The sequence below is a fragment of the Priestia sp. ABM2_011 genome, assembly GCF_056158845.1.
This window is the reverse complement of record NZ_JBSWUB010000001.1, coordinates 1628423-1683149: the sequence shown is the minus strand read 5'-3', so window position 1 is coordinate 1683149 and position 54727 is coordinate 1628423. Positions and strand designations below refer to the sequence as shown.

Below are 54727 nucleotides of genomic sequence, written 5' to 3'. Positions count from 1 at the left end.
CGATGAAGAAACGGAAGAAATCTACTGGGATGAAGTGACGGGCGAGTATCATAAAATGGGCGGATACGCTTTTTTCACTCAAACTGATCCAAGGGACTACGATGAAGCGCTGCGAGCATACAATGTTTTGCTTCTTCAATTTGCCATGGACGACGAAGCGGAAATTATGTTTGGCGATGCAGGAGTGGCCAATTTCTTTATTAAAGAAAAAGACCTTCGCAACCGTAACTTTAAAGATGTTTTGTATAACTGGGACTGCTGTTAAAAAAACGCCCTCTTAGATACTTTTCTAAGAGAGCGTTTTTTACATTACTTTTACTACTCAGCCTGTTTTTCTTGCAGCATTCAGCGTTTCTTTAAACTGCTGTAGCGCTTTTACATCTGAAAATGTGTTTGTAGGAATAACATATCCGCTCATTGCGCTAACAAGAATAAAGATATGTTCATCGGTTTCTCTAATTTGAGTGATGCTTGACCAAGGAGTCTTCACTTCTCCTTTTAAGCTTTTCTCTACCAAGCCATCTTCTGTAACCATCATAGTATGCTCACCTGTCAGACTGCTGTTATCTCCTTCATTTATTACCTTTATAATGTTCTTTTTAATACTTCCGTAAAAATATTTCGGATAAAATAAAAACCAAAGAACCGCAAGCAGCGCAAATGCTACGAACATGCCAAGTAAAAACTCTCCTTCAACCCACGAAACAAGCAAAGGAATAAGAAGAAAAATAAGCGACATCCATCGCTGAACTTTCAGCACTTTTTGTACTCTTTCCGAATGTTGAGCATGATGCATATTAAAAGCCACATAATCATCTTTTGTTAACGTATAGTGATATTCCATATTAATCTCCAATTCTTCTAAATAACAACAAAATAAAATATACCTCATTTGGTGTTATATGTATATAAAATAATAAGTTTTTCTTATGAAACACATCAACTTTTTATCATTTATTTACAGTGATACATCACGTAAACTTAACTAGTACTCTACTAGTTAAGGGGGAATGTTTATGACTTTTACACTAACGCATATTGATCATATTCAGCTAGCTGCACCACCGCATTCAGAAAGCAAAGCACGACACTTTTTTGGAACCGTTCTTGGCTTAACAGAAATTGAAAAGCCGGAAAGTCTAAAAAAGCGCGGCGGCGTGTGGTTTGAATTCGGTTCTTATCAGCTGCATATTGGTGTGGAACCTGCCTTTTCACCCGCTAAAAAAGCGCATCCAGGCTTTCACGTTAAAAATCTACCTGCGTTCAAAGATCATCTGACTAGCTTCGGTATTCCTTTTATAGAAGACCAAAACATTCCCGGCGTCGAAAGAATTTACGTGGCTGATCCTTTTGACAACCGAATTGAGTTCTTAGAGAAAGTGAATCTTCCTTTTTCTAACTGAGTGTTCGACAAAACAAGAGCTCTTATTTAAGAGCTCTTGTTTTCTTTTGGTCCTTCTTTTTGCTTTTCTTTCCACAGCATGTATAGCAATAGCCCCAGTACACAAAACGCCACGCCAAACATCGTTAAAGGAAATAACAGTGTATTAATAAAATGATGATAAACCCATGAATCGTTCATCTAACCAGCTCCAATATGCACCGTTTTTTTATAGTATGCCCTACTATAACCTTTTTTATATTGTGTTAAATATCATGGTTTCTATCATATTTCTTTTTCTTTTTAATAGAGTAAATAGTAGATACATAACATTCTCCTCTTAGAGTTCTTATTCGCTGATTTCAAAATTTTATTAGAGGAGGTTTACTCTATGAAAAAAAAGTTCACTGAAAAGCCTAAAAAGCTTTTTTGGATTCTTTCTTATAAATCATTAATTATCGCTATACTATTTGTTCTGTTAACATCTGCCGCTATTTTTACCGTCACGTATTCAACTCTTCAGCATACGCTGCGCTCGAACGTTGTCTATCAAGCGCTATCAAATTATAAAGCTCAAAGCTTGTTCTACTTCATGCATACGGAAAACCATCATTTCTCTCATGCCTTTGAAGAAGACTTCTCCCCGCCTCCTCTTTCTTCTGTCGCCCTGCAGCTTGCGACGAATATTCGCGTGGCGGATACAAGAAGTCTATTTGGATCAGAACTGCCCGGCTTTTCTATTTTTGATTCTCATATTCTGTTAGCCGGTGAAGGAACGGATTATACCACGATTCCTCATGAATCGGCTCCTCCTCTCGAAAGCATTTCTGGAGAGCGTGATTTGGATCCTGCTGAAAGCAAAACGTACGAAGAAAGCAAAAAACAGTCTCAAACACAAGCTAAGCAAAGCACGGGAGACAGAAAAGTTGTGTACATCTACCACACGCACAGCTGGGAATCTTATTTCCCTTTACTTGGTATGCCAGGTGAAGCGAACGAAAATAAAGCAGTAGATAACAAAACCAACATCACGCTCGTTGGTCAAATGCTAGGAATGGAATTAAAAGCAGACGGAATCGGATCGGAAGTAGATACAACCAACATGACGCAAAAGCTGAATGAAAAAGGCTGGGGTACAGGACGAGCCTATGCGATGTCTCGAAGCGTGGTGGAAACAGCTCTTCAGCAAAACCAAGACGTCGATTATTTAATTGATATTCATCGTGATTCACTACGTCAAGAAAAAACAACGGCTACTATCAACGGCAAATCGTACGCTAAAATAATGATTGTATTAGGTGAAGCGAATCCGAAATTTGATGAAAATGTAAAAATGGCTAAAGCGATTCATGAAAAGCTAGAGGAAAAATATCCAGGCCTTAGCCGCGGAGTATTAAGCAAAAAGAAAACAAGCGGCAATAACGGCCTGTATAATCAAGACTTATCCGACCGCTCCATTTTAATTGAAGTAGGCGGCGTCGATAACAATATGGAAGAACTCACAAATACCGTCAAAGCCTTTTCTGATGTGTTCAGCGAGTATTACTGGCAAGCTGAAAAAGTGAATGCGCAGTAAACAAAAACTAGCTACCCCAGGTAGCTAGTTTTTGTTTTTATGAGAGTCACGCTTCTCCTTTTCTTCACACGCACAGCAGACAAGCTTCCCTTCAACAACCACACCGTTCAAAAATCCCTCTAAACAGTACACGTTCTTTTGACATATCGTGCAGATTCCAACGTACTCTTTCACGACTTTCTCACTCCTTACATACGATTAAAAACCATAAAAAAAGCTCTATTAAAGAGCTTCTTTCCGTACATAGGATTTTCCTTCATTTCAACAAACGGCTCATTTCCTCAGGAGAAAGCGGCTTATCAAATAGATAGCCTTGACCGATATGACAGCCTTGTCTCCGTCACAAACTGCAGCTGTTCTTCGGTTTCGATTCCTTCTGCGGCTATAGGGCAAACTTAAGTTTTTTCCCCATTTGAATAATCGTTTCCACCAGCACTTTTCCAACTTCATCTAAGTCATCAATAAATGATTTATCAATTTTTAACGTATTGATTGGCAAGTGTTTAAGATAGCTGAGAGAAGAGTAGCACGTTCCGAAATCATCCATGGCCACTTTAATCCCTAAGTTTTGGAGAGGTATCAGGACTTCTTTTAAATCTTGGTTGTATTGGATTACGTTTTCCGTAATTTCAATTTCAAGAAAAAATGGATTAAGTCCCGTTTTTTTTAAGATATCTTCAACATCTTTTACAAATTCCGGTGATTTCAATTGAATAGGCGATACATTTACGCCAATTTTAGTAACCCTAGAATACATATCCGTCCATATTTTCATTTGATTGCATGCCTGTTCTAATACCCAGTTTGCCAACTGGTACAACCAATCCTAGCTTCTTCTAAAATGGGCAAAAATTCATTGGGGTAGACAATACCAAATTTCTGCGCTACTCCAGCGGATAAGCGCTTCTGCCCCTATGACATCAGACGTTTTCAAATCGATCAAGCGGCTGATAAACGAGCTGAAACTCATTTCTTTCTAACGCATACTTTCAACTCATTCTCCATGCTAATCAGTTTTGAATGAGTTTTTTCATTTGATGCAAGAAGAACTCATTTCATATGTGTTTCGCCCATTTCGTTTTGCTATATACATAGCCCTATCTGCTTGTTTAATTAGCTTCATCTATTAGTTCACCAATGTGTCTTCTGGAATAACATGTTGCTTACATTCCTTTGAAAATAGGCTGATGCCAATGCTTGTAGAAACCAGAAATTTATGGCCATCTATGTAGAAAGGAAGAGACACCTCTTTTATAATTTGTTCAGTGATTTTTTTTATTTCATCAATCAGTTTTCAACGTGTGTAGTACTAGGATAAACTCGTCGCCTCCATGTCGTGAAATAAAATCAGCAGGATGGATATACAATTCTTCAATCTATCTGCTACGCGCTTTTAAGCAAGCACATCTCCACGGTGATGGCCAAGCGTATCATTTATTGATTTGAAGCGGTCTAAATCTAAAAATAAAATAGCCAGTCAGTTCTGGAGATTCTTCATCTAAAAACAGTTTTTTTAGCTGTTTGTTTAACCAGTAGCGGTTAGGTAAATTAGTTAACGTGATCATAATAAGCCATTTGCTTAATTTTTTCTTCATATGCTTTTCGCTTTGTAATATCATTACGAATAGATACGTACTGATACGGATGACCTTCGTTCATCTAAGAAATGGAACAATAGTTGTATCTACCCAGTAGTATGAGCCGTCTTTTGCCTTGTTTTTTATTTCTCCGTGCCAGACCTTACCTGAGCTGAATTGTACTCCATAACTCTTTAAAAAACCGTTTCTGAGTGATAGTTTCGAATTAATAATACGATGATTTTGGCCGAGGAGTTCATGCCTTTCGTATTTGGAAGTTTCGCAGTACTTATCGTTTACGTGGTTTATAAATCCGCTGATTATCTGTAATAGCTACAATAGATGACTCATTTAATGCAAATTCAATATCATTTAGTTTTTTCAGCGCTTCTTTAAATTTATATTCAAAATGCCTGTTTTCCATATCCTATACACCTTTATCAAAATTTTAACGATAAAACAAAACCCATGACGAAATGATAGAGAGGAATCGTGAATAATGAATACAATTTAATTAGCAATGGACAGTGAATTAGTTTGTCCGATTGCCTTACATTCGTAAAATAGTAAGCGTACAATTGCCGCTTTTCCTCTTTACACCTTTACAAACTTCTTACACGCAGTTTGTAAAAGGATTGATAGATAGTTTCGTTTATCCATATCTGTTATCACAACTTTTCTATGGTAACATTAAAATGATTTTTATAGAAATGAAAGTGTACTTTCTTCACGTAATTGACATACCTTTTGATGGTAAACAGAAAAAAGCCTCTGCTTTAGACAGAGGCTTTTTTCACTTTCTTCTCATGAGCTCGTACGCGTCAGCCACGGAAGAATAAGATATTGAAAGGTTTTGTTGTACACAACAATCCGGTTAAGATAATACGGATCGTTGTCTTTTGTAATAACATGAGGGGCTAAAATAGCTGCTTGGTGAAAACCAGCATCTTTCACAATCTTAGCTACGTCATCATTCGTATTGCCGTATGGATAGGCAAAGTAAACGGGGTCTATTCCTAAATGGTTCTTAATCGTTTCTTTGCTTTTTCGTAAATCACGAGCAAACGCGCTGTATTTAGCAGGCGTCAGAAATAAAGGCTTGTCTTCTTCTAAACGGTGCATATCATATGTATGCGAACCGATTGTCGCAAGGCCGCTGTCTTTCATTTCTTTTAGCTGACTCCATGAAGCCATATTTAAATTTTGAAAGTCCTCTGCTCCCACTTGTCCTGCGATTACATATAGCGTAAACGGAATGTTTTCCTTTTTCAAAATTGGAAAAGCGTTTTGATACACGGTACGGTCAATATCGTCAAATGAAATCCATACGCAGCGTTTTGGAAACGTGCCTTTTTGCTGATACGTTTCAATATCTTTTGGCGTAACAAACGTAGCGTCAAGTTCCTTCAGCTTTTTTAACTGTTGTTCAAAATCATTGCTGTAGACGCTGTACTCTGTCAGTTCGTCAGACTTTGTAACTGAGCTGACAATTCGATTAAACCAATTATGCTTGCGCACGCGATGATAATTTAAGCCTAAGCATCCGTTCGTCTCAAGCGCTGGCTCCACGGTCGTTGTTGCTTTCGCCTTATCTTCCCAGTTCACTACTTTAAAGAAAATAAAGCCAACTACCGCTGCCGCAATTAAAAGAAAGAATACATATTTCTTCATGCGTGCTTCCTCTCCTCAGTATGTTTTAACGGATTAACATCAAACTCGATGTACTGTGCACGCTGAAGCTCTTGAATTTGATCCTTCGATAAAAGCTCAAGACGCTCTAAATCTTTAATACTCGTATACGCCGGCTCTTTTCGTCGGTTTAAGCTTCCAAATCTCTTTTTGTTGTAGAATCTCCATAAAAACAGAGCCAGGAAAAAGAAGCAAAAAATAGCGAGTCCAATTACTAAAAACGTTCGAATTTCGCCGTTCGTCGTTTTGAACGCAATTTTTAATATCCCGCTGTAACGGTCATTTACGCCGATAACAGCTGAAAGGAAAAACCAAAGAACAATGGCACAATACAGCCAAAAAACAGATGAAACAATGATGCTTATCACGAATCGAGCAAGAGGCTGCTTGGCTTGAATCATGATTTGCTCTTCGTTAAGCCGCGGTCTGGACTGCTCCATGTGGCATAGCCTCCTTTCACTCTAGATCTGATAGCACGAGGAAATGCGCCCACTACCACAATCGTATTCACAATCCAGTAAAGCGCTGGGTACCATGCAGCCCAGACGTAATACCGCTTCACGTTGTCGTATTTCGAATCAATTTTCAGCGCAATAAACAGCTGAATTAAGCTCATAAATACAAGGGAAAATGACGTAAACGTAAACCAAAACAGTATGTCTTGAGGACTGCTCGCGGTAACAAGCAGCATGATCGTCACAAACAGCCATGCGAATGACCAAAGAGTACTGATCCACTGCTCTAGGTATACAATCCAAATTCTGCGCTGCTTCCATTTTAATAACACTTTCCAGTGGCGAAGCATTACCTCTTGCCCACCTTGAGCCCAACGTACTCGCTGCTTCCAAATTCCTTTTAAGGTTTCGGGCACAAGCATCCAGCACAATGCCCGCGGTTCATAGCGGATATCCCAAAAGCGCTGCTGCAGCTTCCAGCTTACGGCGATATCTTCCGTAATCATGTCACGATCCCACAGCCCGACGTCCACAAGTGCTTTCTTTCGAAAAGCCACTACTACGCCTGAGACCGTCATTACTTTTCCTAAAATTCGCTGTGTTCGTTTAATAGAACCGATAATAGAAGAATACTCAACTAGCTGAATGCGACTCAGCAGCGTATTACGGTTTCGAATGCGCGGATTTCCGGTAACGGCTCCCAGCCGTTCCCCTTTATGAAGAAAATGATGGATTAGATAATACGGAGCGTCTTGATCTAAAATAGCGTCTGAATCTAAGCAGATTAAAAACTCAGCTTTAGATGCGTGCGCACCTAAATGCAACGCGTTGGCTTTTCCTTTATTTTTATAAAGCTGAATCACACGAACTTCAGGGTGATTCCTGCTGATTTCCTTTAAAATATCAGCTGTTCCATCGGTGCTTCCATCGTTAATAAGGATGATTTCTTTAGACGGATAATCTAACGCCAAAAGGTGCTTAAGCGTTTCTTCAATCGTTTCTTCTTCATTATAGCAAGGCACTAAAAAGCTCACTAACGGCCAATCAACTGTTGAAAAATCAACTTTAGGATCTCGGTCGCGATAGCGTATGTAAATAAGCGTGCCCGCAATCCAAAATAAAGACATAATAAATGGATACCAGAAAACAAAGCTCGCGAGCTTTTCAAATCCAGGTATTAATACGTGTTGCATATTCATTTTTCTGACTCCTTCATACCAATTAAAATTGCACAGAGTGACAATTTTATCATTAAATTGGTTAAATAGAACATGGTAATTTTAACCATCTAAAAAAAGAGTCTTTTAAACTACGTTTATTCCTATATTATACAACCCCTTTATGTAAGTAAGAAGCACCAATAAAGGATGGGCAAGTTACCTACTTAAAGAAGTGACATATAGTATCACTGTAGATTTCTTTCACCATAAAAAACGTGAGGGTTGCAGCTAGTATATGAAAGAAATTCTTTCCCTAAGGAGGAATAACAAATATGAACGAACAAATTCAAAAACTGCTCAATAACTTAATTCAACTTGAACACGTCTCTTCAACTTTGTACCTAGCTATGTCTAACTATATGAATCGATTAAACTATAAAGGAATGGGCAGCTGGCTACGCCTGCAGTCTGAAGAAGAACGCACTCATATGCTAAAACTTATTGACTACTTAGTTGACCGCGGCGGAACGGTTGAATTAAGTTCTTTACCTGCTCAGCCAAGTGAGTTTGGGACACCGTTAGAAACGTTTCAAAAAGTATTGGAGCATGAAAAGTTCGTCACAAATTCTTATCGTCAAGCGTTTCAATTTATCAGCCAAGCGAACGATCCTCAAACCCTAGTCATCGTGCAGGACTTTTTGAGAGAACAAGTCGATGAAGAAGCTCAGGCTCAGACAATTGTAGACCGCTTAAAAATTGCTCAAAATAACCCTGCAGCTATTTTTATACTCGATCAAGAACTAGGACAGCGAAAAGCTGCGCCGGCGGCGGGCGGAGCAGCTGCGCAAGGTTAAACGCGCAGAAGAGCACCGAACAATGTACAAAAACAATAACACGCCTCCCGTTTCCTTGCTTCGAGTTGGGATTCATCACGGCTATTACGGCTATCCGCCCAATGTGTACGACGCCATTCAAAGGCTTATGAATCAATATATGCATCAGCTTCACTATCATCGTCCTCAGTACGTTCACGTGTACTACGTGCACCCTTCTCTTATTCACTACTACCTTCACTGAGTGGAGGAAAACAGGAATTTTGTTTCATGAAGAAATTCACCGCTTTTCCACCTAATTCAGGAATTCCAATCAAAAATATGGATATTTATGCTAATATAAAATTTGTTAATCATATAAAGAAATAATATTAGCGGGGTGTCATATGGATAATCAATACGTTGTAGGATGGGGAACGCTGGCTCTAATTAATGCCGGATTAGCGCAAGGTAAAAATCGAACCGGTCTGAACTGGTTCTTATTATCTCTTGCTTTAGGACCGCTTGCTACCTTCATCTTACTGCTGGTTGAAAAACGATAAAATTAGCTCAAAGCTCATTACATTGAGCTTTTTTCTTTATCCTTTAACTATGACTTGAGCCCAAAAGGTGTAAAAAAAGCATTGCGTGAAATTTTTTTCTTGGCTTAATATGCATAAATCTATTCATTATTCAGACTGAATTCCGCTGTATTTTTTTGTTTAAAAACCTCTATCTACTCTTTTTAAAAAAGATACTACCTCTTTTTAAGGTTTTTTTTCCTACAATAAAACCAAAAGAAAGAAAAACACTTCTATTTCTATGTTTTTTTTAATTAATAGATTAGCTGTTTTCTTCAGATTATTATTCTTTACACGAGACACATGTACATCTACTGAACCCGGTTAAACTTCCTGTATTTCGCAATCTGTAGGATGAATAAATACTCATTTGCTTCATTTGACAAAGAAATAAATGCTGTGTAATTTAAGTAACATACCCCATCTAAACTGTTTTTAGAAAGGATTAAGTAGCAAGATGCGTACAAAAAAAGAAGAGTGTATAATTGATGAAATGGGAAGAGTATCCCTTCCTTCTTTGTTTATGCAAATAACGAAACTCGAGACGAACGACAAAGTTCTTTTACGGAGCTGTGATGATTGGATTATTATTGATCATCATGATGAAAATGTCCCCGTTCCTTCTCATATCTTCATTCGAACAATTGACCATATGGGTAGAATAGTCATTCCAAGATCCCTGCGAGATGACTATGAACTTAAGCCATTTGATTATGTAGAACTATACGTAGTAGAACAGCAAATTGTTATGAAAAAAAGAGCCGAAAAAACGATAGCGCTTTCAAAAAAACCTGGGGCGCCTCCTCCTTATTATGCAACATTAACCGGACGGCAGATTCAGCTCACTTCTGAACTTTTAACGTCAGTCGAATTGGATGCAAACATGGAGGTTCAATTTTTTATTAACAAAGAAAATAACATTGTGATTCAAAAATACGAAATGAATTTCGGTGAAAAAACGACTTTAATATTTACGGCTCAATCTAGAAAAATTGATGAACGTTTTCGACTTACCATTCCTAAAAAGCTGCGAGATGATTTCTCCATCCACTCAGGTACGATGTTAAAAATCAAGACAGGTAATAAGCAGCTCATTTTAGAAAAAGTAGAGCATGAAAAAGAGATTAGCAGCGCATTATCTCAGCAAATAGACGCAGCAATTGTTGAAAAGTTACCGAAATAAGACCGACGCCAAAAACAAATGGTTCCTTACGACTTCAAAGCAAAAGCTAAGAGTTATGCATAGACTGACCCTTTCTATACTCAACTCTTAGCTTTTAGACTTATCTTCCATAGACGTGTACAAGTTTGTTACTCCACATGATAGCACTTCTCCAAAATAAAACGCTATTTCCATATCCATCAAAATCATTGTAAATAATTTGAATATATGATTATAATAAGATACTTTGCATAGAGGAGGCTGATTTAGTTGAAGATCTCAACAGGAGCTGAATTTTACGATAATGACGAGACGTTTTTGGCCTATACAAAACGCCGGCAGCAAAAAGAAAATGCGAATGATACGATTGAAAAACCAGCTATTCTACAGCTTCTAGGTGATGTTACAGATGCAAACATTTTAGACTTAGGGTGTGGAAACGCTGAATTTGGTGCGGAGCTTCTTGCACAAGGCTGTTTCTCTTATACCGGAGTAGACGGCTCTATCAATATGATAAATGCAGCTCAGCAACAGCTTTCAAACTATCCAAATGCAGAAGTGATCCATGAACCGATGGAGCACTATACTCCGCCCCGTGACAAATATGATTTAGTTACCGCAAGACTGTCTCTTCACTATATAGAAGACTTAGCTTCCATTTTCACTAAAGTAAATCAAGCACTCAAACCTGAAGGAAGGTTTATTTTTTCCGTTGAACATCCAGTTATTACGTCTACTCTTCAGCCTTCCGCTCTCCGCACAAACTGGACCGTGGACAACTATTTCTTCATGGGATTCCGTCAGCAGCACTGGATGGGTGGATACGTTCAAAAGTATCATCGCACGCTTGAAGAGTACTTTTCTTTGATGCAGCAAAGTGGATTCACCATTACAAATTTAAAAGAAGCATGTCCTCAAAAAGAACATTTCGACAGCGCTGAAACTTACGAGCGTCGAATGCGTATTCCTTTGTTTTTACTGATGAGCGGCGTGAAGAATAGATAAACTAAAAATACTAAAAAAGATCTTAACTAGTCTTTCTATAGGTAGAATCCATACGTAGTCGTTTTCAATTATTTGACCAAAAAAGCACCAGACCCTTTGTTAAGGAAACAAAGGGTCTGGTGCTTTTTTAAAGAAAGATTTACTTAGCGTTTGTGCTGATATAATGTCTAATTACTTCATAAACATAGTCTTGGCAAGCGGCTGCTGTATTTGGATTATATTTTCCATTGTTTACTTTGTTGTTAGATAACACTCTGATACCCAAGAATGGAACGTCGTAGCTTCCTGCAATTTGCGCTGCCGCTGCGCCTTCCATTTCTTCTACAGACGTCCCGTACTTAGTATGGAACCACTTAATTCGATCCACTTCGTTATTCCACGTGTCTGCTGATCCTATCGTTCCTTCAACCACTTTTCCTTTTTTATATGTATCTTTTACTGCATTTGCAGCCGCAAGTAACTTCTTATCTCCTTCATAATAGCGAGCTTTTTCAGCATCAGGATCTTCTCCAGCGCTTCCTTCAGAAGCCATTAAATCCATCGGCTTCCAAGCAGTAGGATCCATTCCTTCGCCTTCTTTTTTATCTTCTGTTTTTAAAGAGCCTATATTCGTTGTTCGCTTTCCTAATACAATATCAAACACGTTCAGGTTTTCATCATGCCCGCCCGATGTTCCTTGGTTGATAATTGCTTTAGGATGGTATTTTTCTATAGCTATCGCTGTAGCAGCTGCCGTGTTTTCCATTCCTTTTCCCGTTTTAACCACAATGACCGGATAATTGTCGACAGTTCCTTTGTAAAAAACAAAATTCCCTGACTTTTCTTCTTTTACATTTTCTAATTTTTTAGCGAATTTCTGCGCTTCTATCGGCATCGGCCCTTGCACAATAATAGGCTGCTGCTTCTGTTTATCTCCGGCTTCTTTTTTTGAAGCTGAATTACACCCGGCAAGTATAGATAGCAGTAAAACCATACCAATAGTAAATAAAGCACCTGTTTTTAACATCTTGTTTTTCATAGATCGTTACTTTCACTCCATTTCGTTTTGCTGTTTCATACACTCGATGATTGGACAAAAGAAAAAAACCTAGAGCATGTTTCATGGTCTACGTTTTTTAGAGTCAAAGTATAAGAAATTAAGTACGGAATACAGCTTCTGTCTGGGTAAACCGAACATTTTTATACTTTAACTCGTAGTCCAGTTCTTTGAATGGGAACCAGGTAGAGACACTTAGACCATATTTCCAAGCATATACGAGCAATATTTTTCACTTTCTAAATGTATCAAATACAAAATGGTTATTCAATATAAAAAGCGAATATTTTAATATTATTCATTTAAATTGTTCGTATTTAACCAATTCTTACTAAATATATGACAAATCCCTATCTCAAAACAAAAAAAGAGGCTGAGACATAACAAGATGAATCCAATTTAAAGACGCACAAATGGCATACATGAGCTGAACCGCTTGTGATAGTTGATTTCCATGCAAGACTTCGCTTTCCGCGGGAGGCCGCTGAGCCTCCTCGTCACTTGCGTTCCTGCGGGGTCTCACCTGTTCCGCTTTCCCCGCAGGAGTCTTCGTCTTGCCCTTCAATAAACTGCTAGAAGGATTTAAACAGATGAAACCTACGTTCACCTAACAAAAAAAACGAACCACTAATCAAAAATTTTGATCAATGGTTCGTTTTTCACTTCGTCTAAAATACTTTTGCCTCAGCCTCTTTTTCTACTTACTATTTACCGTTCTACCTTCATTTAATGTTTATTGGCAGCGGTGCATGAGACGCTACAAGCTGCTGTTCACGCATTTCTTCCCAGAAGGCTGCCGGAATTACCGTGTTTAATGCCGCTTTGTCTTCTGCAATACGCTCTGGACGACTGGCGCCAGGAATAACGGCAGCAACCGCTGGATTAGCAAGCGAGAACTGTACAGCAGCAGCCTTAATGCTGATCTGATGACGATCTGCAATGGCTTTGATTTTTTCTACTTTTGCCATAATGTCTGAAGACGCTTTTTGATATTCAAAGTGTGTACCTCCAGCAAGAACGCCTGAGCTGTATGGTCCGCCGACAACGATGTCCATATTATGCTTTACAGCTTCGGGCATCACTCGCTGCAGCGCACGTTCATGATCTAACAGCGTGTATCGGCCAGCTAGCAGCGATACATCGGGCTTTGCTTCTTCCAATTCCAGCATAATTTCGATTGGTTCCACTCGGTTTACTCCAAGTCCCCATCCTTTTATAACTCCTTCTTCGCGCAAACGTGTAAGCACACGAAATGCGCCCGTTCGAGCAGATTCAAATTGTCCTACCCACTCATCTCCATAAAAATCTTGTGCAACATCATGAATATACACAAAGTCTAAGCGATCTGTTTTTAAACGGTTTAAGCTTTGCTCAATTGAACGAAGAGTTGCATCAGCGCTATAGTCATTAATAATTTTATTTTTACGGCCGAATTCAAAAAGCCCGCCTTTTTCTCCCATATCACGTGAAGATGTGTCTTCTAGTTCATCTGAAATAACGCGACCTACCTTTGTACTTAGCACATACTCATCGCGATTTCTTTTTGATAGTGCTTCACCAAGTCGCATTTCTGCTAAGCCAGCTCCGTAAAGAGGGGCTGCGTCAAAGTAACGGATGCCGCTTTCCCAAGCAGCATCAACCGTTGCGATGGCCTCTTCTTCTGGAATATTGCGATACATATTGCCTAGTGGTGCTGTTCCAAAACCTAGTTTTCCCTGCAGTATCTCTCTCATATGAATAAAACCTCCTGAAATTTTTATAACTCTATTTTAGAATTTGATTCGTATAATCAATTTATTAAATGTCTTATTATTCCCTGACAAAATTTATTATGAAGCATACAAACACGAAAAAAAAGTACGCACTTTAAAGTAATATGGGAACTAAAAAGTAACCTACTAAGATGCAAATGAGCTTTTTAGACTCTTTTTTCTTTATACCCTTTCTACTTCTTACTCATGCAAACAAACATTTTGCATACAATAAGCAGAAAGCTACTTTATAAATGAGGTGAGACTCTTGAGAGATGAATACTTCAAAAAAATTGAAGATAAGCTCGATAAGCTTGATGAAATGGACGATTCCACAATGAAAGAAGAACAAAAAGATGAGTATTTTCAAAGTTTGCTAGATGATATGGATGATTTGTTAAAAGACATGCGCCAGAGAGAAAAAGACTCCGACCATCTTGTCAGTGAACATATGAAAACGGTTAATGACATATTTGATAACGCAATCAAAAACTTAAAAAAAGACCGAAATTAGCGTTACCATGCTTCTCCTTCTTTTCAACATACTGATTTTTCTGTTTTTTTAATATAAAAACATAGAATTTCATATGTAAAAATGGTATTTTCAGTATACGCAAACTGTAGGAGTGAAAAGAGGAATGAAAAACGGTCACTTTAAAGAACGAGTAAAAACGAAGGAAGAGCTTCGACGTATAGTCGGCGTGCCTAACAAATTGGCGCATCAAAAAATAATTCCTTATTTAGATCGACACTGCCGGGAATTTATTAAACATTCCCCTTTTGTCATCATCGCTACAGCTGATCATAAAGGAATTTGCGACAGCTCTCCACGAGGTGATCATGCTGGTTTTGTACAAGTCGTCGATGAGAAAAGGCTGTTGATTCCAGAGAGGCGCGGCAATCAAAAAGTAGATTCATTGGAAAATATTTTATCTAATCCTCAAATAGGGCTGCTTTTTTTAATTCCAGGCATAGAAGAAACGCTGCGGATTAACGGCAAAGCTTGCATTGTCAAAGACAAAACGATGCTTGAAACAATGGCGGTTCACAACGAAACTCCGCTGCTCGCTATCGACGTCGAAGTACAAGAATGCTTTCTCCACTGCAGCAAAGCATTCAAGCGATCAAAACTGTGGAATCCAGAATCTTGGGAAAGAGTCGAAACGCTTCCTTCTGCAGCTAAAATAGTTGCAGAACACGCAAGCTTTTCCACTCTAGAAAGCCCCAACAATCCCGAAGGAAGCAAAACCCAGCACCTTTATGAAAAAAAGCCGCTATAATGCGGCTTTTATCATTTTACCATCAAAAAAAATATACCTCCAGCAATGATCAGAACGGGTAACAAAGCAAGAAGCACGCCTTTTTTCGAAGATCCTATGTATTCATGATCACCATAGGCGCGGCCTGCTCTAAAATCTACTTTCACCTGAGATTCTTCTTTTTTATGTTCTTTTTTCATCCTCTTTGCCTCCTAGCGGCATTTGAGCGTCGATTTGCTTGATATGATGCTCCAAATGAGCGATATAATCTTTAGCCAACCACTGGAGCGAAACGAACTTTCCATCTCCTAGTTCGAATTGATACATATGCTTTTCTATTGGCATATGCAAAAGAACGGAAGCAATTTGCTTATTTAAGCTGCGCCATAGGGCAACTACTTCTTTCATGGACGTATCTTGATAGTGCTGCAGTTCTACCCATTCATCTTGTTTGTAAGGCGTCAGTACACAAGGATTTTTTTCATGCTGCACGTTGATAAAGCGCTGTAAATTGTGAATGGCTGAGTCACATAAGTGCCCCACAATTTCTTTTGGTGACCATTTCTTAGGAGCAGGACGGTTTGACGCCTCTGCTTCAGAGAGTACTTCAAGCTTTTTAGGAAGCTTTACCACCCATTCGTTTAACTTAACAATCGTCGTTTCCATGTTCATTTCTCCTTTAAGCACGTTTTTTCAAAAACCTTCCCCATATAATATTCATCGACTGATTTTTCATCTACAACGAGTGAACATACTTTTTTCCCTTCTATTTCAAAACCCATCTTTTTATACAGCGAAATGGCCGGTTCATTGTGGGTCATCACCGTTAGCTCTACTCGTTTAATGCCGCTCTGCGCTGCCCATTTCTCCATTTCTTTAAACAACGAAGTGCCGATGCCTCGGTTTCCGTAAGATTGAAGCACCCCAACAGCTAAGTATGCACTGTGTTTTTTTCGGTTAACGCTTCCGACAATCACAGATAAATGACCAACGAGCTGTCCTTCTTGTTCCGCCACTAAAATGGTTGAGTTCGGCATCTTTAAAAAAGTTGTAATCATTTTTTTCTGCTGTTCAAGCGTGGTCGCACGCTCATTTTCCTCGTACAGCATATAGGCGGTTTCTTTATCAAGCTCTTTATTTAACGCTAAAAAAGCGGATGCATCGGAAGCTAAAATTTCTCGAATCACGTTTACCCCTGCTTTCGTCAATAGTAGTTAACTAGAAAAAAACGTTAAAAAGCGGATGATATCATGACACACGCGGTGAACGTTTTCCAAGAAACGCAGTGAAGATAAAACATATACTAAAAGCAACGGCTGAAACGAAAAAGCCAAGCATCCATACTAAAGCTCGCATAAACGTATCTTCATTGGGATACAGAGGTTTAACGCCTAGCCACTGAATTACCATGATCAATGCTACGATCAAGTAAAAGCTGCTTCCTGTTAAAGCCATTTTAAGACGGTTTTTAAATGACCCTGTCCACGCTGTACTAAAAGCGCTCCACGTGAGAATACTTACAATCGTCGCTAAAAACATAAGAACAAGATGTAAATAAGGGATATCTGTAAACATAAGAAGATAGAGTAAAAATATCGTAGTGCCAAAATATAAAGCATTAATGCCAAATAAATAGCCTCCGCTCAGCCAGTGGTTTTGAAACCACTTTTTCTTGCTGAGACGTTCTACCACTCCGCTGGGAACCCACAGCGTACGCGAAAAAATAATCATCACCAGCACAAGTATCATGCCGGCCAAAAAGAATGTTGACACCTTTTCATCAGCCTTTCTATTCAAAATAAATATGGTTAATTATACTATTGATTACAAAATTAAACTATTGTTTTCTTTATTAATTAAAGAGGCTGAAACATAACAAAATTACTTTAACCTAAAGATGAACAAATGAGATAAATAAGCTGGACTGCTTGTTACACCGCTGTTGATTTCCGTGCAAGACTTCGCTTTCCGCGGGCGGCCGGTGAGCCTCCTCGTTGATTCTGCATTAAGAATCTCAATTCATCATTCGGATCTTCATTCAACGAAAATACTTTTATCACAGCCTCTTTTTTACGCCTATTTACATTCTTCCTCCCGTAAACGGATTGATTTCTCCTGTTAAATCACGTCCTGCTTTCTTTTCTTCGTGTGCGATGCGCTTGCCAATCGCAATTTTATTCCAAATTAGTGGCACCCAAATACACGCTCCGAACAAAATCATCCAAAAAAGTTCTCCCATTTCTTCCATCCTTTCATTTTCTGCTTTTATTTTGAAGACAATAAGAAACGTGTATACAGTTTTTATTCCTGATTTGAATCACTCATGCCGTATGAAAAGAAATAAACCAGGATTGATAAAGCCATTCCGTAAGCGGTCCAAGCCGCTAGTAAAATGGCGTACTGATGATTGATAAAAAACACTCCGCTTGAAATCAGCAGCAGGATAAAACTAATCCATTTTATTTTTTTCATTACTCTATCCCCTTTACTTAACCTTTTACAGTAAGTTTCTTATTGTCTACTTGTTATTACGGTCAAAATGTATAAAAGTTCCATTTTTTTTAAAAATAACTGAAAAAGAATTTGATAAAACGTTCAACTATCGATTATCATATACCTTAAAGTAAGCTTTACGATTCATAAGTGGGAGTGAACAATCTTGTCTTATAGCATGAAAGAAATGAATGAAAAAACCGGGCTTTCCGCACCGACTTTGCGCTATTATGAAAAAGAAGGAATCCTTCCTTTTGTAGAACGTGATGAAAATGGAAAGCGCCTCTATAACGATACGAATATTGAGTGGATCCGTTTTATCTTAGCTCTGCGCTCAACTGGCATGCCGCTTGCAGAAATAAAGCGCTATGTAGAGCTCTATAAACAAGGGGAAAGCACGATTAAAGAACGAAAAAACATGATGCTTCAGCACAAAGAAGCGGTAGAAGAAGAAATGGCCAAAACTTTTAAATACCTCGAGCAAATTAACTACAAGCTGGCTTTGTACGACTCACTAGAAGCAAGGTTAGAGCAAAAAGAAATCAAAATATAAACACAAAAGTCCGCAGGTGCACCTGCGGACTTTTTATTAATACAGTGAATTTACGGTGTTTAGCAGTTCTTCTGACCATGTCCAATCGCTGATTTCAACCGCATCTGTTACGTGATGCAATTTACTAGCTCCGATAATGCTTGATGTTACAGCGGGCTGATTTAGCACCCACGCAAGAGCAAACTGAGACAAGCTTACTTCATTTTGTTCTGCTAACTTGCGATACTGCTCCACCAGCTGAAAGTTTCGGTCAGTAAAGTAGTTTCGCAGCAGCTTTTCACCATGTGCAGCACGGCTTTCTGGCGGCACGTCATTTGGTGTTTTATATTTGCCTGAAAGCATGCCGCGCGCTAACGGACTGTATACCATAACGCCTACACCTTCGGATTGACTAAACGGCAGCAGCTCTTGTTCAATTTCACGAGAGAGAAGATTGTACTGAGGCTGAACGGAAATAAATTTTTCAAGATTCATGTTGTCACTAATATGATGAGACTTTGCGATTTGCCACGCGGCATAATTGGAGCAGCCAATATAACGAACTTTGCCTTGACGAACTAAATCATCTAGCGTGCGAAGCGTTTCTTCCATAGGTGTATGGTGATCAAAAAGATGAACTTGATAAAGATCGATGTAGTCCGTCTGCAGTCGTCGCAGCTGATTATCAACTTCTCTCATAATATGTGTGCGTGAAAGACCTTTATCATTTTTGCCTTTTCCTACGGCAATGCCGACTTTTGTTGCAAGCACAACATCATCTCGTTTTCCTTTTAACGCGCGTCCAATAATTTCTTCAGATTCCCCTGTGCCATATCTAAACTCTTCATCCTGCCCTTTTCCGTAATAGTTGGCTGTGTCAATGAAGTTAATTCCGTTTTCAATGGCGCTATGTAAAATAGCTGCCGACGCTTTTTCGTCAACCCATCGTCCAAACGCCATAGTACCTAGACATAAATTTGATACTTCCAGACCTGTTGTTCCAAGCTTTCGATATTGCATCGATACCCTCTCCTTTTTATTGCTGTTTATAGTCACTATTATCATACACCTTAATGTGCACTTTAAGACAAGCCTTGAGCGTGCGTGCATATACAAAAAACTGTTAGGAACAGGCAGTGCTTCTAGCAGTTTTTTTGTTCATTTCTGCTTATTTTTTGTAATTAGCTTCTTCAGTAGACATAATATGGTAAGATAAATCATAGCTTACCCATTATCGAAACTACATTAAGCTGCCGCCGTTAAAATCACGGCAATTCCATTAAAACAAGCGTGAATGATCATACTAGGAAGCAACGACTTTGTTTTTTCGTACACCCAAGCGAATACGAGACCTGAAAAAAAGTTAACGGGCAAGGTATTGTACGTTGGAATATGCACCAGCATAAAGATAAACGAACTTCCCACTAATCCAAATACAATCCCTCCTTTACGTTTCAGCCACGTATAAAAAAAACCTCGGTAAATAATCTCTTCATAAAAAGGTGAGATCACAGCGGCTGAAACAAAAGCAAGTATAAATGAAAACAGCGACAGGTCATGCTGTAAACTGGCTGTTTTTTTATTTTCATACGTCATACCAAACCATTCCATGAGTACAACAATTGCCACACTTCCTAAGATCAGCACAAAAAGCCAAAAAAGAATGAGCGGCCAGTGACGTTTTGAAAACGATTGAAAACCAATTTTTCTATCACCAGCCTGCACCATCAGCCAATACAGAGCTGATAAAAACACAGTTGCCATAACAAATCCAGTAGCTGTTCCAGCATAGAGCTCACTTTTAAATAGCGACTGGAAAACGTGCTGCAATGCTCCTTCAATGAAAACAGGAACACCAATAAACGTAACGACTAGCATAATTACAAATGATTTTATTGTCCATAATCCTTGATTTTGTTGTTTCAATTTACTTCGCCTCCCTTTTACCTATATTCAGTGTAAAAGGTGACGTAACGTTACCTGCAAGCATTTTTTTGGAGGGATTAAACATGATTTATTTTTCTACGGGGCAAGCCGCTAAAAAATTAGGACTCACGGTGCGTACGCTTCGTTACTACGATCAAATCGGATTGCTTCATCCATCGTCAAAAGCCGAAAATGGAAAACGCTCCTACTCAGAAACGGACTTAGTCACACTAGAGAAAATTACCCTGTTAAAAAACTTAGCCGTTCCTTTGCGAGATATTGAACTTATTCTTCATCAAGTAAGTATTGATGAACTTTTAGCGATTCATCAGCAAAAACTTCAGCAAAAAGCTTCAGAAATTCAGCGAGCTTTAGAACACACCCACACTCTTCGCAACAGTATAAAAATAGAAGGTGAACTAAACTGGAAGCAGCTCCTTCCTTTAGTTCACAATCAGCCTACTACACAAAGCAGCTGGACTGATCTGCTTTCAATAGAAGAAAGTGAGATTCTGCAGCGTGATATGCCTAAACTGGAGAATGAGAGTGCTGATAAATGGATCAGCATCATTAAACGAATTCAGCTGTGTTTAAAGCATCAGCGTTCACCACAGTCTGAAGATGGCCAGCTAATTGCGGCGGATATACTGCTTTTATCAAGTGAGCTATTTGGCCCTCATACCGATTTAGAGAAAGCCTTTTGGGATATTCGCAAATCTCCTGAGGCATCCAGTTCACTTAATCTCTATCCTATTGACAGCGAAGTCCTTCAATTTATTGAAGATGCGATTATTTTTTACGAACAACACATAAAGGAATGAAAGTATTGAAAAAAGAAAAGCTGTTTGCTAATTCTTCTTATAAAAAATTATTTATTTCAAGTACTGCGGCAAGCTTCGGAGATTTATTTGATATGTTTGCGGTGATGACGCTTTTTACATACGTGTGGCACGCAAATTCCCTCTGGATTACGCTTATTCCTGTCGCGTACGCTTTGCCTAGCATCCTGCTAAGTCAAGCAGCTGGAAATTTAGCAGACCGCTACGATAAAGTACAGCTGATGTTTCTGTCTGAACTAGTCCGTCTTCTGTTCACATGTCTGTTATTTTTCACAAATGAACCGCTTTTGGCACTAGGGGTGCTGACGCTGCGCTCGATGAGTTCTGTTATGAAAGTGCCCGCACAGCTCGCTTACGTTCGAGAAGTGGTCAAAGAAGACCAGCTGCTGCAGGCCTCTACTTTACAAAACATTATGTTTCAAGTTGCCAAAGTTGTGGGACCGTTTCTCGGAGCCGCCGCGCTGACGTTTACAACGCCTAAAGCATGTATTTTAGTTAACGCCGCAGCTTGTATGATTTCTATCGGCTTGCTGTTTTCACTTAAAAAAGCAGGTGAAAATATTCAAGGGCAAGCTGCTCGTTCTTCCCATCAAGCGAAAGAAGCGTACTCAAACGGCTGGGAACTCGTTTTTCAGCACCCAATTCTTTTACGTGTCGTTGTTTTGTTTCACGTTTCATACTTTGTCGTCATGCTTGTTGACGCTCAAATTAGCATCTTTCTTCGAGATGTGCTCCCTCATAACCCGGAAATGCTCGGCTGGCTGCTTTCTGGAATCGGGATAGGAGCGCTAGCAACAGGAGTGTATCTTAATCGAAAAAAACACGTTCATCATCCATTTAGGCTTTTATCACTTGGACTGCTTCTATTTGGAGGGGCTTTATTTTTCATTAGCTGCTTTAACCCAGCCGTTATGTCACGCTATTTTATTTTGATTGCTGCACCTATTGGAGGGGCCGGAGTTGGGCTTAATTTACTGCTGTTTAACTATATCGTTCAAGCATATAGCGACAAGGAACACCTCGGAAAAGTGTACGGATTCATTAACACCTTAACGAGTGCCGTTTTACTTACTGCTCCTCTTCTTGGAGGCATGGTCGTAAAGCTTGCAGGTGCTCAGACGACTTTTTTAACGGCGGCAATCATCATCGTAAGCGTTGGATTTGTGAGTATGGTGATGTCGCTGCGTGATAAACAGGAAAGAAACGTTCAGATTGACGCATAAAAAATATCTTTCCTTATTCCCCTGCAGCCGGCTGGATTCTAGGGACACTGCTTTTGCTAGGAAACTCATTTTATACGAGAAGATACTTACATAGAAGGTTAATTAAGAAGTAAATATCCGCCCCGAGCCGTATATACAAACCTTCATTCGGTTATGGTAAAATAGATAAGCAAAAACTGGATGTAAGGAGATTTTGAGTTTGAAAACAGGATTAATATCTGGCATTATATCTTTAATTATTGTGATTATCATTTCTATTACAGCAGGCAACTGGCAGTATATTTACTATATTTCAGGCCCTCTTGGCATATTACTTACGGCAATTGCACTCGTAACCTTACTGGATACATTTCGATTTGAAACGAGAGGACCTTACTTTACCCCGGTCCGGCAGCGAGAGGATACAGAATGGATGAAACGTTTTATTATTGCAGCTGTTCCTCATTTAGTTGCTTCTTGTATTTGTATCTTATTTTTATAGAAACCAAAAAGCCAATGAATGATCTTCATTGGCTTTTCTTATTTATTATATTAAATACCGCGCGACATACCGTAATAATCAATACGGTAGTCCACAGATCCCTCTGCAAATACATTTACAGCTGATTTAGAATCTTTTTTCGGGAATACGCGGGAAGTGAAGACAATTTTACCGCCGTTTATATAAATTTCGACAATGCTTTTGTCGACAAATACGCGAACATCGACTTCATTTGACGCCGTCCATTTTTCAGAGCGAACGACACCGTATTCCGTTGCATATTGATGGTGGAATGAAGAGCGGTCGAGTCTCACTTCTTGCTTTTCTGTATCAAACACAAGGCGAAGCTCTTCTTCTTTACTATTAAACAGCTCTAAACCAAACTGTTTGGCCCCTATCTCGCGGAACGTCATATTGATTTCATAGGCATTGTTTGTTGCTTCATCAATAATCACTTCTTCATTTTTTAGCGTTCCTCTAAAATGAACCGCTTGATCTCGAAGCTTATTTAACTCTTCTACAGGCTTTTGAACAAGTTCATTACCTTCAAGGGAAAGCTCACGAGGAAGCGTTAATGCATGGGCCCATCCGTATTCGTCTGATGGATAGTCAACGTCCGGGTTTCCAATCCATGCAAATAGCAAGCGACGTCCGCTTTCATCTTGAAACGTTTGCGGTGCATAAAAGTCAAATCCTTTATCAATTTCACGGTAATACTCCATTTCAAACGTTAAACTTTCCACATCAAAGGTTCCCACCGCGTAAATCACATTATAAATATTATGAAAATCGTGGCTGTCCGCTTTGATTCCCTGCGGTGAAAAGACAAACACATCTTTTCCGTCCAGTTTAAAGTAATCCGGGCACTCCCACATATAGCCAAAGTCAGGAAGCGATGTTTGAACTTCGCCTTTAAATGACCACTGAAGCGCATCGCTTGATTCATACACAATTAATGCGCCCGTTTCGTTTTCACGCTGAGCGCCCAGCAGCATATAATATGTATCATTTTCTTTCCATACTTTCGGATCGCGCACATGTCCTGTATACCCATCAGGAACGCCTCGTACCGCTGGATTATGCGTGTATTTTTCTACACTTCCATCCCTTTTTAGCATCGCGATACATTGATTAGCTGAGCGTGAGCCGTCTTCGTATTTTACATTCCCTGTATAAAACAGCAGCCCTTGACCATCTTTTTTGATAGCGCCGCCTGAGTATGCGCCGTGCGATTCATATTCTTCCGTTGGTGTTAGGGCAACCGGAAGGCGTTCCCACGTTACTAAATCCGTAGATTTCACATGGGCCCAGTGCTTCATTCCATGCATCGCACCGTACGGATACCACTGATAAAACACGTGATATTCACCGTTTAATTGAATCAATCCGTTTGGATCATTCATCAGCCCGTACTGTGGATGAATATGATAAATCGGCTGCCAGCTGTCTTTGATTGCTTTGTCTTTTAATGCTTCTAACTCTCCAGATTTTGCTTCTAAAATCGTTCTGTACTTCGATTCAGCCATTTCTTCAATCCCTCCAGCATCTAAAAAAAGAGAACGTATTCTCCTTGCACTCTATGATATAAAATTTCAAGTGAAAATGCTACCAAAGAACGAATGTTGTCGTTTTCTTGTGTCGGATTTTATAGATAAGTTTTTTTCTGTTTTTATAGCAGAAAAGAAGGTTTTTCTGTCAGGTGGTTGAATACTATATACAATCAAATTTCACCAGCCTGTACGAGCGTCCGACGGCACTTGCAGATTTTTTTAGCGAATCATTTGCGTTTTGCAGGAAGTATTCAACAAAATGGTAAACCCTTCATATTACATATTATAAAAGGAGGAAATGTCATGACAAAAGAAAACGTAAAAGAAACAGTGGGTAAAGAAACAAAAGGTGGAAGCAAAGAGTTATTAGTCGGCACTTTAGTAGGCAGCGTAGTGGGTGTAACAACAGCTTTACTAGTAGCGCCAAAGTCAGGAAAAGAGCTGCGTGCTTCTATTCAAGACGGAGCGAATCAAGCACTTGCTAAAACAGGTCAAGTGAAAGAAACGGTATATGCAAAAGGCCAAGATTTCAAACAGCGCACGGCTCGTCTTTCACAAAAAGTCTCCGAACAATCTTCGCAAGTTGTCAACAAAGTGAAATCTCTACGCACTGCTAAAGAACAGCCGCTTGCAGAAACGGCTGCAGCAGAAGAGCTTGAAACGACAGAAATCGTTCAAGATCCTGTTCTTGAAGCTGAAGCGGTGCAAGAAGAATTAAATACAATTACGCAAGAAGTAAGTGACTTAGAACAATCTGTCGATGAAACAAGACGTTAATAACGAGCTGTAGAGATATCTCTACAGCTTTTTTATGTATATTCGCTATCCTTCCTTCCACCCTTCAAAAAAATAGCCTCCATATGGACACGGCTCTGATTCCGGCAGTTCTTCATAACGCTGTCCGCTGTAATACTTCGCCAGCACAATCTTAGGCTTCAAAACCGCTATCCCTTCACTGTCTTCTTGCTCCGCTCCGCTTTCTCTCATCAAACAAAAAATATCCATTCCCGCAAACTCTCCGTACCCTTGATAGCACGACTCATAATAAACTTTACCAGGTGTCACCAAATAACACTCCCGCTGCCACGACGGCTGCTTACTGTAGACACTCGCAATACTTATTCCACTCACTGCACACTTCCAGCTGCAAATTCCAACCATATAACGCCTCCAACGACTTAATAGTCTATTCATCTACAACTTTTGATGAAATCAAACGTCCTGAGAAATGTACAGCATTTTAACGTCGACCAAAAACCTACGCTACCAGATTCCCTGACCCCTTGAATTCCCCCAAAAAGGTCCACCTATGCGGAAGTTGGCAGCCCGCAAGGGAGGACAACTTCCGCTTAGGTCTAGCTCTGTCTCCGTGGCTAAAGAGCAGCCACGGAGACAGAGCTACATCGATAAAAATAAAAAAGGTCTGATAAATCGACCATTTCTGGTGATTATCAGACCTCAAGTTTTTCTGCATTTGAGCGGCTTATTTGCTGTTCAAGCGATTTAGCCAGCAGGACAATTTCATGATCTACATATTTTGTTTTGATTTCTTCAATTTCCATTAATGTTTTAGAAAAGCTTTCTGCATTATTTCCCTGTCTGTGCTGCACATCTTTAAAGAAATCAAGCAGTGCCTCGTTAGACTGCGTTGGACGGCTAAAATCAATCGTGTACATTTTGTACCCCAGTGTTAAATTTGTTGTAGTTGTCATAATTATTTCCCCCATTCTTCCTATAGTGATATATCTTCTACTCTTTACCCTTTAATTCCTTCTTTTTAACCTAAATTAATTATTTTTTTTCAAAAAAACTTCCCATTATAAGAAAAAACACCCTTATAACAAGGATGTTAGAGTATTCTTCCCTTCGGTACAATTCCAGATGCAAAGTCATCTTTGAACTTAAAGCTAGCAGAATTGTTTTCCTCTAGAAAATGTATTTCCCATTTAAAGACGGGATATTCAGGCTTGTACATTTCGACTTTCTGATTGGGATTTTCTTCTAATCTTGCAATTACTCGTTTGAATCCTTCATATGCAATCCACCAGTCGCTTCCGGTTTCATCGGTAATAAAACAAATAGAACCGTCAATTAAATGAAGGTTTTGCTTGATATCATCAGCATTGGTAAAATACGCATTTCCAAACGTTTGAAGACAACGATCGCAATAACCTGCTTTGCCTCCATCTTTATAAATCCAGTGTGCGATTGGCTCACTGCAGTCTTTACACGTATTCGTCACTTCTTGAAGAAATGTCTTGCCGCTCCACTGTTCTTTTTCATTTTCAAACACGGTCCATACTAAATAATCCTCCGTTTGCTCTGAAATAAAAAGGCGAAACGGCTCGTCTCGATGCCAAAAATGAATATTCTGTTCGTCTGATTCTTCAAAGTCTATGACAAAATTATCTCGTTCTAATATATGTCGAATAACATTGGTTAAAAAGGTAACATCCATACAAGGACCTCCCGTACTAAGCATAGCTTCTAGTAATATAGCGTTTATGAGTTAAAACATATCACGCGCGCTGAAATAACGTCAATGATTACCTCTTGCTTTCTCCGAAAACTGGAAAAGAAATGGTCAAACGCGCTATAATGGTAGTCATGTTAAAACGGAAAGGAGATTTTATGAAGTTTACCGTTCAATCAGCTGCACTTTTTCTTCTCTTTTTTATTTGTTTAAGCGGCTGTTCGGATAACGCAGAGCAGTCAAAAAAGCCGGCCGGCTATTTAGTTCAAGGGCGCATTTTACAAGTGAAACAGAATGAAATTCTCATTGCAAACGTCATTCCGCGAGATACCGCGCTTGACTATACAACCAAAGAAATACTTGGTTCTAGCGATGTACAGCCTATTTATGTAAAAGTTGCAGATGATCAAACATACAAAAAAGGACAGCTCGTTAAAGCATGGCTCAAAAAAGACAAAAGCGTTCAGTATTCTGTTCCCGCAAAAGGCGAGGCTGTGGAAGTCAACATTTTAAAACAGCCGTAGAAAAGCTCCTGTTACAGGAGCTTCCTTCGCGTCAGCGGACGTTCGGTCCGATTCATTTTATGCTGTTCAAAATCCCACTTTTCTAAAAAGCGCTTTGCTGATATATAACCAGATTCATATAAAAACTCGATTTCTTCTTCTTTTAATGCAAAATCCGTTGCCGTAATCACACCCGTTGGAATTTGTACGGTTCGTTCTTTTGTCTCCGCGTTCAAATACCGCAAATCGTGAGCTTGCAGCATCGTTGTAAACATGCTTTTAAATAAATGGACAGGTGTTGGAATAATAGCAGCTGTATCAATTTCTTCTTTTACAAATCGAAAACCAAACGTCGGGAAACGCGGATGCTCCGTATCAAACAGCCAAATCGGAAAATTGCTTAAAAGCGCTCCATCGACAATGTATGACCTCTTGAACCCTTTGGATTTCCAAATGACGGGACGAAAGAAAAAAGGAATGGACGCACTCATCATCACGGCTTGTGAAATCTTCATATCGCTTGGCTGCATTCCGTATCGGGGCAAATCGTCAGGGAGCACAAGCATCTGTCCGTTCGAAATATCTGAGGCAATAATTTTCAGCTTATCTGCAGGCAAATCTGCAAACGTTTCGATTCCTTTTTCACGCAGCAAACCGTACACCCATTTTTCCAAATAATCATTTTTATAAAAACCTAAATGAACCATCAGTTCAATCAAGTTGCCAATGAGAGGAATTCGGTTAATGATCGTTTTTCCGCGAAACTTGGCATAGTCCATGTTTTGAAGCTCCTTGCGAATTTCCCCGCTTTTATAGCCGCTCGCCAAAAGTGCCGCAATCAACGCTCCGGCTGACGTACCTGCTAGACGCTGCCATTCTACATTGCTTTCTTCCATCGCTTCAATCGCACCGGTGAATGCGATTCCTCGAACTCCTCCCCCTTCAAACACAGCATCTGCTTTCACATCTTTCCCCTCCTATACAACTCTCTAGTTTTTATATACCCTTTTTTATATTCAGGTTTTCGCTACTCCATACCTTTTATTTTTTTAACAAAAAAAGACTGTTTCTTTGATCGAAACAGTCTTTTCTTTACAGTCGCTTTATTACCATTCGATAGTAATTCATTGTCAGCCAGTAGAAAATGAAATAAATAACCCCGTATACTGCATCCGCTATTAAAACAGGAACGATCAGACTTTCACCGGTTAGATTCGTAATGACCTTCAGCGCAAATAGACTGTGCAAGATGCCAATTACTAAAGGCAAACCAAACGTAAACAGCTGCTGCTTTCGAACGGCGCTCATCATTTGAGACACTGAAAACCCAAGCTTGCGCAGTACTTCAAATCTTTTGCGCTCTTGTTCGGCTTCGGAGATTTGCTTAAAATAAATAATACTGCCCGTTGCCATCAAAAAGACGAGCCCTAAAAATCCTCCAATAAAAATAAACAATCCTTTACTCATTAAGCCTGCCTGAAACACATCATAGTATGAAGTACGGCTTTCTCCAGCTTCTTTTGCGATTTGATGATAGTTCTTAGTAAGTTCGTTTTGTTTGTTTCCATCATCGGTATTAAATACGTACACCGCTTGCTTTTTTCCAGCCTTTGAAAGTTTGATAAACGTGTCGTGATTGACTACAAACTGATAGCCGGCACTGTCAGAATCAAGAATGAGCAAAGGCTCGGATTTAACGACTTTTAAAGCAAGCTGTTCTGATTCCTTCAGCTGCACAGCTGCGGTTTTACCTGTACTAGGCTTAAACACTTTTCCTTTTGCCATTGAATCAAAAATAACGGTTTCATTTGCGCTTAACGCAGGAACCGAAACGCCATTTTTCCGCACTTCTTCTTCATCTAAAAAGCTGATTTGTTCCCTATCTTTATAGTAGCCCGATGTAATAAATCGAAAATCCGATAAATCAGCGGAATGCTTCACGATATGATAGACATACTGATTTGATTGGATATCTAACTCACGCAGTACATCCATAAAGCCTTGCGCTGCGTTTTTACTGTGCAGCGTATAGTCATAAGGCTGCATGCTTCTGGCATCGGCTTTTGTGTTATAGTACGAGGAATACGTCACACCAACTGCTACAAGTGTAGTAGCCGACAAAATCGTAATTAGGGTTAACACTCGTGCATTTGCTTTAATGCGATACATCATCGTAGAAACGCTTAGCATATTTGCAAACGAATAATATCGGCTTGCATGCTCTCGGTAAAGTCCCATCAGCCACTCAATTGTGGCTTTAAAAAGTAAAAATGTACCGAAAATGACCGAGAACAGTACAACGGCTACAATTAGAAAAAAATTAGGCGTCACAATGTTTCCCGATGAAAGGTAGTACCCATAGCCAACGAGTAAGATACCCAGTCCTCCCACTGCAATTGAGCGTTTCGAATTCATTTTATTTACGCGTTCACTTTTGCTTTCTGCTTGAAACAAATCTAATAGCGTATAGCGGTACATAATAAAATAGCCTTGAAACGAGATAAAAATGGTAACAATCAAAAACACTACGGCTGTTTTCAAAACCGCTTGAAGAGAAAATGTGAGCGTAATAGAAAACGACAGTCCCATAAGCTTTAGTAAAAACAGCACAAACAGCCTTGAAAACACGGTACCTAGTAAAATACCGACCACCAAAGAAAAAATCCCCAGCAGCATATTCTCGTAGAAAATCATTTTCCCAATCGTACGTTTTTCAATACCGACTAAATGATACAGTCCGAGCTCTCTCTTACGCTGTCTGATAAAAAATGAGTTTGTGTACCAAATAAAGACAACAATAAAAGTAAGCAAAACGTAATTTGAAGCATTAAAAATGCCCTGCAGCCTCATCTCTTCTCCAATCACTTTTGAAATCGATTGGTCGTACTGAAGCGTAGCAAACACATAGTACACAACAATACTAAAAATCATTGAAAAGAAATAAAGGCTGTACCGACTAATATTTTTGCGCATATTCTTTTTAACAAGATCAAATACGGTCATAGCCTTCACCGCCTAATGCGCCTTGAATGTTCATAATTCGTTTGAAAAATTCTTGTCTCGTTTGTTCGCCTTTAAACAGCTCCGTGTAAATTTGTCCGTCTTTAATAAACAGCACGCGGCTGCAGTAGCTTGAAGCCAGCGGATCATGCGTCACCATAATAATGGTGGCACGGTCTTCTTGATTTAACTGGGACATCTTTTCAAGCAGGCTTGAAGCGGCCTTGGAATCAAGAGCTCCGGTAGGTTCATCGGCGAAAACAACGGCTGGATTCGTAATAATTGCTCTCGCTGCTGCAACGCGCTGTTTTTGTCCACCAGAAATCTCATACGGGTACTTACCCGCCAGCTCATAGATGCCTAGTCGCGTTGCGGTGTCTTTCAGCTTCGCTTCCATTTCTTTCTTAGACATTTTTGTAACCGTAAGCGGCAGAAGAATATTTTCTTTTACTGTTAACGTATCCAGTAAATTATAATCTTGAAAAATAAATCCTAGATGATTGCGTCTGAAAGCAGACAGCTTCTTATCTTTCATGAGCGCTACGTTTTCTCCTTGAATCCATACCTCGCCATCTGTGGGACGGTCAATCGTTGAAAGAATGTTCATCAGCGTCGTTTTTCCCGCTCCAGATGGTCCCATAATACCGACAAACTCTCCTTCTTCGATTGTAAAATCAATTCCTTGTAGCGCTTCGTATACGTTTCCTCTTGATCCAAACGTTTTGGTTACATTTTTCCCTTCAAGGACAATACTCATTTCCCTTCCTCCTTTCGTTCTTTTGTAGGCCACACGCTTTTCACCCGCTGCGGCAGCTCATTTTTTGTTATAATGTCATATTTCCGAACTTCGTTACCTCGAACAAAAAGGTCAATAACCGTTCCTTCTTTTAACTGTTTAATCGTCGTAAACGTTTGAAAAGTTGTTTGTCCTTTTTCGTTTATTACTGAAATGGTATATTGAACTCGTCCATAGTCGTCCACTTTTTTTGCTTCTTTTGGGATGATCCCGTATTGATGCTCCGTTGCGGCGTTTTGATAAATCTTTACTCCTCCTATACATGCTCCCACAATAAAAATCAGGGCTAAAAGGCTAATCCACTTTCGCTTCATGTACGTTCCCTCCTTGTGTATAGCTCTATCTTACTTCGTAACAAGGAAAGATTCGTTTGAAGCAGATGACAATCTCGGCTTTCAACCTTACATTTTTGAAAGGTTATCAAAAGAATTCGGTTTGTAGAAGGTCAAAATTACCGTGGTTCCTTCGTGTAAAAGTGAATGTACCTCTATTCGATGGCCAAGAGCATCTGTAATTTTTTTTGAAAAATACAGCCCTAGCCCCGTAGCTCCTTTCGATTTTCTTCCGACATTTCCTGTAAATCCTTTTTCAAATATGCGCGGAAGGTCTTGTGGTGGAATGCCCTCCCCTTGGTCAACGATAAATAACTTCACATACTTCGGCGTTTCTTCACTAAAAAAAGAAAGCTTTCCTTCTAGAGGGCTATATTTAATTGCATTGGATAACACTTGCTTCACAACAAACTGCATCCACTTTGGGTCAGTGTGCACTAACGTATCTAGATTCTTTTCATCAATATGCAGTCTTTTCTCAATACACCATTTCGAGAAATACGCAACGTTTGGAAAAACAAGTTCGCTTAGCGACACTGCCTGCACCTGGTAATCTTTTTCTAAGTGACGCAGACGTGCGGCATATAAATTCTGATCTACTAACCCATCAATTTTCATCCATTCATCTTCAATATCCTTAAGCCAAGGCCATTTATAAAGCTCTGTACGACGAGCGTTAATAAGCAGCTTCATAGCAGTAAGCGGCGTTTTGATTTCATGAACCCACGTCGTTATATATTCCTGCTGTTCTCGCTGCTGTACGTGAAGAGCGTGAGTTTGTCTGCGATAGACACGATCTATACGCTGCAGCAGACTCAGCATGTCTTCATCTGCTTTCGTTCGCACGTATGAATGCATTTCTTGTAAATCGTACGCGTCATTCTGCAGCATTAAACTTAATCTTTTTATAAATCTTCTTTCTTTTACTCCTCTCCATAAAAGAAATAGAATTAGCATACACAGCGTTAAAATATTCAAGTACCAAAACGAAGTAGACGATACCTTAATATCATACTCGAGAAGCAGCAGAGCATCGATTACACTCAGCCATAGAAGAACGAATAGAATCCAGCTTAGCCTTTCTCTTAAAAACCTTTTCCACATTTTAATTCACCAGATATCCTTGACCTTTTTTGGTCACGATTTGATCATTCAGCCCGATTTCTTCCAGCTTGGTACGAATGCGTGTGATGTTGACTGAAAGCGTATTGTCACTTACAAATTTCTCATCTTCCCATAATCTTCGCATAAGCTCTTCTCGCGATACAATCTTGCCTCGCTCTTCCAAAAGAAGCCGTAAAATAAAAAATTCATTTTTCGTTAAATGAACTTCTCGATCGTTATAATGCAAACTTCCTTTTTTTAAGTCTAGCACCGCGCCGTTCCACTCGATAACGTCTGAAATCGTGTCTCCATACGAATACGTTCTGCGCAGAAGTGCCTGCACTTTAGCAATAAGAACATCCAAGTTAAACGGCTTTTGGATATAGTCATCCGCCCCAACATTCATTGCCATAACAATGTCCATTGGATGTTCACGAGACGACAGAAATACGATAGGAGTTTTTGAAACTGTACGTATTTGCTGACACCAGTAAAACCCGTCATATACAGGTAAATTCACGTCTAAAATGACCAATTCTGGGCTTTCTGCAATAAATACTTCCATTACCTTTTGAAAATCTTCTACTCCAGCCACTTCAAATGACCACTGTTCGAATTTTTCTTTCACTAATTCATATATTTTGCTATCGTCTTCTACAATTAAAATTTTCATACCTTCACCTCTGTATTCTCCTATGTATTATGTATACCCGACTGTTGAGGGTTTTCTTAAAAGTTCAGCTAACCCATTAGCATGACGGCAATTTTCTTAAAAATAAACTTTTTATGTCTGTAAAATGAAGAATGAACGAGTATTATCGTAGTGTAAACTTGTGCATGATACAAGTATCTCTGTTTAAATACTACAAAATAATGACAATATCGTTAATAAGTAATCTTTAAACTCCATTAAATGCTCATTTTTTGTTACTATAGTATATAAGATGAAAACTTAAACTAATTTGACATGTGGATATGTAAAAAGGAGCTAGTTATCAATGAGTGTACCCAACAAATTACGCGACAACGCAATGGTGATGTTAAAAGAGACAAGCCGAACATTTTTTATTCCAATTAGCCACTTGCCGGCAGAATTGCAAGATGCAGTAGGATCTGCTTACTTATGTATGAGGGCAATTGATGAAATTGAAGATCACCCTGAGCTAGAAGCCGGTGTAAAAAGCCGCTTGCTTTACGCCATTAGTGACCTGTTAAAAAAGTCTTTTAACGAAGACGACTACATGGCATTAGTAGGTCCTTATCAAGCTGATTTACCTGACGTAACGCTTCAGCTCGGCAACTGGATTGCGCTTTGTCCGACTGGAGTTGCAGATCAAGTATTAGATGCAACTTCTATTATGGCCAAAGGAATGGCCGATTGGGTAGAAAAAGACTGGCATATTCAAAATGAAGCGGATTTAGATGACTATACGTTCTATGTAGCTGGTCTAGTAGGCGTGATGCTTAACGACATTTGGAAATGGTATGACGGCACGGATACAGACAAAGAATTAGCCATTGCATTTGGACGCGGCTTGCAGTCTGTAAATATTCTGCGCAATACCTCGGAAGATTCAGAGCGTGGAGTCAGCTTCTTCCCTAACAACTGGAGCAGAGAAGATATGTTTGCCTATGCTCGCCGCAATCTGTCACTAGGAAAGAAATATTTAGAAGATGTCAAATCGCTTCCGATTCTTCATTTCTGTAAAATTCCGTTAGCGCTTGCCGATGGAACGTTAAACGCCTTAATGAAAGGAAAAGAAAAAATGACGCGTGACGATGTAAATAAAACGGTAAGTGAAGTTGTGGATATGTAAAAGCAAAAGCACGGAGCCCATTGGTTCCGTGCTTTTTATATTTCTACCTGCAGACTTTCATATAAAGCAGTGATTTCCCCTTGAATAATGGGGTAGCGTTTCAGGGTCGGAACACTTGAAAGCTTTGGCGCTCGCTTTTGCTCTGCTGCTGCGGCTAGCTGAGCAAACGTTTCTTGAAGCTCTCGCTTTTCCGTTTCTGACAGCTCATATCCTTCATACGACGCAAGAAGCATATAACCTAACTGCTGCGTAGCGACAACTGCCGGCCACAGTCCTTCAAGCTTGACGGCCGTTTTAGAATATTCTCCAATCACATTATCATAAAGCGCCCGAAGATTAACTAGTTCCCCTTGAAGCTTATTTCTTTCTTGTTTAATTCTTTCTTCATCTTGTTCAGTGCTTAGCATTTCTAAAAATTGTCCTTCTTTTCGAATGACATCTCCAAGTAAATACGGCAGACGAAGCGAAGAAGCTCGTTTAAAAACTAATACCGTACCGACCACTCCAATAACAGAACCAATAACAATATCAATCACCCGAGCGGACGTAAAATAGCTAATCGCTTTGTCCGGATGACCGCTTTCAGCAATTAAAAGAGCATTCGGTGTGATAAAAAGCGTACCGAGCGCGTAGTTTTTAACAATCACAATTTCAATCGTTGACTGAAGCACAAAGACAATGAGCGCAATGACAATTCCCGTTGGTTCAAGCATGAGAATCCCGGTTCCAATTAAAATACCTAAAATGGTTCCGACAGAGCGTTGAATACCTCGCTGAACCGTTGCACGAACGGTTGCCCCAAGCATCACTCCTGCACACGTGAGAGGAATCCAGTAAGACCTTGGAATGTCTGTCGTGTAGGCAACAGCTGCGGCGATAATCATAATAATTCCGTAGCGCAAAGCGTTTTTAAGTACATACGAACGTTTGTGAAAAGCAGCTTTTAACCGTGCTTTTACGCTGCCTTGTGAAAATTGAATATACTCCGTTTCTTTTAATTCCTTCATTTGAAGAACGTCGTTTACATCTAGTAATAATGTGCGCAGCTCTTCTTTGATGGACAGCTCTTCAATTTCTTCTCGCACGTCTCGAATTTTTTTATGTTTTTTTAACGTGGCCATTTCGGATGCGAACGTTTCAATTACCGCTTGTGCTTTTTTCGAAACAGCCGGATTAAAATCATTCGCAGCGGCCATCACAAAAATAAACAGCCCTTCAGCTTTTTGGTTTAATAAAAACAGCCGGTGAGAAAACGATGATTTTTTTCGATTAATTTTCGCTTGCTTCATCGCTGTTTCCGCTGCCCGAAGCTCTACAACCGTTTTGTGCTGCTCAGCGTGAAACGATTCCGTGCCAAGTGATCCAACAAATGAAGCTAGCTGCCTATAAGCTTTCGCCACAGCGGCCGTTTCAGGCCCTCGCGGATTAATAAGCCAGCCACTCATGCTAATACACCAAGATAGTGCTCCTCCTAAAAAAACGAGGCCTGCATGCAAAAAAACTGCCTGTAAATTCGGAGCTGGAATGCTTGTACTCACTGCAAATGAAAGGACAAAAAACATCGCGGAAGGTCCCGGAATTTTTAAAGCTCCGAAGATATAAACCGATACGGCTCCAATCACACCAAATAAAATAGTTTTCATCCACTCCACGTCAGCAAATAAAGAGCCGAGTGTAAAGCACAGCGTAACGCCAAGCAAAGCTAAAAATAACTTAACGGCACGCTGCGCGTAAGGTTCATCTTTTGTATACAAATATGTAAAGCCGCCAATACTTGCAATGAGTCCGTACTGTAAATGACCAAACAAAATGCCTATTAAAATCGGCAAACTTGAAGACAAGCCCGAGCTGATTCCTCTTACCCACGGAGAAGAAGCGTGGTTAAAGCGAAAAGCAGCTTTGATTCCCGGCGCTTTTGGAGAAGCTTCAATTTTATGATGAATTTCCGTATGATTATATGTTGGTGACTTTTTGTCATCATTCACCTTGCCCTCCTCCTTTCTCTTCATATATCTTTCCTGTTCTTAAAACGAGATAAACCTAAAAAACCGCTGTTCCTATCCGTATTGTGTTTAGGAACAGCGCTTTTTATCCTTTTAAGCAGCGTACAGAAAAAACAAAAAGCAGATGAAACGAATGTCTCATCTGCTTTTTACTAACAACTCTACTGCTTCTTTTACTAAGTTTTCCGTGTTCTCGCCTTTTTCAATGCTTTCTCTTACGCATTGTTCAAGGTTTGTGCTGACAATAACACCCATCGTGCGATCAATTGCGCTTCTGGCTGCTGAGAGCTGTGTCACAATGTCACGGCAGTCTTTTCCTTGTTCCATCATATTTAAGACGCCTTTTAACTGACCTTCAATACGTTTCAACCGATTTTTAACTTGCTTATCATATTCCATCATACTACTACCTCCGCTCATGCATGATTGCGTTTGTTGCTTTTAAGCTTACACAAGAAGTAAATGTACACACAACTTTATACCTATTAGGGTATGATGTCAAGTAAAGGAAGTTGACTCTTTTTTTCACCTAGGACCCATAGACATACAATTAGACACTTCACACTCCATTTAAACTGAATCGTAAGTAAGGTACACACCGTAAAGTATAACTCCTAGAATATTCTGAGGCCTTTTGAATCTTACAGATAAGACAAAATGATCATTTTTACATAATTGTTAATACTTGTTTACACCGTATTTATTGTCCTGTAATCTAAACTTAGCAATCTGAGAGTATAGTTAAGCTGTAAAAACGACTACACTGGAGGTTTGAGATGAGTACATACGGGAAAAAATTAATGGCAAGTCTATTCATTATCATTGCATGCGTTTTAGGGTTTATAGGACATGCGGCGTTTTTAGCTCCTGAAAAAACGGAAGCCGAAGCAAACTATGATGCAACGCTTTATTTTCCACTGGACCGATATCCTGAAACCGGCGATCATATTCGCGACGCAATTACTGCTGGTCACTCTTCCGTTTGCACAATTGATCGCGATGGTGCTGAAGCAAACCGAGAAGAATCGCTGAAAGGATACCCAACAAAAACAGGATATGACCGTGATGAATGGCCAATGGCTATGTGCGAAGAAGGCGGAGCAGGAGCTGATATTCGCTATATTTCACCTTCTGATAACCGCGGAGCCGGCTCATGGGTTGGAAATCAGTTAGAACAGTACCCAGATGGTACACGCGTACAATTTATCGTGCAATAATAGCTGAACAAGCTTTACTTTGAAGAGGTGAAATCATGAAAACAAAATGGAAAGAACAAGAGCTAACAATGTCATATCATCAGTTTACGCTGTTTCAAAAAGGACAGCCAAAGCCCCATCACGACTGGAGTGATGAAGATATTCAAAAAGGATATGTCGCAGACGATAAAGCTATTTCATTTGAAGCCGTGTCGAACACAAAAGCCATTGTCGAAGTGTGGGTAAACGAAACTCCAGACGCATCAAAGGCTGAAAAGACCACTCGCCTTCCTTTTCACGTCGAAAGCGATGGGATTGAAATCAAAAGCGTCCTATCTGAAACTTTAAGCTATGATATTCCAAAAGGATATTATTACGTTACGTGCCTGACCATTCCTCTTCAAGAAAAAACAAACTCAGGCCTTTATTTAGTGAAGTATTTGCTGCATTTTGAAAGTCAATAAAAAAAGACGACCTACTGTAGACAGTTCAGGTAATATACAACACTAATAACTCATAAAAAGCTCAGAGCGATATATAGCTCTGAGCTTTTTGGTGCAAGATACTAAAATATCCATCCGTTAAAGACCATGCCTAAATTAATAATAAAATGAAAAACTACGGCTGGGTATATGCTTTTCGTCTTTAAAACGACAAATGCATAGAAAAGTCCACCAAAAGAAAAAAGTAAACTTGTTACCACAGGAATTCCTATTGATATGTGCAAGAGACCAAATCCAATACTCGTAATAAAAACAGCGTAAAAAGTCGATAGATTACTTTTTAATTGAGATAACATGATCCCTCTCCAAAGCACCTCTTCTAAAATAGCGTTTATGATTGAGAATACTATACCGTATATGACGAATGATTTTGTATAGCTTATATCTTCAGCGAATAGTAAAGGTACAAAAATTGTAGCCGAACCAATTAGACCAAACAGTAAAAAATACGTTAGTTTAATTGAATGATGTGGCATCACTATACGTTTCTGCCAGTCTGGTAATGATGCAAAAAGAAATACCTTTTGCTTGGACAATAAAATTGAAAGCAATAGTCCACCTATGATAAACAAAAGTAAAACTCTGTTTACAATGATTTTCATCTCTTTAGATAGATCCCATTCAATGAAATAATTGCTTCCTACTTGAAACATACATGTCCCTACTAAAAAGAATAGAAACAGAGAAACCGTTGAACGATATTTAAAGGTTAAAGCATAGATAAAAAGCAAGCCTATGATAGGCAACAGTCCCGCAGCAAATAACTTATAAGAAAAAAGAATAATACCCGAGAAAAATAAACTTATTATAAAGATGAGTAATACATTTATTCGTAAATATTGGATATAAAACTCCTCCTTTCACTGTCCTTCTGATTCGCTTTATGGTAGTTGGACTTTAACCAAAGAAATTTTATTCAAGCAATGTAAATAAACTGAATCCATCCATAAAAATAAAAAATCGAGGGTAAAACCTTTGCGATTTCACCCTCGATTTTTCGTACTACTATTTCAGACACTCAAGACACTGACCGTTCTCTGTTTATTTACCGTGGTATTCATAAGTTTCTTTATTTGATATAAACGGGCTAATTTCACCAAGTGAGAACAGGTGGAGCTCATGCATCGCTCTTGTGCATGCTGTATAAAATAAATTTCTCTCATATTCATCCTGATAACATTCACTCGAGGCATTGTAAATGATGACTGCATCAAACTCAATTCCTTTTGCTAAGTAGGCTGGCAGGACAAGCATGCCTTTTTCAAATGAACTTGTTTCTTTTGTCAGTAGCCTTGCAGACATCGAATCAGGCAGTGCTTGGAATGCTTCTCGGCTTTCTTCAGCAGTTTTGGCAATAACAGCAATTGTTTTATATTTTTGCTCCTTCAATTCATTAATTTTGTGTATAATTGCCTCATGCAGATCTTTGACGTTACCTGCAGCCGTCACGGTCGGCTTCGCTCCGTCTCGATTAAACGGATCGATTAAATGGCCGTTTGCCACCATATCCCTTGAAAACTCGACAATTTGACGCGTTGATCGATAGCTTCTTGTAAGAGTCAGCGTTTCTGCTTCTTTCTCTTCGTACAGTTCGCTTGAAAGAATGGTCGGTGCGTTCAAGGCGTGCGCATAAATCGCTTGATTCAAGTCTCCAAGCAGCGTCATTCTAGCATGCGGAAACAGCTCTTTTAAAAACGCTAGCTGAAACGGTGAATAATCTTGTGCTTCATCAATAAACAAATAGCGAATGACAGGATTGGCTTTTCGCCCTTCAATTTGATCTTTTATATACAAGTAAGGCGTTACATCTTCATAAGACAGCTTCATGTTCATAACTCTTTCCACCGTGTTTTTAGCTGTTTCGTCCCACCCTTCTACGTGGGAAAAAAGGTGATGTCTTTCAAACAGCTGCATATAGATACGGCGAATATCGATAAATTTAAGCTGTTTGATGGCCTGCTTAATAAATTTCATTTTCTTAGCTACAACGGCTTTAGCTAAATACGCTTGTTCACGGTCAAAGTCATCAAATGAACTTTCCGTATAGCCTTCCTTTTTCTGCAGATGCTGATAGGCCTCGACATAATCTTCTTTTTCTAAAAGCTGAATTTCTTCTTGAACCCAATCTTTTTTACGTTCAAGTTTTTCAAGCTGGTTGATGAGCTTAAGCGCCCACTCGGCTACGAGCTGCATTCTGTTAGGAATGGAAATTCCCGTATCAAGCGAATAGAAATAAGATAACAAACGCCGAGCAGATAACACGATTTCGCCGCGAAACTTAATATTTTTAAAAATGATGTCTTTAGTAGACAGCTCTTCGATATACGCATCTACCTGCTTTTTAAATTCACGGCTTGCTTTGTAGCGGATTTCCTGCATTTTTTGTTTTTTTACCGCAGCATCTTTTTCCGTTAATAAATATTCAATTTGAACGAACAAATCCTCCACGTCAAACTCGTTTCCTAACCGTCCGTCGGCATATTGCTGAAACGTTGTTTGTTTCATATTGTCTTCTCCAAGCTCCGGAAGAACAGTTGAGACGTAGCTGTTAAAAAGCGGATTTGGCGAAAACAGCATCATGTTTTCTGCAGTCAGCTGCTTTCGGTGATGATAGAGAAGATAAGCCACCCGCTGAAGAGCTGCAGACGTTTTACCGCTCCCTGCTACTCCTTGGACGATCAGCACTTTATTTTTTTCATTTCGAATAATTTGGTTTTGTTCTTTTTGAATGGTCGCTACAATACTTTTCATTTGACTGCTTGCGTTGTGTCCGAGCACTTCTTGAAGCAGCTCGTCTCGAATGGTAATTCCTGTATCAAACATGCTTTTAATTACGCTATTTTCGATAATAAACTGACGCTTTAGCTTCATCTCGCCTTTTATCGCTTCACCTGGCGTTTCGTACTGCGCTTTTCCCGGTGAATAATCATAATAAAGACTCGAAATAGGCGCACGCCAATCATAAATTAAAAACTCTTCATCTTTTTGATCCATTAAAGAGCCCACGCCCACATAAATAGCTTCCGCTTCTTTTTCACCATTCTCTATAAAATCAAAACGTCCAAAATAAGGGGATTGCGTTAGCTTTTTTAATGTTTTTAATTGATCATACGCTTGTCTATGGGTAATTTCACGTTCAGCTAAAAGTTCTGCCTGCTGCTTAATGCTCGTAAATGTCTCAATCACGTCATCCGGCTCATCCATATTAACCGTAACATCGTCCCAAAACGTGCTTCGCAAATCGACAATTTCACCTTTTACGTTTCCTACGCTTTTGCCTATCTTTTCAGCTTTTTGGCTGATTTCTTCTACTACCCAATCAACTCGCTGCTGTTCTTCTGTTAAATTTTTATCTTTCACTTATCCACACCCCTTACACACGTTACCCGATAACAAGACTTGTTACCGGGTAAAAGCGATCATTGTTTATTTTTTCAGAGTCTACATACTTCCCTACTAAGTTCGTAAATCCCTGCTATGTAACCATATTATGTCTTAATTTCCACCGTTAGTATACTGAAAAATAATGAGCTCCACAACAAAAAGGGCTGAGAAACTCTCAAGCCCCTTATCTTTATAAGTTGTTCCTCTACTTATTAGCTATTACTGTTTCCAAAAAGTTAGCATATGAATGATGGCTGTCACCACTTCTACTCCTTGAAACGCCAGTAAACCTGCTGCTGCCGCTGTAAACAATCCGACTACCGCTTCTTTAAAAATGAATGGCATTGATACCAGCTCCTTTGCTTATTTAAAATAAGTAGATTTGTTATCATTCTACTCCTTTTTTCAGAATTTTCAATACCATTTTGCCAATGAAATAAAATAAAAACGCTTTCACTTTATAGGAAATAAAGTGAAAGCGCTTTTTAAGCTTCCTTTTCTAATGCATTGAGCGCAAGTGAATATTCTAATCCTTTCCCTTTTTGCACAACGTGCTGCACTTTTCCCATGTTGCATGCTTCTTGCGCACTAACAGTCATACCGTTTGTTAACTTGAGCTGCACAGGTTCTTCCGCAATTCGTACGTCGCATGCTAAAGCTAACTCATACCCTCCGCCAAACGTAAAGTTTGTAAGAAGCGCAATCGTTTGTTTGGAGCTGCATGAAATGCGCTGAAAAATCGCTCGAGCTGTTACTGCATGAATCGGCTGATAAAGCCTTCCTGTTTCTTCACGTAGGAAAGAAGTTGTTCTATGATCGCCGTTCATTTTATAGTACTCTCCCATAAATACAATAGATCCAACCGACGCATCGTGCTGCAGCTCATTCATCGTTTCTTGCAGCTCATACATAACTTCACTGTTCAAACGATTAAGCATCGACTGATTCATTCGTACAACCGCCACGTGATTTCTTTTTTCTACTTTGATAAATCTTTTCATCGTTCCTCCGCCCTTTCCCCTGTCGTCCTTTATAAATAAAGCGCTTTCAAAATATTTCGCTTTTTAATAGAAAAGTTATTTTCATAGTTTCATCATACAACAAACTCATAATTATTTCCATTACTTTTTTAATTTTCCGTCAATAATTCCATGAATCATTTCCATGTTTTTATCAAATAAGACGTGCTATAGTATAAACAGCACAAATTCAGCTGAACTCACGGATAAAAGGAGTAATCACTATGAAATACGACTTAACAAAATGGGAGCCTCACGGCTATTCTTGCCCTGTGGAAGCAGCCGTTGATGTAGTCGGAGGCAAATGGAAAAGCGTCATTTTATATCAATTATCGAAGGAACGCCGGCGCTTTAATGAACTGCGCAGACTCATTCCAGGCGTGACGCAGCGAATGCTCACGCTGCAGCTTCGCGAACTTGAGCGCGACGGAATTATCCACCGCGAAGTCTACAAACAAGTTCCGCCTAAAGTAGAATATTATTTAACGCCTTTTGGAGAAACTCTCATTCCTATTATCGAGCTGATGTTTAAATGGGGATATGATCATACGGATAAAATTGCTGAAGCGAGAATTCAGGCAGAGAAAGAGTAAAAAGCACGCAAAGCGTGCTTTTTTTATACATGTTTACGAATCAATAATTCTTCTAACCCGTACACAAACGTGCTTTCAATCGGCTTTAACTCAAATGCCGGGCTCCAGTCCATATGCGGATAGCGGTCAATCAGTTCAGCCAGCATAACTTTTGCTTCTATTCGAGCAAGCGGTGCTCCTAAGCAAAAATGAATCCCTCTTCCAAATGCCATATGGATATTTGGCTTTCGATCGATTTGAAATACATCCGGGTCTTCAAAATACTGCGCATCTCGGTGCGCGGATCCCATCCATGGAACGACGTGTTCGCCCGCTTTTAATTTCTTCCCTGCAAGAACCACATCTTTTTTTACGATTCGGTGAAGAGCCTGAACGGGTGAACGATAGCGAAGAACTTCTTCAATCGCAGAAGGTAAAAGTTCTTTTTCTCGTTTGAGTCGTTCAAAAGAAGCTTTATCTTCCATTAAACAATAAATCGTATTTGAAATTAAGTTCGTGGTTGTTTCGTTGCCTGCAATCAGCAGCAAAATGGAAAACCCGACGATTTCTTCATCCGTTAGCTGCTTCCCTTCTTCTTTTGCCTGAAGAAGCACGGAGATAATATCATCCCCTGGATGCGTGCGTTTTTCTTCAATGATTTTATAAAAATAAGTTTCGAGCTCATCATTTGCTTTCATTTTATCTTGCTGCAATTTTTCGAGCGTTTCGCGTTCATTATTCGACGGACCCGCTACGATAATATCCGACCAATCTTTAAACTGACGCTGATCTTCTATCGGCACGCCTAAAATATCGGCAATTACCATAACCGGAAGCGGATAGGAAAGATGCTCGACTATATCAATATCTTCAAGATGCTCAACTTCTTGTAATAATTCGTGTGTAATACGCGTAATTTTAGGCTCCCATGCTTTCATTGCTTTAGGCGTAAAAGCTTTATTAACAAGCGCTCTCATTTCAGCATGCTTAGGCGGATCAATATTAATTAGGCTCGTTCCTAGAGCAGTTTGTCTTTGGTTTTGTGGAGGTCTTCGATCAGAAGAAAAAATATTCTTTTGTTCTAGCACTTCTTTGACTCCAGCATAGTGAAAAACATCCCATACCTGCCTTTCTTCGTCCCATTGCACAGGCGCGCTGTTTCTCATCTCTTCATACCATGAAAAAGGATTAAAGCGCTCTTCTTTTGATTGAATCGTATTCACTTGACGGACAATCCCGTTTTCTCTTTCGGTTTTCATGTTAAAACCTCCCCGTATCGTTCAAATAGACTGACTATGTAGTCATCTATGACCAAATAGTACCATATATACGAATTTCCTTAAAAATGATAGCTGTATATTTTAGTAAAAATGAATCGATAGAAGGATATATTTTACAAAAAAGGGTAGGCGCATAGCGCCTACCCTTTTTAAGAATAATGTTCTTCTGGCTTTTGTAATCGGTTGTCTAACGCGTACCCGCCGCTTCCTGCTAGAATCACATGAAGCGAAACGACAAAAAGGGCAATCTCAAGCTCATAGCCGCCTGTAAAACCAGCACCGCTTTTCGCTGTAAAAATAGCGCCAATCATCACGATCGCAAACAGAACACCTATTAAGCGCGTTTGAAACCCAAGAATCATAGCAGCTCCTCCTACGAATTCAATAACAGCAACTGCGTAAGCGAAAAACGCGGGAATCCCCATGCTGTGGAAAAAACCGACCGTATTATCAATACCGCTTTGAAATTTGCCAAGTCCATGAATAAAAAACGTTAGTCCTAACATAAGACGAAGTAAAAACGTTCCAAGCTGATAGCTTTTCATTTCTTTTCCTCCTTTTTTACTTTTGTCTGCACATGTAACAATTTTAGTTACAACTGTGAACAAATTCAAGAGGTTAGAACAGAAAAACAAGATATCAGCAAATTTCTTTACCTCATTTTAAACATTTTTTTTGAAAATAAGACCATGCTTCCTGCTCAGTCACGCTGAAGATACGATAGAAATGCAAAAATATGATCCTGAATAATGAGTTCTGCCGTAGCAGAATGGCTCTTTAATGATAAGTGTTCAGAATATCGAAATCTGTTAAATTTATTTACATCAACATGGTGAACGGCCTGCACATGGAAACCCCCTACTATGGCTTTTACTTGGGCAAAAGGCGGTACAGCAAGAGATTCGGGCTCAATTTTCTCGAGGCACTCTCTGCTTATGGCATGAGGAACAGCTGTCATGGAGCTCATTAATAAATCTTTTCTTCCTATTGTCTCGTTCAACACGTACTTCCACCCCTGGACCACATGCGTGAGCTTTTCTTCATCTTCACATATGTTTAAAGCTACATCGACACCGCTCGCTACCGCTGCAGCAAACGGATACAACTCCTGAGCTGAAAGAACAAAGTCCCCGTCTATGAAGAGAAGAATATCTCCCGTTGCTGCAAGTGCTCCTGCAGCTCTTCCGCAATCATGCCCTAACCGCTCATCGTAAACAATAGTTTTAACACCCTGTTCTTTGGCATACTTCTCCGACTGATCCGTAGAGCCGTTAATCACAACAATAATTTCTAACGGTTCAAGTTTTCTTGCTTCTGCAATCACTTGTTTGAGTGTTTGTTCTTCATTGCAAACCGGAATAATAACAGAAAGCTGTTTACCTCCATAAAAAGAAGATAATCTCCCCCAGCCGTGCTCAACAACTGGAAGAGGCTGCGAAAGCATATCCACTCGCCTTTTACGGTGTGACGCAAACGTATAATATGTTTGAAGAAGCTGCTGGTAGGATTGAATTCGTTCTCTGCTACGCAGCGGCCGATCAAACGGACGAAAGCTTCCCTTTCCCTGCGTTTCGATCGTAATATGCGAGCTTACACGATACTGTGTTAAGAACGTCACAAATAAAGAAAGAGGCGGCAACTCCCAGTGGTTCTTTAATACGCTTACTAGCACACCGTAAGGCGCTTTTAAACAAGCGTTGGCACGATGAGGCTTTCCAAGTGCATGATGCAGAACCGTACTCCACGTCAGCTCGCTGCGGTTAAAAGCATTCATCTTTGTTTTTTCCCACTTGTTTAGCACCACATCGCTATGTTCAAATAACAGCGGCTGAACAAAACGCTCAAGCTCGGAAGCCGAAAGAATAATATCGCCGTCTACAAATAAGACGGCATCTCCTTTAGCAGCCTTTGCCCCTTCCATTCTAGCTTCATGTGGAGAAAGGCGTTTTTCTACTACTTTTACCGTACATCCCTCTTCTTTCGCTATTTTAACTGAAGCATCGGTACAGCCGTTTGCAACTACGATAATCTCAAGCACGTTCACTTTTTTAATTTGTTTAAGCACGTTTTTTAACATTTCTTCTTCATTGTAAACGGGCAGAACGACAGAAAGAGTTTTCATTGATATCCCCCCTAAAAAAAGAACCACTGAACAATTCAGCGGTTTCATTCATTTAAAATACCTCTTGTATCCACAACTTTTTTTGCGTATTTTACAATTGACCAATCGATTTGACTGTGATCGGTTAATACAAGTACAATATCGCTTTTTTCAACTTCTTCTTTTGTCAGCGGTACAGAAAAATACGTTTGCTTATTTAATATAGCGGAGTCAATATAAGGGTCATGATACGTCAGCTCATATCCTTTTGCTAAAAGACCTTCACATACCGTCAGCGCCGGCGATTCACGCATATCATTTACATCTTTTTTATACGCCATGCCTACAACAAACACTCGTTTCTCATTTGCTGCCAGCTGCTTTTCAACACGTCTAATCACTTTATTTGGCATTTCTTCATTAATATGATGAGCGGCTTCAATAAGTTCGCTCGTTAAGCCATTTTGCTTTAGTTTCCATAGGAAATAAAGCGGATCAACGGGTATGCAGTGTCCTCCAATTCCAGGACCTGGATAATAAGGAGTGAATCCAAATGGCTTAGTAGATGCAGCTTGTAAGACCTCATAAAAGTCTATTCCTAATTCCTCACACAGCTCGTTTGTTTCGTTCACCAACGAAATATTGACCAGGCGCTGAATGTTTTCAAACAGTTTGCACATTTCTGCTACTTTTGGAGAAGAAACAGGCACCACCTGTTGAAAAATACTTTCATAAAACGTCTGCACGTGATGAAGGCAGTCTTTGCTGTAGCCGCTAATTACTTTTGGAATATGCTCAATATCGTATGATTTGTTTGCCGGATCAACTCGTTCTGGAGAATAAGCTAGATAAAAATCTTTACCTGCCTGTAAGTTGGAATCTTTCAAAATAGGCAACACGACTTCTTCAAGCGTGCCTGGGTAAGTAGAGCTTTCATAAATAACGGTTTGCCCTTTTACCATCTGTTCTTTTAAGAATGCAGATGCGCTAATGACTGGTCCTAGATCGGGGTTATGATTTTCTGTAATAGGAGTTGGCACGGTCACAACTACATAATCGCATGCTTGAAATGCAGAGATACCTTTTTGTAACTCATATGCTTCAAAATTTTTCTCGCTTTGAATCACATCACTATGCACATCTGGAATATAGCTTTTCCCTTGTTTTAGCGCCTCAATTTTTCGTGCGTCAATATCAAGACCAACGACGCTATAGTTTTTCTTTGCAAATAAAAGAGCAAGCGGCAATCCAACATAGCCAAGACCAATAACAGCAACTTTTTTATTCATTCTTCAACACCTCAAACAAGATATCATGTCTTCGTATGTCCGGAAGAAACTCGCCTCTTTCACTTGTTTGGCTAATATAGTATGCAAGGGCCTCAACATAATCTCCTAGAATGCGCTGCGTTGATGCCGCCAAACCTTTGACTTTCATGTGCTCCTTTCGAATCCGGTTCGTTCGCGCCACATCAACAAAATGAACGGGCTGAACCATAAAGCCGTACATAATACTTTTTAATTGAAATAAAGGTGGAATAATAAGAGATTCGTAGCCAACTTTCTCCATTACATCCCGTTTAATTGCATGCGGAATCGCCGTCGTTGTATTGATTGTCAAATCGGGACGTTTGCAAATGATATTAAGAAAATATTTCGCCGCACTTACAGAGTGAATAGGATGCACTTCATCCAGCAGACACTCTAAATTATTAAGCGCTACATCAATTCCTTGATCAGCTGCTTCTAGATACGGACGTAAATTTTCTGCAGAAATGACGATATCCCCATCTACGAACAAGCAAACTTCACCGCTGCTGTACATGGCACCGATTGCTCGAGGTACATTATGTCCAAGCCGCTGCTTGTAATGAAGAACAGTAGCACCCGCTTCAATTGCTCGCTTAACCGTCACTTCATCGGCTCCGTTAGCAACCACGATGATTTCTTCCACTCCTGCTTTTTTCACTTCTTGGATCACGCTTGCAATCGTTTCTTTTTCTTCACCTACTGGAATAACGGCACTGTACTTAACGCCTGCTTTCCGCTTCACGCTTGGTGTATAAGCGGAAACAACTTCTCGGTTTCGATTGCCGTCTGTTAGTCCGCCTCTTATTCCTTTTTCTTCAATAAGATGAGCTAACGCTTTAATGTGATCTCCAATGATATAGTTAGTGGAGATAGGAAAAGGGGAATTGGTAGGAATGGTTTTATGAGTGTTTCGAATCTTGTTTGTATAAATAACGTCTGAAGAACACGGTGCAACAATTGACATTCCTTTTAAAAGAGCAATCGTATGAGCGAGGGGCGGATGAGCTAAATTCTCGTATCCGATTTTAGCTGCTGATGTTTTTTTGATGGCATGAGGAATAGCTGTTAAGGCTTGAACAGATAAATCTTCACGCTGTAAGCACAAGTTCAGCATATATTTGGCAACAGAAACAGGATGAGGACGCACCTTTCGTTTCATAATCCATGTTAGATTATTTAAAGCGATATCATGACCGGTTTCTATAGCTTGAGTATATTTCATCAGCTCCTCATGAGGAACCGCTATATCTCCGTCCAAAAAAAGCAAAATATCTCCTTTTGCTTTTTTAGCCCCAATGGCTCTTCCAATATTAATACCTAGAGCTTCTTCATAGTAAATGACGCGGCACCCTGCACCCTCGGCTATTGCCTTAGTTGCATCACTAGATCCATTTACTACGACAATAATTTCTAACGGCTTTATTTTTTGAGCTTCTTTAAGCACAGGTAATAATGAATCTTCTTCGTTACAGACTGGAATAATGACTGATACTTTCAATCTCACTCAACTCCGCTGAAAATTCGAACATACGTGATGGCTACTAGTGGGATGGTTACGTCCGTGGGCTCACCATATGAGCTTGATGTACGCACAACAGCCGCTGCGTCCGTAACAGCAAGCAGTGTTCCATTAATAACGTCGATAGCTGTGATGATTTGCACAAATGAACCCACATTTTCTCTTAATGCATCTTGAAACATACTTTTCTCTCCTTTCGTTTAAGCGCTTTGAATAGTAACAATGCTTGTAAATGGAAGTAATACTGTTGATGTTGGAGACTCTACTAATTCTAAATAATCATCTCCTACAAATATCACAACACCTTCTAGTGGACCAGCCGTTGTTTCAATCACAACTTCTTTTCCGATATACTGCTCGGCAATTTCTTTAAAAGGTGATTCTTGAGATTCTTTAATAATATTTATTACGTATTCTTTGAACGTGTCAGAATAAACGACTTCTTCTACCGCTTTCTTTGTGTTTTCCTGAATAAATTCAGCAAATCGATTTGAAAACAACAGGTGTTTTATCTTTTCTACATAGCGACGGTAACAACAAAAAAACATAAATTTTGTTCCTCCTTTTTATACGGTTCTCCCTTCAAATTACCTACAACCATTGACGTAACTTAAGAGATTACTTTACCAATATATACAAGCTTTATCATAAAGGTGACAGAACTTTTATCACATTGTTATACAAATACGCACATGACCAGCCCGTTTTGCATAGGATTATTCCCTACTTCCTCCTACCTATTGAAACCCAAACAAAAAAAGACAAAGCTCCTAAGCTTTGTCTTTTCTTATCTATTAAATGAAGAATCAGTTGGCTGCAATACGCTTTGCTCCTATATAGCGCTCTTTCCAATAGCTTGAATTTTTATCGCTAATTGTAACGCCTTTAGAAGACGATGCGTTAATAAACTTTCCGTCTCCAAGATAAATACCTGCATGAGAAGGACCTTCTTTGTACGTTTCAAAGAACACAAGATCTCCTACCTGCGGTTCACTTACATTTTCACCTGCTTTATAGATATCTTCAACCGTTCTTGGAATATCAACGCCTACGCTTTCTTTATATACATACTGAAGATATCCGCTGCAGTCAAATCCTGAAGGTGTAGTGCCGCCCCATTTGTACGGCGTGCCCATTAAGGATTTTGCTTTGCTGATTACTTTATCCGTATTCACTTCTGATTCGCCTTCTACAACGCCGCCTTTACCTAATGCATTGTATGTATTCTCTCCAACAATTCCATCTGCTTCTAGGTTATGTTTCTCTTGAAAAGCCATAACCGCTTTTTTTGTTTCATAATTAAAATAACGCGATACTTCGCCTTTTAAAAATCCTTTATCTTTTAACACCGTTTTAACTTGTTCAACATCATCATTTGTCATCCCTTGTTTTAAAACCGTGTCGCCAAACGCAGCATGTCCCATTGCCGGACTTGCAAATAAAGCTCCTCCTACAAGAAGCGCCGATAGCATTTTTTTCATTTCGTTTCCTCCCCGAATCATGTTTTAAGCACCGTACAACCATACCATCTGCGGATAACAATTCAATTAATAGAAGATAACAATTTGATAACAATCTTCTTAAACAGCCTCAACTCTTGGATGTAAAACGCCGAAATATAAGAAGAAGAAGAGAAAAACAACTATTCTAGCAAATAAAGGTGATAAACATGAATTGGTTTAAACGAAACAACGTGCACGCCGAAGCCGCGGCTGTCGAATCCATCACTGTAAAGCTTCATGTATCGGATCCGATGATAAAAAAGCAGATTAACATGATTTCCTTAACAGCAGAGGATCTCGAACGAATTGCCAGATTTCAAGTTCACGCGCTGAACGCCATCGAAGAAATCGTGAATGATTTTTATAAAGCTATTGGCGAACAGGCTCATTTGGTTGCGATTATCGAAAAGCACAGCAGCGTCCATGCATTAAAACAAACGTTAAAACAGCACATCTTAGAAATGTTTGATGGACAAATAGACGACGCTTTTGTGGTAAAACGTCAAAAAATTTCCAAGATGCACGTTAAAATTGGACTTGAGCCAAACTGGTATTTGTGCGCATTCCAAAATTTATTTACGTCGCTTCTTTCAGTATGTGAACGTACGATGGAATCAAAAGAAGAATGTCTAGCTTTTATCGCAAGTATGACAAAACTTATTAGTCTAGAACAGCAAATCGTGTTAAAAGCCTATGAGCTTGAATATGACGAGCAGCGCGCTGGACTTCAGACTCAAAAAGAGAAAATTCAGCTAGAAATCTCTCGTACATCATTTATCCTTTCTTCGTTATCTGAAGAAACGAAGAAATTTATGAATCAAATGCACAGTCAGTCTTCTGACGTCGTTTCTTATGCAAACAAAAGCTCTGAACTAGCAGAAGTCATTGAGAAGGAATCCGTTACGAGTCAAGCAAAATTAAAAGAAGAACAAAACATGCTTGGAAGCATACAAAAAAATACGTCGCTCATTCAAAACAAAATGAAAACGCTCGAACATACATCACAGCAAATTCATCAAATTGTTTCCATTGTTACTTCTATTGCGGAGCAAACGAATTTATTGGCATTAAACGCTTCGATTGAGTCTGCTCGAGCAGGTGAGCATGGAAAAGGATTTGCAGTGGTGGCACAGGAAGTACGGAAGCTTGCAGAAGAAACGAAGAAATCGATTTCTAATATTTCTACTTTTATCGGAGACATTCAAAAACAAATCGAAAGCGTTTCGGCGTTAGGTGGAGAAGTCGCTACATTAACAAAAGATACAGCTGACAATATGAACAACATTACTTCTTTTTTCACGAACGTCCTTAGCATAACAACCGAGAACAAACAGCAAACCGTTCTAACAAAAAAAGAGCTTGATAAAATCGCTGACGCAATGAAGCAGCTATCTCTGCGGATTGAGAAGATGGCCCATTCCTCAGAAGAACTTGAACGGTTAACTGAAAAAAGTTGATATGCAAAAAAGCCTTCTCAGCTTGCACAAGAAGGCTTTTTTATTTTTTCAAGCTAGCGGGCTCTTGAGAAGAACGTTCGATGAACTGGACAAAATCATCTCCGTATATGCTTCGAATCAGAGCCGTCAGCTCAACAAAGTCAGGCAGCTCTCCATAAACATCTCGCAGCGGCATCGCTCCTTGAAACAAAGGATTTTCAAGAGGGTTATAATCCTCGATCGTTTTTAAAAACATCTTTTTTCCTTCTTCTGTGAGCTGCACGTATGTATTCCGCTTATCTTTCTCATTTTTAGAAAGGGTAAGATAGCCCCGCAGGTGCAATTTTTTTGCAAAGTTAAAAGCTGTGGATAAATGCATGACGCCTAGCTTTGAAATGTCGGTCATCGACGCAATTTCCAGCTGATAAGCAATCCCTAAAATGTGATGCTCATTAATGCTCAGATCGTACGGCTTAACCCACTGTTCCCAATCCTTTTCAGTAGACTTCCAAAGAGCTTTGCTTACTTGCATCACAAGCTGATTAAACAGCATGGCATCTTTAATCGTATCTTGATTTAACGTGCGTTTCACCTCTTCACTTCCTCTCTAGAAATGCAACCGTTCACATCATTTGTCCCTAAGACTTTATAAATAAAAAGAATGAAAATATATACAGAATATTATACATGATTGCTTATATATTTCAACTTATTTTGCATAAAAATAAATTTAAACGTTTCTTTATGTAAAAACCAGGCGTGAACGTTCAGTGTTCACGCCTGGTTTTTAATGAATATACCGTTTACCAACTAGAAGGTTTGAAATAACATCCGTTGGAATTTCAAACTCAATGTTTCCCATATATCCTGGAGCGACTTTGTATTTATCAAATACAATTCTAAGCTTGTGATCTTTTGTAATGTAGAAGCTTTGATTTTCAGCAATCTCTTTAAAAGGATCCATATCTTCTTCAGTCAGCCAATAGATTTTGCCTTCTTCATGCTTCATTTGATCTTTCATTTGCTGTTTAATATTTTCACTAATGACCTTTATATAGCTTTTATCTTTGAACAAACTTGGAAGCGTAACGAGCACTTCGTGTTTTTTATCAATCGTGTCGTACTGATTAACGCTCGACGTTGAAGCTCTCGATTCTTCCACATATCGATGAACCACAAGCAAATCATCGGTATCCGTCATAATATCATAGCCGCTGCTGACAGCCACGTTTCCTTTCTCTTCTTTTCGTAATGTTTTCATCTCTTTTTTAAACTGTTCATACAGCTGTTCATTTTCTTTTATATACTTTTCATTTAAGTTTGTTTGAAGACCTTTGTTTTCCAAGCCTGAAATCGATGGTGTTTTCACGTCAATACGAGAATGCTTTTCTTCTTGTTTTAGTTCCTCAAATGTAATTACTTCTACTACTTTTCCCAGTACAGGAATTTTTGCCATTGCATTTGCCGCATCTGGACTTACATTCACCGTTGTGATAAAAATCATCGCTGCTGCCGCAATCGAGCTCGGCCAAATATAGAATTTCTTTTTACGAGGGTGTGAAGAAAGTGCCTGTGCAACAACACCATCTAATTCGTCTGGAATAGGAATGTCATGATACTGCTTCTTTAACTTTTCTATTTTTTCATTCATTGTTCTAAGTCCTCCTCCGTCATCGTAATCCGCAACAGGTTCAACGCTCTGTATAGCCTTGTCTTTACTGTATTTACATTTTCCTCAATGATTTCCGCAATTTCGTCCATTTTTAAATCTTCGAAAAACCGCAGAATAATAATGGTCTTATATTTAATCGGCAGCTGATCCATTGCTTGCTTTAAATCAATATCTTCATACTGATCTTCACGTCCGCTGCTCAGATACTCAAGCTCTTCATCGCCCATAAGCGTTAAACGTTTATGCTTACGCAGGAAATCGATTGCTGTTCGTACAACAATTTTATAAAGCCAGCTGTTAATCGATTGAATATCTTTGATACTGTCTATTGAAATGAGTGCTTTTTTAATCGATTCTTGCACAATATCAAGCGCATCTTCTTGATTTTTTACATAGCTAAAAGCAAGCCGGTAAAAATCTGCTTTATGCTCGGTTATGCATGCTACGAGCATCTGATGTGCATCGTGTTTTTTCATTGTCTTTCATACCCCTTCTATTTTCTCTTGCTGAAGTACATCTATAAGGTAGACGGAATGAGTAGAAAAATAGTTTGGTTTTTTTTAAAAAAAAGTAAAACTAAATGATGGTCTCATGCGTCTATTAGGTAGATATATACAAAAAGGGGAATATTACTACATGAAAACCATGGGCTACAAACGTATTTTGACACTGCTTGGATGCTGTATTTTGTTTCTTGGTACAGCAGGGTATATCGTC

General features: G+C 39.4%; 69 protein-coding genes, 1 pseudogene and 1 riboswitch (2 of these 71 cut by a window edge). Of the genes and pseudogenes, 22 read left to right on the top strand and 48 right to left on the bottom strand.

What is annotated here, in order from left to right:
- Positions 1-265, top strand: partial view of a YwqG family protein gene (locus tag ACXAE4_RS08850; RefSeq protein WP_155010481.1) — the 3' end only. It extends 539 nt beyond the left edge of the window; 265 of the gene's 804 nt are visible here — the last part of the coding sequence; the start codon falls outside the window, past its left edge; it ends in the stop codon at positions 263-265.
- Positions 266-322: 57 nt separating this feature from the next.
- On the opposite strand, the gene ACXAE4_RS08845 is transcribed toward ACXAE4_RS08850, so the two are convergent.
- Positions 323-844 carry a YcxB family protein gene (locus ACXAE4_RS08845; protein WP_224980470.1) on the bottom strand — a complete coding sequence of 174 codons (522 nt, stop codon included), beginning with the start codon at positions 842-844 and terminating at the stop codon, positions 323-325.
- Positions 845-1016: 172 nt separating this feature from the next.
- Between ACXAE4_RS08845 and ACXAE4_RS08840 the strand changes: the two genes are divergently transcribed.
- Positions 1017-1403, top strand: a complete 387-nt coding sequence (locus ACXAE4_RS08840; protein WP_155010483.1) for a VOC family protein — start codon at positions 1017-1019, stop codon at positions 1401-1403.
- Between the two features lie 26 nt (positions 1404-1429).
- On the opposite strand, the gene ACXAE4_RS08835 is transcribed toward ACXAE4_RS08840, so the two are convergent.
- The gene (locus tag ACXAE4_RS08835) at positions 1430-1582 is read right to left on the bottom strand and encodes a hypothetical protein (RefSeq protein WP_169746682.1); all 153 of its coding nucleotides are present in this window, start codon (positions 1580-1582) and stop codon (positions 1430-1432) included.
- A 190-nt stretch (positions 1583-1772) separates the two neighbouring features.
- Here ACXAE4_RS08835 and spoIIP point away from each other — a divergent pair, with 190 nt between their 5' ends.
- Positions 1773-2957 (top strand): stage II sporulation protein P, encoded by a 1185-nt coding sequence (gene spoIIP, locus ACXAE4_RS08830; RefSeq protein ID WP_034271278.1) that lies wholly within the window; start codon positions 1773-1775, stop codon positions 2955-2957.
- A 382-nt stretch (positions 2958-3339) separates the two neighbouring features.
- On the opposite strand, the gene ACXAE4_RS08825 is transcribed toward spoIIP, so the two are convergent.
- The 7 genes from ACXAE4_RS08825 to pgaC form a co-directional block, all read right to left on the bottom strand.
- The gene (locus ACXAE4_RS08825; protein WP_475235872.1) at positions 3340-3768 is read right to left on the bottom strand and encodes an EAL domain-containing protein; all 429 of its coding nucleotides are present in this window, start codon (positions 3766-3768) and stop codon (positions 3340-3342) included.
- Positions 3769-4350: 582 nt separating this feature from the next.
- Complete coding sequence (locus ACXAE4_RS08820) at positions 4351-4428, bottom strand: diguanylate cyclase domain-containing protein (protein WP_475237325.1); 78 nt, start codon at positions 4426-4428, stop codon at positions 4351-4353.
- A gap of 184 nt (positions 4429-4612) precedes the next feature.
- A complete protein-coding gene (locus ACXAE4_RS08815) occupies positions 4613-4843 on the bottom strand; it encodes a PAS domain-containing protein (protein ID WP_475237323.1) in 231 nt (76 codons plus the stop codon).
- Positions 4824-4958 carry a hypothetical protein gene (locus ACXAE4_RS08810; RefSeq protein WP_475235869.1) on the bottom strand — a complete coding sequence of 45 codons (135 nt, stop codon included), beginning with the start codon at positions 4956-4958 and terminating at the stop codon, positions 4824-4826. Before ACXAE4_RS08810 ends, ACXAE4_RS08815 begins: the two co-directional genes overlap by 20 nt.
- 380 nt (positions 4959-5338) lie before the next feature.
- Positions 5339-6205 carry an intercellular adhesin biosynthesis polysaccharide N-deacetylase gene (gene icaB, locus ACXAE4_RS08805; protein ID WP_028414957.1) on the bottom strand — a complete coding sequence of 289 codons (867 nt, stop codon included), beginning with the start codon at positions 6203-6205 and terminating at the stop codon, positions 5339-5341.
- A complete protein-coding gene (gene pgaD / locus ACXAE4_RS08800) occupies positions 6202-6663 on the bottom strand; it encodes a poly-beta-1,6-N-acetyl-D-glucosamine biosynthesis protein PgaD (RefSeq protein ID WP_165636170.1) in 462 nt (153 codons plus the stop codon). Before pgaD ends, icaB begins: the two co-directional genes overlap by 4 nt.
- Positions 6621-7877, bottom strand: coding sequence for a poly-beta-1,6-N-acetyl-D-glucosamine synthase (gene pgaC, locus ACXAE4_RS08795; protein ID WP_289578267.1), 1257 nt, complete (start codon positions 7875-7877; stop codon positions 6621-6623). The genes pgaD and pgaC overlap by 43 nt, the downstream gene beginning before the upstream one ends.
- A gap of 293 nt (positions 7878-8170) precedes the next feature.
- On the opposite strand from pgaC, the gene ACXAE4_RS08790 reads away from it, so the two are divergent.
- The 5 genes from ACXAE4_RS08790 (at position 8171) to ACXAE4_RS08770 (ending at position 11398) form a co-directional block, all read left to right on the top strand.
- Entirely contained in the window at positions 8171-8692 is a 522-nt protein-coding gene (locus ACXAE4_RS08790) for a ferritin (protein ID WP_014458733.1), read from the top strand.
- A 22-nt stretch (positions 8693-8714) separates the two neighbouring features.
- A complete protein-coding gene (locus ACXAE4_RS08785; protein ID WP_014458732.1) occupies positions 8715-8915 on the top strand; it encodes a hypothetical protein in 201 nt (66 codons plus the stop codon).
- Between the two features lie 142 nt (positions 8916-9057).
- Positions 9058-9213: a hypothetical protein gene (locus ACXAE4_RS08780; RefSeq protein ID WP_014458731.1), complete on the top strand. Its 156-nt coding sequence runs from the start codon at positions 9058-9060 to the stop codon at positions 9211-9213.
- A gap of 475 nt (positions 9214-9688) precedes the next feature.
- The gene (locus tag ACXAE4_RS08775; RefSeq protein ID WP_289578269.1) at positions 9689-10414 is read left to right on the top strand and encodes an AbrB/MazE/SpoVT family DNA-binding domain-containing protein; all 726 of its coding nucleotides are present in this window, start codon (positions 9689-9691) and stop codon (positions 10412-10414) included.
- Positions 10415-10663: 249 nt separating this feature from the next.
- Positions 10664-11398, top strand: a complete 735-nt coding sequence (locus ACXAE4_RS08770) for a class I SAM-dependent DNA methyltransferase (protein WP_165636168.1) — start codon at positions 10664-10666, stop codon at positions 11396-11398.
- A gap of 139 nt (positions 11399-11537) precedes the next feature.
- On the opposite strand, the gene ACXAE4_RS08765 is transcribed toward ACXAE4_RS08770, so the two are convergent.
- From ACXAE4_RS08765 to ACXAE4_RS08755, 3 genes and pseudogenes are all read right to left on the bottom strand, one after another.
- On the bottom strand, positions 11538-12416 hold the full coding sequence (locus tag ACXAE4_RS08765) for a 5'-methylthioadenosine/S-adenosylhomocysteine nucleosidase (RefSeq protein WP_289578270.1): 879 nt from the start codon (positions 12414-12416) through the stop codon (positions 11538-11540).
- A 156-nt stretch (positions 12417-12572) separates the two neighbouring features.
- A riboswitch (purine riboswitch) is annotated at positions 12573-12676 on the bottom strand.
- 113 nt (positions 12677-12789) lie between these two features.
- Positions 12790-13000 (bottom strand): annotated as a pseudogene (locus ACXAE4_RS08760) (hypothetical protein).
- 156 nt (positions 13001-13156) lie between these two features.
- Complete coding sequence (locus tag ACXAE4_RS08755; RefSeq protein ID WP_165636167.1) at positions 13157-14167, bottom strand: aldo/keto reductase; 1011 nt, start codon at positions 14165-14167, stop codon at positions 13157-13159.
- A 286-nt stretch (positions 14168-14453) separates the two neighbouring features.
- On the opposite strand from ACXAE4_RS08755, the gene ACXAE4_RS08750 reads away from it, so the two are divergent.
- Together ACXAE4_RS08750 and ACXAE4_RS08745 are read left to right on the top strand one after the other, a co-directional pair.
- Entirely contained in the window at positions 14454-14699 is a 246-nt protein-coding gene (locus tag ACXAE4_RS08750) for a hypothetical protein (RefSeq protein ID WP_028409779.1), read from the top strand.
- 124 nt (positions 14700-14823) lie between these two features.
- Positions 14824-15465, top strand: coding sequence for an MSMEG_1061 family FMN-dependent PPOX-type flavoprotein (locus ACXAE4_RS08745; protein WP_289578273.1), 642 nt, complete (start codon positions 14824-14826; stop codon positions 15463-15465).
- A gap of 11 nt (positions 15466-15476) precedes the next feature.
- Here ACXAE4_RS08745 and ACXAE4_RS08740 read toward each other — a convergent pair whose 3' ends face one another.
- The 7 genes from ACXAE4_RS08740 to ACXAE4_RS08710 form a co-directional block, all read right to left on the bottom strand.
- Positions 15477-15644: a hypothetical protein gene (locus tag ACXAE4_RS08740; protein WP_165636166.1), complete on the bottom strand. Its 168-nt coding sequence runs from the start codon at positions 15642-15644 to the stop codon at positions 15477-15479.
- Positions 15628-16110: a DinB family protein gene (locus ACXAE4_RS08735; RefSeq protein ID WP_289578275.1), complete on the bottom strand. Its 483-nt coding sequence runs from the start codon at positions 16108-16110 to the stop codon at positions 15628-15630. The genes ACXAE4_RS08740 and ACXAE4_RS08735 overlap by 17 nt, the downstream gene beginning before the upstream one ends.
- 2 nt (positions 16111-16112) lie before the next feature.
- The gene (locus ACXAE4_RS08730) at positions 16113-16631 is read right to left on the bottom strand and encodes an N-acetyltransferase family protein (protein WP_475235861.1); all 519 of its coding nucleotides are present in this window, start codon (positions 16629-16631) and stop codon (positions 16113-16115) included.
- A gap of 61 nt (positions 16632-16692) precedes the next feature.
- Positions 16693-17193, bottom strand: coding sequence for a hypothetical protein (locus tag ACXAE4_RS08725; RefSeq protein ID WP_289578969.1), 501 nt, complete (start codon positions 17191-17193; stop codon positions 16693-16695).
- Positions 17194-17375: 182 nt separating this feature from the next.
- Positions 17376-17504, bottom strand: a complete 129-nt coding sequence (locus ACXAE4_RS08720; protein ID WP_255256921.1) for a hypothetical protein — start codon at positions 17502-17504, stop codon at positions 17376-17378.
- A 20-nt stretch (positions 17505-17524) separates the two neighbouring features.
- A complete protein-coding gene (locus ACXAE4_RS08715) occupies positions 17525-17683 on the bottom strand; it encodes a hypothetical protein (protein ID WP_162213596.1) in 159 nt (52 codons plus the stop codon).
- Positions 17684-17745: 62 nt separating this feature from the next.
- A complete protein-coding gene (locus ACXAE4_RS08710) occupies positions 17746-17916 on the bottom strand; it encodes a hypothetical protein (RefSeq protein ID WP_186806718.1) in 171 nt (56 codons plus the stop codon).
- A 187-nt stretch (positions 17917-18103) separates the two neighbouring features.
- Between ACXAE4_RS08710 and ACXAE4_RS08705 the strand changes: the two genes are divergently transcribed.
- On the top strand, positions 18104-18490 hold the full coding sequence (locus ACXAE4_RS08705; RefSeq protein ID WP_033579956.1) for a MerR family transcriptional regulator: 387 nt from the start codon (positions 18104-18106) through the stop codon (positions 18488-18490).
- Between the two features lie 36 nt (positions 18491-18526).
- Here the strand turns inward: ACXAE4_RS08705 and ACXAE4_RS08700 are convergent, their stop codons facing one another.
- Complete coding sequence (locus ACXAE4_RS08700) at positions 18527-19489, bottom strand: aldo/keto reductase (protein ID WP_289578277.1); 963 nt, start codon at positions 19487-19489, stop codon at positions 18527-18529.
- Between the two features lie 225 nt (positions 19490-19714).
- Complete coding sequence (locus tag ACXAE4_RS08695) at positions 19715-20395, bottom strand: CPBP family intramembrane glutamic endopeptidase (protein ID WP_289578279.1); 681 nt, start codon at positions 20393-20395, stop codon at positions 19715-19717.
- A gap of 83 nt (positions 20396-20478) precedes the next feature.
- Here ACXAE4_RS08695 and ACXAE4_RS08690 point away from each other — a divergent pair, with 83 nt between their 5' ends.
- The 3 genes from ACXAE4_RS08690 (at position 20479) to ACXAE4_RS08680 (ending at position 22938) form a co-directional block, all read left to right on the top strand.
- The gene (locus ACXAE4_RS08690; protein ID WP_049166009.1) at positions 20479-21216 is read left to right on the top strand and encodes a MerR family transcriptional regulator; all 738 of its coding nucleotides are present in this window, start codon (positions 20479-20481) and stop codon (positions 21214-21216) included.
- The gene (locus ACXAE4_RS08685) at positions 21213-22457 is read left to right on the top strand and encodes an MFS transporter (RefSeq protein WP_289578280.1); all 1245 of its coding nucleotides are present in this window, start codon (positions 21213-21215) and stop codon (positions 22455-22457) included. Before ACXAE4_RS08690 ends, ACXAE4_RS08685 begins: the two co-directional genes overlap by 4 nt.
- Before the next feature lie 199 nt (positions 22458-22656).
- The gene (locus ACXAE4_RS08680) at positions 22657-22938 is read left to right on the top strand and encodes a hypothetical protein (protein ID WP_028414975.1); all 282 of its coding nucleotides are present in this window, start codon (positions 22657-22659) and stop codon (positions 22936-22938) included.
- Positions 22939-22988: 50 nt separating this feature from the next.
- Here ACXAE4_RS08680 and ACXAE4_RS08675 read toward each other — a convergent pair whose 3' ends face one another.
- Positions 22989-24464 (bottom strand): glycoside hydrolase family 32 protein, encoded by a 1476-nt coding sequence (locus ACXAE4_RS08675; RefSeq protein ID WP_098113597.1) that lies wholly within the window; start codon positions 24462-24464, stop codon positions 22989-22991.
- A gap of 327 nt (positions 24465-24791) precedes the next feature.
- Here ACXAE4_RS08675 and ACXAE4_RS08670 point away from each other — a divergent pair, with 327 nt between their 5' ends.
- Positions 24792-25265, top strand: coding sequence for a YtxH domain-containing protein (locus ACXAE4_RS08670; protein ID WP_047750012.1), 474 nt, complete (start codon positions 24792-24794; stop codon positions 25263-25265).
- Between the two features lie 45 nt (positions 25266-25310).
- Here the strand turns inward: ACXAE4_RS08670 and ACXAE4_RS08665 are convergent, their stop codons facing one another.
- The 3 genes from ACXAE4_RS08665 to ACXAE4_RS08655 form a co-directional block, all read right to left on the bottom strand.
- The gene (locus tag ACXAE4_RS08665; RefSeq protein WP_098113596.1) at positions 25311-25649 is read right to left on the bottom strand and encodes a hypothetical protein; all 339 of its coding nucleotides are present in this window, start codon (positions 25647-25649) and stop codon (positions 25311-25313) included.
- A 290-nt stretch (positions 25650-25939) separates the two neighbouring features.
- Entirely contained in the window at positions 25940-26200 is a 261-nt protein-coding gene (locus ACXAE4_RS08660) for a hypothetical protein (protein ID WP_016765166.1), read from the bottom strand.
- 137 nt (positions 26201-26337) lie between these two features.
- Positions 26338-26946 carry a hypothetical protein gene (locus tag ACXAE4_RS08655; protein WP_047750010.1) on the bottom strand — a complete coding sequence of 203 codons (609 nt, stop codon included), beginning with the start codon at positions 26944-26946 and terminating at the stop codon, positions 26338-26340.
- Positions 26947-27119: 173 nt separating this feature from the next.
- Between ACXAE4_RS08655 and ACXAE4_RS08650 the strand changes: the two genes are divergently transcribed.
- On the top strand, positions 27120-27485 hold the full coding sequence (locus ACXAE4_RS08650; protein ID WP_028414979.1) for a DUF3221 domain-containing protein: 366 nt from the start codon (positions 27120-27122) through the stop codon (positions 27483-27485).
- An 11-nt stretch (positions 27486-27496) separates the two neighbouring features.
- On the opposite strand, the gene ACXAE4_RS08645 is transcribed toward ACXAE4_RS08650, so the two are convergent.
- The 6 genes from ACXAE4_RS08645 to ACXAE4_RS08620 form a co-directional block, all read right to left on the bottom strand.
- Positions 27497-28429, bottom strand: coding sequence for a patatin-like phospholipase family protein (locus tag ACXAE4_RS08645; protein WP_028414980.1), 933 nt, complete (start codon positions 28427-28429; stop codon positions 27497-27499).
- A 127-nt stretch (positions 28430-28556) separates the two neighbouring features.
- Complete coding sequence (locus tag ACXAE4_RS08640; protein ID WP_028414981.1) at positions 28557-30467, bottom strand: ABC transporter permease; 1911 nt, start codon at positions 30465-30467, stop codon at positions 28557-28559.
- The gene (locus ACXAE4_RS08635) at positions 30454-31221 is read right to left on the bottom strand and encodes an ABC transporter ATP-binding protein (RefSeq protein WP_289578283.1); all 768 of its coding nucleotides are present in this window, start codon (positions 31219-31221) and stop codon (positions 30454-30456) included. The genes ACXAE4_RS08640 and ACXAE4_RS08635 overlap by 14 nt, the downstream gene beginning before the upstream one ends.
- Positions 31218-31574 (bottom strand): YxeA family protein, encoded by a 357-nt coding sequence (locus ACXAE4_RS08630; protein WP_028414983.1) that lies wholly within the window; start codon positions 31572-31574, stop codon positions 31218-31220. Before ACXAE4_RS08630 ends, ACXAE4_RS08635 begins: the two co-directional genes overlap by 4 nt.
- An 87-nt stretch (positions 31575-31661) precedes the next feature.
- Positions 31662-32696, bottom strand: a complete 1035-nt coding sequence (locus ACXAE4_RS08625) for a sensor histidine kinase (RefSeq protein WP_154973214.1) — start codon at positions 32694-32696, stop codon at positions 31662-31664.
- A gap of 1 nt (position 32697) precedes the next feature.
- On the bottom strand, positions 32698-33369 hold the full coding sequence (locus tag ACXAE4_RS08620; RefSeq protein WP_028414985.1) for a response regulator transcription factor: 672 nt from the start codon (positions 33367-33369) through the stop codon (positions 32698-32700).
- 325 nt (positions 33370-33694) lie between these two features.
- Here ACXAE4_RS08620 and ACXAE4_RS08615 point away from each other — a divergent pair, with 325 nt between their 5' ends.
- Positions 33695-34513, top strand: a complete 819-nt coding sequence (locus tag ACXAE4_RS08615) for a squalene/phytoene synthase family protein (RefSeq protein WP_028414986.1) — start codon at positions 33695-33697, stop codon at positions 34511-34513.
- Positions 34514-34548: 35 nt separating this feature from the next.
- Here ACXAE4_RS08615 and ACXAE4_RS08610 read toward each other — a convergent pair whose 3' ends face one another.
- Together ACXAE4_RS08610 and ACXAE4_RS08605 are read right to left on the bottom strand one after the other, a co-directional pair.
- Positions 34549-36498: an FUSC family protein gene (locus tag ACXAE4_RS08610; RefSeq protein WP_028414987.1), complete on the bottom strand. Its 1950-nt coding sequence runs from the start codon at positions 36496-36498 to the stop codon at positions 34549-34551.
- A gap of 156 nt (positions 36499-36654) precedes the next feature.
- Positions 36655-36915, bottom strand: coding sequence for a metal-sensitive transcriptional regulator (locus ACXAE4_RS08605; RefSeq protein ID WP_013058561.1), 261 nt, complete (start codon positions 36913-36915; stop codon positions 36655-36657).
- 377 nt (positions 36916-37292) lie between these two features.
- On the opposite strand from ACXAE4_RS08605, the gene ACXAE4_RS08600 reads away from it, so the two are divergent.
- Both ACXAE4_RS08600 and comJ read left to right on the top strand, forming a co-directional pair.
- The gene (locus ACXAE4_RS08600; protein WP_028414988.1) at positions 37293-37733 is read left to right on the top strand and encodes a NucA/NucB deoxyribonuclease domain-containing protein; all 441 of its coding nucleotides are present in this window, start codon (positions 37293-37295) and stop codon (positions 37731-37733) included.
- Positions 37734-37768: 35 nt separating this feature from the next.
- A complete protein-coding gene (comJ, locus tag ACXAE4_RS08595) occupies positions 37769-38176 on the top strand; it encodes a competence protein ComJ (protein ID WP_098113593.1) in 408 nt (135 codons plus the stop codon).
- A 101-nt stretch (positions 38177-38277) separates the two neighbouring features.
- On the opposite strand, the gene ACXAE4_RS08590 is transcribed toward comJ, so the two are convergent.
- The 4 genes from ACXAE4_RS08590 to ACXAE4_RS08575 form a co-directional block, all read right to left on the bottom strand.
- Complete coding sequence (locus tag ACXAE4_RS08590; protein WP_028414990.1) at positions 38278-38868, bottom strand: CPBP family intramembrane glutamic endopeptidase; 591 nt, start codon at positions 38866-38868, stop codon at positions 38278-38280.
- Between the two features lie 388 nt (positions 38869-39256).
- On the bottom strand, positions 39257-41575 hold the full coding sequence (gene helD, locus ACXAE4_RS08585) for an RNA polymerase recycling motor HelD (protein WP_154973213.1): 2319 nt from the start codon (positions 41573-41575) through the stop codon (positions 39257-39259).
- Positions 41576-41818: 243 nt separating this feature from the next.
- Positions 41819-41944, bottom strand: coding sequence for a hypothetical protein (locus ACXAE4_RS08580; protein WP_014458690.1), 126 nt, complete (start codon positions 41942-41944; stop codon positions 41819-41821).
- A 140-nt stretch (positions 41945-42084) separates the two neighbouring features.
- On the bottom strand, positions 42085-42600 hold the full coding sequence (locus ACXAE4_RS08575; protein ID WP_028414992.1) for an enoyl-CoA hydratase/isomerase family protein: 516 nt from the start codon (positions 42598-42600) through the stop codon (positions 42085-42087).
- Positions 42601-42842: 242 nt separating this feature from the next.
- On the opposite strand from ACXAE4_RS08575, the gene ACXAE4_RS08570 reads away from it, so the two are divergent.
- Positions 42843-43211 carry a winged helix-turn-helix transcriptional regulator gene (locus tag ACXAE4_RS08570; protein WP_013084552.1) on the top strand — a complete coding sequence of 123 codons (369 nt, stop codon included), beginning with the start codon at positions 42843-42845 and terminating at the stop codon, positions 43209-43211.
- Positions 43212-43234: 23 nt separating this feature from the next.
- Here the strand turns inward: ACXAE4_RS08570 and ACXAE4_RS08565 are convergent, their stop codons facing one another.
- The 8 genes from ACXAE4_RS08565 to ACXAE4_RS08530 all read right to left on the bottom strand — a co-directional run bounded on the left by ACXAE4_RS08565 (position 43235) and on the right by ACXAE4_RS08530 (position 50881).
- Entirely contained in the window at positions 43235-44449 is a 1215-nt protein-coding gene (locus ACXAE4_RS08565; RefSeq protein ID WP_289578286.1) for a cytochrome P450, read from the bottom strand.
- Between the two features lie 170 nt (positions 44450-44619).
- Positions 44620-45015, bottom strand: coding sequence for a DoxX family protein (locus tag ACXAE4_RS08560; RefSeq protein WP_289578287.1), 396 nt, complete (start codon positions 45013-45015; stop codon positions 44620-44622).
- A 155-nt stretch (positions 45016-45170) separates the two neighbouring features.
- Positions 45171-46592 carry a glycosyltransferase family 2 protein gene (locus ACXAE4_RS08555; protein ID WP_042991960.1) on the bottom strand — a complete coding sequence of 474 codons (1422 nt, stop codon included), beginning with the start codon at positions 46590-46592 and terminating at the stop codon, positions 45171-45173.
- A 44-nt stretch (positions 46593-46636) separates the two neighbouring features.
- Positions 46637-47860 (bottom strand): nucleotide sugar dehydrogenase, encoded by a 1224-nt coding sequence (locus tag ACXAE4_RS08550; protein WP_042991958.1) that lies wholly within the window; start codon positions 47858-47860, stop codon positions 46637-46639.
- The gene (locus ACXAE4_RS08545; RefSeq protein ID WP_028414997.1) at positions 47853-49379 is read right to left on the bottom strand and encodes a glycosyltransferase family 2 protein; all 1527 of its coding nucleotides are present in this window, start codon (positions 49377-49379) and stop codon (positions 47853-47855) included. Before ACXAE4_RS08545 ends, ACXAE4_RS08550 begins: the two co-directional genes overlap by 8 nt.
- A gap of 2 nt (positions 49380-49381) precedes the next feature.
- Positions 49382-49582, bottom strand: coding sequence for a hypothetical protein (locus ACXAE4_RS08540; protein WP_014458685.1), 201 nt, complete (start codon positions 49580-49582; stop codon positions 49382-49384).
- Positions 49583-49600: 18 nt separating this feature from the next.
- Complete coding sequence (locus ACXAE4_RS08535; protein ID WP_028414998.1) at positions 49601-49948, bottom strand: DUF2642 domain-containing protein; 348 nt, start codon at positions 49946-49948, stop codon at positions 49601-49603.
- A gap of 258 nt (positions 49949-50206) precedes the next feature.
- Entirely contained in the window at positions 50207-50881 is a 675-nt protein-coding gene (locus ACXAE4_RS08530) for a C40 family peptidase (RefSeq protein WP_014458683.1), read from the bottom strand.
- A gap of 188 nt (positions 50882-51069) precedes the next feature.
- Here ACXAE4_RS08530 and ACXAE4_RS08525 point away from each other — a divergent pair, with 188 nt between their 5' ends.
- The gene (locus ACXAE4_RS08525) at positions 51070-52359 is read left to right on the top strand and encodes a globin-coupled sensor protein (RefSeq protein WP_098999633.1); all 1290 of its coding nucleotides are present in this window, start codon (positions 51070-51072) and stop codon (positions 52357-52359) included.
- A gap of 40 nt (positions 52360-52399) precedes the next feature.
- On the opposite strand, the gene ACXAE4_RS08520 is transcribed toward ACXAE4_RS08525, so the two are convergent.
- From ACXAE4_RS08520 to ACXAE4_RS08510, 3 genes are all read right to left on the bottom strand, one after another.
- On the bottom strand, positions 52400-52930 hold the full coding sequence (locus ACXAE4_RS08520; RefSeq protein ID WP_028415001.1) for an HTH-type transcriptional regulator Hpr: 531 nt from the start codon (positions 52928-52930) through the stop codon (positions 52400-52402).
- 195 nt (positions 52931-53125) lie between these two features.
- The gene (rsiV, locus tag ACXAE4_RS08515) at positions 53126-53989 is read right to left on the bottom strand and encodes an anti-sigma-V factor RsiV (protein ID WP_028415002.1); all 864 of its coding nucleotides are present in this window, start codon (positions 53987-53989) and stop codon (positions 53126-53128) included.
- Complete coding sequence (locus tag ACXAE4_RS08510) at positions 53986-54486, bottom strand: RNA polymerase sigma factor (protein ID WP_028415003.1); 501 nt, start codon at positions 54484-54486, stop codon at positions 53986-53988. The genes rsiV and ACXAE4_RS08510 overlap by 4 nt, the downstream gene beginning before the upstream one ends.
- Before the next feature lie 160 nt (positions 54487-54646).
- Here ACXAE4_RS08510 and ACXAE4_RS08505 point away from each other — a divergent pair, with 160 nt between their 5' ends.
- Positions 54647-54727, top strand: the 5' portion of a protein-coding gene (locus tag ACXAE4_RS08505; RefSeq protein ID WP_108674282.1) for a polysaccharide deacetylase family protein. It continues 1329 nt past the right edge of the window; 81 of the gene's 1410 nt are visible here — the first part of the coding sequence; its start codon is at positions 54647-54649; its stop codon lies beyond the right edge, outside the window.

What these genes read in the sequence shown, in the direction of transcription:
- ACXAE4_RS08845 (WP_224980470.1), bottom strand. Translation starts at nt 844, where the DNA reads ATGGAATATCACTATACGTTAACAAAAGATGATTATGTGGCTTTTAAT.
- ACXAE4_RS08840 (WP_155010483.1), top strand. Translation starts at nt 1,017, where the DNA reads ATGACTTTTACACTAACGCATATTGATCATATTCAGCTAGCTGCACCA.
- ACXAE4_RS08835 (WP_169746682.1), bottom strand. Translation starts at nt 1,582, where the DNA reads ATGAACGATTCATGGGTTTATCATCATTTTATTAATACACTGTTATTT.
- spoIIP (WP_034271278.1), top strand. Translation starts at nt 1,773, where the DNA reads ATGAAAAAAAAGTTCACTGAAAAGCCTAAAAAGCTTTTTTGGATTCTT.
- ACXAE4_RS08810 (WP_475235869.1), bottom strand. Translation starts at nt 4,958, where the DNA reads ATGGAAAACAGGCATTTTGAATATAAATTTAAAGAAGCGCTGAAAAAA.
- icaB (WP_028414957.1), bottom strand. Translation starts at nt 6,205, where the DNA reads ATGAAGAAATATGTATTCTTTCTTTTAATTGCGGCAGCGGTAGTTGGC.
- pgaD (WP_165636170.1), bottom strand. Translation starts at nt 6,663, where the DNA reads ATGGAGCAGTCCAGACCGCGGCTTAACGAAGAGCAAATCATGATTCAA.
- pgaC (WP_289578267.1), bottom strand. Translation starts at nt 7,877, where the DNA reads ATGAATATGCAACACGTATTAATACCTGGATTTGAAAAGCTCGCGAGC.
- ACXAE4_RS08790 (WP_014458733.1), top strand. Translation starts at nt 8,171, where the DNA reads ATGAACGAACAAATTCAAAAACTGCTCAATAACTTAATTCAACTTGAA.
- ACXAE4_RS08785 (WP_014458732.1), top strand. Translation starts at nt 8,715, where the DNA reads ATGTACAAAAACAATAACACGCCTCCCGTTTCCTTGCTTCGAGTTGGG.
- ACXAE4_RS08780 (WP_014458731.1), top strand. Translation starts at nt 9,058, where the DNA reads ATGGATAATCAATACGTTGTAGGATGGGGAACGCTGGCTCTAATTAAT.
- ACXAE4_RS08775 (WP_289578269.1), top strand. Translation starts at nt 9,689, where the DNA reads ATGCGTACAAAAAAAGAAGAGTGTATAATTGATGAAATGGGAAGAGTA.
- ACXAE4_RS08765 (WP_289578270.1), bottom strand. Translation starts at nt 12,416, where the DNA reads ATGAAAAACAAGATGTTAAAAACAGGTGCTTTATTTACTATTGGTATG.
- ACXAE4_RS08755 (WP_165636167.1), bottom strand. Translation starts at nt 14,167, where the DNA reads ATGAGAGAGATACTGCAGGGAAAACTAGGTTTTGGAACAGCACCACTA.
- ACXAE4_RS08745 (WP_289578273.1), top strand. Translation starts at nt 14,824, where the DNA reads ATGAAAAACGGTCACTTTAAAGAACGAGTAAAAACGAAGGAAGAGCTT.
- ACXAE4_RS08740 (WP_165636166.1), bottom strand. Translation starts at nt 15,644, where the DNA reads ATGAAAAAAGAACATAAAAAAGAAGAATCTCAGGTGAAAGTAGATTTT.
- ACXAE4_RS08735 (WP_289578275.1), bottom strand. Translation starts at nt 16,110, where the DNA reads ATGGAAACGACGATTGTTAAGTTAAACGAATGGGTGGTAAAGCTTCCT.
- ACXAE4_RS08725 (WP_289578969.1), bottom strand. Translation starts at nt 17,193, where the DNA reads ATGATACTTGTGCTGGTGATGATTATTTTTTCGCGTACGCTGTGGGTT.
- ACXAE4_RS08715 (WP_162213596.1), bottom strand. Translation starts at nt 17,683, where the DNA reads ATGGGAGAACTTTTTTGGATGATTTTGTTCGGAGCGTGTATTTGGGTG.
- ACXAE4_RS08710 (WP_186806718.1), bottom strand. Translation starts at nt 17,916, where the DNA reads ATGAAAAAAATAAAATGGATTAGTTTTATCCTGCTGCTGATTTCAAGC.
- ACXAE4_RS08700 (WP_289578277.1), bottom strand. Translation starts at nt 19,489, where the DNA reads ATGCAATATCGAAAGCTTGGAACAACAGGTCTGGAAGTATCAAATTTA.
- ACXAE4_RS08690 (WP_049166009.1), top strand. Translation starts at nt 20,479, where the DNA reads ATGATTTATTTTTCTACGGGGCAAGCCGCTAAAAAATTAGGACTCACG.
- ACXAE4_RS08685 (WP_289578280.1), top strand. Translation starts at nt 21,213, where the DNA reads ATGAAAGTATTGAAAAAAGAAAAGCTGTTTGCTAATTCTTCTTATAAA.
- ACXAE4_RS08675 (WP_098113597.1), bottom strand. Translation starts at nt 24,464, where the DNA reads ATGGCTGAATCGAAGTACAGAACGATTTTAGAAGCAAAATCTGGAGAG.
- ACXAE4_RS08670 (WP_047750012.1), top strand. Translation starts at nt 24,792, where the DNA reads ATGACAAAAGAAAACGTAAAAGAAACAGTGGGTAAAGAAACAAAAGGT.
- ACXAE4_RS08665 (WP_098113596.1), bottom strand. Translation starts at nt 25,649, where the DNA reads ATGGTTGGAATTTGCAGCTGGAAGTGTGCAGTGAGTGGAATAAGTATT.
- ACXAE4_RS08660 (WP_016765166.1), bottom strand. Translation starts at nt 26,200, where the DNA reads ATGACAACTACAACAAATTTAACACTGGGGTACAAAATGTACACGATT.
- ACXAE4_RS08655 (WP_047750010.1), bottom strand. Translation starts at nt 26,946, where the DNA reads ATGGATGTTACCTTTTTAACCAATGTTATTCGACATATATTAGAACGA.
- ACXAE4_RS08650 (WP_028414979.1), top strand. Translation starts at nt 27,120, where the DNA reads ATGAAGTTTACCGTTCAATCAGCTGCACTTTTTCTTCTCTTTTTTATT.
- ACXAE4_RS08640 (WP_028414981.1), bottom strand. Translation starts at nt 30,467, where the DNA reads ATGACCGTATTTGATCTTGTTAAAAAGAATATGCGCAAAAATATTAGT.
- ACXAE4_RS08635 (WP_289578283.1), bottom strand. Translation starts at nt 31,221, where the DNA reads ATGAGTATTGTCCTTGAAGGGAAAAATGTAACCAAAACGTTTGGATCA.
- ACXAE4_RS08630 (WP_028414983.1), bottom strand. Translation starts at nt 31,574, where the DNA reads ATGAAGCGAAAGTGGATTAGCCTTTTAGCCCTGATTTTTATTGTGGGA.
- ACXAE4_RS08625 (WP_154973214.1), bottom strand. Translation starts at nt 32,696, where the DNA reads ATGTGGAAAAGGTTTTTAAGAGAAAGGCTAAGCTGGATTCTATTCGTT.
- ACXAE4_RS08620 (WP_028414985.1), bottom strand. Translation starts at nt 33,369, where the DNA reads ATGAAAATTTTAATTGTAGAAGACGATAGCAAAATATATGAATTAGTG.
- ACXAE4_RS08615 (WP_028414986.1), top strand. Translation starts at nt 33,695, where the DNA reads ATGAGTGTACCCAACAAATTACGCGACAACGCAATGGTGATGTTAAAA.
- ACXAE4_RS08605 (WP_013058561.1), bottom strand. Translation starts at nt 36,915, where the DNA reads ATGGAATATGATAAGCAAGTTAAAAATCGGTTGAAACGTATTGAAGGT.
- ACXAE4_RS08600 (WP_028414988.1), top strand. Translation starts at nt 37,293, where the DNA reads ATGAGTACATACGGGAAAAAATTAATGGCAAGTCTATTCATTATCATT.
- comJ (WP_098113593.1), top strand. Translation starts at nt 37,769, where the DNA reads ATGAAAACAAAATGGAAAGAACAAGAGCTAACAATGTCATATCATCAG.
- ACXAE4_RS08590 (WP_028414990.1), bottom strand. Translation starts at nt 38,868, where the DNA reads ATGTTTCAAGTAGGAAGCAATTATTTCATTGAATGGGATCTATCTAAA.
- ACXAE4_RS08580 (WP_014458690.1), bottom strand. Translation starts at nt 41,944, where the DNA reads ATGCCATTCATTTTTAAAGAAGCGGTAGTCGGATTGTTTACAGCGGCA.
- ACXAE4_RS08575 (WP_028414992.1), bottom strand. Translation starts at nt 42,600, where the DNA reads ATGAAAAGATTTATCAAAGTAGAAAAAAGAAATCACGTGGCGGTTGTA.
- ACXAE4_RS08570 (WP_013084552.1), top strand. Translation starts at nt 42,843, where the DNA reads ATGAAATACGACTTAACAAAATGGGAGCCTCACGGCTATTCTTGCCCT.
- ACXAE4_RS08565 (WP_289578286.1), bottom strand. Translation starts at nt 44,449, where the DNA reads ATGAAAACCGAAAGAGAAAACGGGATTGTCCGTCAAGTGAATACGATT.
- ACXAE4_RS08560 (WP_289578287.1), bottom strand. Translation starts at nt 45,015, where the DNA reads ATGAAAAGCTATCAGCTTGGAACGTTTTTACTTCGTCTTATGTTAGGA.
- ACXAE4_RS08555 (WP_042991960.1), bottom strand. Translation starts at nt 46,592, where the DNA reads ATGAAAACTCTTTCTGTCGTTCTGCCCGTTTACAATGAAGAAGAAATG.
- ACXAE4_RS08550 (WP_042991958.1), bottom strand. Translation starts at nt 47,860, where the DNA reads ATGAATAAAAAAGTTGCTGTTATTGGTCTTGGCTATGTTGGATTGCCG.
- ACXAE4_RS08540 (WP_014458685.1), bottom strand. Translation starts at nt 49,582, where the DNA reads ATGTTTCAAGATGCATTAAGAGAAAATGTGGGTTCATTTGTGCAAATC.
- ACXAE4_RS08535 (WP_028414998.1), bottom strand. Translation starts at nt 49,948, where the DNA reads ATGTTTTTTTGTTGTTACCGTCGCTATGTAGAAAAGATAAAACACCTG.
- ACXAE4_RS08530 (WP_014458683.1), bottom strand. Translation starts at nt 50,881, where the DNA reads ATGAAAAAAATGCTATCGGCGCTTCTTGTAGGAGGAGCTTTATTTGCA.
- ACXAE4_RS08525 (WP_098999633.1), top strand. Translation starts at nt 51,070, where the DNA reads ATGAATTGGTTTAAACGAAACAACGTGCACGCCGAAGCCGCGGCTGTC.
- rsiV (WP_028415002.1), bottom strand. Translation starts at nt 53,989, where the DNA reads ATGAATGAAAAAATAGAAAAGTTAAAGAAGCAGTATCATGACATTCCT.
- ACXAE4_RS08510 (WP_028415003.1), bottom strand. Translation starts at nt 54,486, where the DNA reads ATGAAAAAACACGATGCACATCAGATGCTCGTAGCATGCATAACCGAG.